Source organism: Oxalobacteraceae bacterium OTU3CINTB1 (assembly GCA_024123955.1).
GTDB lineage: Bacteria > Pseudomonadota > Gammaproteobacteria > Burkholderiales > Burkholderiaceae_D > Rugamonas.
The window spans coordinates 3,799,634-3,857,304 of the sequence record CP099652.1; the positions used below are offsets into that span (position 1 = coordinate 3,799,634).

Consider the following 57,671-nt stretch of genomic DNA (forward strand, 5'->3'; position numbering starts at 1 on the left):
ATACCCCTTCCGCTATTCCAGACCCGATATTTCGATCGAAGCATCCATCGCCCAGGCGCGCTTGACGTGGCGAATGTGCGCGTCGAGTTTTTTGGGCTTGCCCACCATGTCCGGGTGCATCGGATCGATGTTTTCCTGCAGCATGCTGTTTTCGCGGCTGTCGCCGATGAACATATTGCGCAGATAGCCGAAGAAGGTCGCGTAGCGCTTGGTTGCCGCCTCCTGCAGCGCGGCCACCGTCAAGCCGGCAACCTCCACGCGGGCGTCGGCGATCGAAGCCCGCTGCTCCAGCAGCATTTTTCCCTGTGAAACCTTTTTCTTCTCGCCATTCAACTGCTGCACATAGTGCCGCGACATGTCATACGAGGAGATCACGTGCCGGCGCGCCAAGCTCTTGCTCGCCTTCATGTTGATCAGCCGGCCATAACTGTCCTTTTGCAGATCCTTGTTGTCGCCGTGGGCTTCGGCAATAGCGGTCTTTTGCTCGACGCTGAATTTGCCCCGCGGCAGCTTGATGGCATCCCCGACGAAGGGATCGCCTACCTTCCATTCGGACAGTGTCGAGCCGATGAACACGCTCATGCCGGTGAGCTTGGTATCGAGGTCGGTCATCAGCGCGTCGGCCTTGTCTGCGGATTTTCCCGCCGATTTCTTGGTGTTGTCCGTGTCGTCGAACTGGGCCAATTGGTCCTGCACGACCTTGATCGCCGCCTCGTCGGTCTTCACCGTTGCCACGGCATCGGTGCGCTTCTTGCCAGTGACACTGGCGCGCTTGGCCGCATCGTTAAGGAAGGCCGACGGCAGCATCGGCTCCGACCGCACCACCAGCTTGGCACCCCTGCCTTTGCCCTGGAACGTTAGCGTATGCGGCTTGTCGTCGCCAGCGATCGGTTTCTTCTTGGTCCACCAGTTCAGCAGCCGCTTGGCCTGCGCGCCCAGTTTGGCGAGCAGCGCGCCCAGCCAGGCGACGATCTTGTCCATGCCCTTGTCGATCGGCGCGCGGATCTTCTTGAGCAGCGCCACCAATTTGTCGGGGATGGCGCCGAGGCCGGCGAACTTGGCCAGGAACGGGATCACCACATTCAAGCCCTTGGCCAAGGTCGACTCCACCTTTTTGCCGGCGCCGGCGATCTGGCCGGAGGCGATGGCCGCGATCGAATCGATGAAGGCCGCCACCACCGCGCCGATCTCGCTGATTTTCTGAACAAACACCGTGATCGTGTTGTAGATCGCAATGATGGCCTGGATCACCGCGCCGGCCGGATTCATCATCATCACCAGCTTGGTCACGGCGGCCTGCACGATCTGCGTGGTCACCATCTCGATCACCTTGGCGATCATAGTTTCCTTCAACTCGTTAAGCTCGTTCTTGATCTCTTGCCAGGCGGCGGCCGGACCGTCGCGCACCAGGGTGACCAGCACCGAGGCGGTCTTCTCCAGCAATACCAGCACCGGTTCCGGAATGATCTTGAGCAGCTTGACGCGGATGTTCTGCCACGTTAGCCCCAGCACCGACTGGATCAGCTTGAGCACCTCGACCAAGGTGAACGCCTTGGGCATGTAGACGCCGGCTGCCGCCAGCGGCCCCACCAGCCATTTGATCAGCGCGTTTTTCAAGTGCTCGCCGAAATTGGCGGCGAACATCTGGAAGCCGAGCTTGCCCGCGCGCACCAGGTTGCCGACGAAGCCGATTGGATTCTGGATAATCGAGCGGAAAGCGCCTTGCGCCTTCTTGATGTACGGCACCGCGCCCGGCGCGACCACGGAGAAGATAATCTCCAGCAAGGTGATCACCTGGGCGCCGGCCCAGCTGAAGAACTGGCCCGCGACGTTGAGGAAAGCCCGGCCGACCTTGCGGAACAATCCCGTAATCGTCAGCACATCCTCCCACGTGATGCTGCTGAGGGTATCGAGGATTTGTCCGGGAATGGCGCTGACAAAGCCCATCCGGCCGGACAGCGCGCCCTCGAACCAGGCCCAGGCGCGCGCCACGGCGTTGCCCTTCTGGATGTTTTGCCACACCTCTTCCTGGCCGATCAGCTTCATGAAGCCGCCGATCAGCAGCGCCGGCGAGCGCTGCACCTTTTCGCCCGTCACCGGGTCCTGGCCCAGCACCGCCTTCAACAGATCGTAACCGGCGGTGCCCTCGGCCAGCGCCGCCAGCGGACGCAGCACCACCTCGCGCACGATGGCCAGCAATTCCACCACCACGCCGGCGCCGAAGGCGATCAGGCGCGAGACCGGGTTGGTGAAAATGGCCACCGCCCGGTCCCACACGCCGCCAAGGTCGAAGATGTCGCTCCAGCTCAGGCTGTCGATGAAGGCGGCCAGGCCGGCGACGATATCGGCGCCGATGTCGCCCAGCGCGGCCAGTTTCTGCTCGACCCAGGCGCCGGCGCGCGTGAAGACGCCATGGTTGTCGAGCGCCTGCGACACCAGCCCGCCGCCGGGCACGACCTCGACCAGCGCGCGCAGGATGTTGCTGGCGCTGCGGTCGACGCTTTTCATGCTGATCGGATTGAATCCCAGCACGATGGTCAGCAGCCTGAAACCGGGGATGTGGTTGGCATGATCGGCAAAATACTTGAGCGCGTCCGCCACGCCCAGGCGCTGGATGGCCGGGGTGGCGGTCGATGTCGATACCAGCGGGCTGCGCCGCACCGCGCCGCCCTGCTGCATCGTATGGGTCAGCTCGTGCGCGAGCAGGCGCTTGCCGTCGCCGCTGCCCGGCTGGTACTGGCCGTCGCCAAAGTAGACGTGGTTGCCGTAGGTGAAGGCGCGCGCGCTCAAGCGGTTGCTGAGGCTGGCCGCCTGCTTGTCGTCATGCACGCGCACTTTGCCGAAGTCGGCGCCGAAACGCGGCTCCATGAAGCCGCGCACGTCGCCGGACAATGGTTTGCCGCCGCTCATGCTGCCGCTCAGGGCGGACTGCGTCGCGTTGTCCACGCTGGGCGCGGCGCCGGTCTCCTTGCGCATCAGCGGCGCCTTGTCCCAGCGTCTTTCCTCCAAGGGAACGATGCCGCCGCCGCCCGGCCCGGCCCAGCTCGAGCTCTCCGCCCCGGCCCAGCCCGACACCACTGGTGCCTGCATGACATGATCGGCCATGCGGTCCGCTTCGCGCTCGAAGCTGTCGCCGGGCTGGTTGACGCTCAGCTTGGGCTGCACCTTGACCACCGCCGGCTTGGGCGCAAAGAAAGCGCCGCCGCCCCCGCCCGAACCCGTCCTGTGCGCGGTCGCGGGCGTGGTGGTGGTGGATTTTTCGGCGGTCGCGGCCATGCTAGTTCCACTCCACCCACAGGATGCCGGCCATCCAGGGCAGGCGGATCGCCGAATAGCCCCATGGCAGGTCTCCCAGCAGGATATCGGCGGTTTGCCGCTCCACCTGCAGCAACCACTCGCCGCCGCGCTCGCTAAGCTTGCCGGGACGCAGCAGGAAGGCGCCGCGCAGGCCGTCCGGCGAGGTGTCGCGCAACGCACTCCAGTGGCCGATCACCGCTTTCAGCAGCACATCGGCTTCCGCCCGTTCGGCCGCGTGCAGCACCACGCCGGGCTCGATATTGGCCGTCAGCGGAAGCTGGCAGAGCAACTTGGGTAACGCCAGCGCGTATTCCGGCGCCTGCGGCTGGCCGCTGGCCAGGAAATGCATCAACGCCAGCGCGCGCTCCGGCTGCACCAGCTGTCCGTCGCGCGCCAGGCCCAGCTCCTCGAACAGCGCGGGCAGGAAGGGATGCAGCAACACCAGCCCGGCGTTGTCGATATAGATGCCGTGCGCGCTGTCGGGATGTGCGGCGCCGTCGCGGATGGCGGGCGACGCTGGAACGCCGGCGTCGCGCAGGGCATCGGCCCCAGGCGCGCCATTCTTCAGCAGCACGGCGACAGGCCGTTTCTCGACGTGGGTTTGGCGGACCACGGACAAGGCGGCGCGGCCCGCGCGCTCCGGCAAACCGCGCCACAGCGCCTCCTGCACGGGCAAAGCGTCGACGGTGGTGCGGTCGTCCAGCGCCAGTTCGAGCGCCGCGCGGCACAGCAGGCGTTCGGCCACCGCGAGCATGGCGCCCTGCTCCTGCGTGCGCAGATACTGCAACGCCGACTGCAAGGTCGGCGCCAGCACCGGCGTCAGGCGCGCCACCAGCACTTGCTGGAAGGTCGGCGAAAACTGCCGTCCCAGGCGATCGAGCGCGCCGGCCGAACGCAGCGTCGCCATGAGCGATGGCGGAACCGACGGCAATCCCGCGGCCGTGCCGGCGACGCTGGCCGACAAGCGGGCCTCGCCGGACGAAGCGCTGGCGCCACGCCACCCTTCCAGCAGCATCTGCTCGAAATCCTGCGATGGCGGCAGATGTACGCTGGCGGGCAAGGTGGCGTAGCGCAGAAAATACGATAGCGCCTCGTCCATCGCCTGCGTCATACCGACGTGCCGCACCGGGTCTTCGCCGTCCGGCGCCGAAGCTATCCTGGCGCTGAGCGCCTCCTCCAGGCCTCGCCGCAACAGCGCCGGCAGCTCCCCGTCCAGCCGCTCGAGGGCGACCCGGCCGGCGTCCACTTCCAGCCTGTCGATGCGCAGAACGCCATGCTCCGGCGCGTAGCGGTCCAGCGCCTGCTCGATCACCGGCATCAGCGACGACGACAGCGCCGCCAGCTGCCGCTGCAACGCCATCCCATCGGCCTCGCTGCCGGACACCTCGACCTGGAAGGTCTGCGACTGGATGGTGTGGGGAAGGACCGGGCGCATGACGGCTTATCCCACGTTGATCTGGCTGGCCGCCAGCATCATGCAGCCATCCTTGGTGTAGGCGCACAGGCGGATGCCCTTGGTGAACGGCGAGCGCGCAAGCATCCGTACCGTCGCGGTTTTGCCAGGCACCAGCGGCGGATCGCAGTCCTGCACCTCCCAGGTGTAAAGCACCGGCTGGTCGGCGCCGGTCGCGGTGACATCGAGGATGATCCCCTCGCGCGCCAATTTGGCGCTGATCTTCAGCTGCAAATCCAGCTTCTTGCATACCTCGGTGCGCGGCCGCTTGGGATCGCACTTGTCGATATGGCTGACGTTAAACGCCGGCACCACCTGGTCGCTCTCGTTGATATGGATGGTGGTGGCCGAGGGATCGTAGGCGAAGCGCATACTGCCCTCCGGCGATCCGGGACGCTGGTAGAACGGGTCGATGCGGATGTCGAAATCGAGGCACTCGAACGCTTCGATCCACAACACCGGCATGCCGGCGCTCTTGGTGTCGTATTCGAGTATCAGCCAATCCTTGGTGCCGATGGCCGATGCCACCAGCTCATTGATCTTGGTGATCCACTTGCGCACGGTCTTGTCGTAGCCGGCGTTCAGGTCATCGGCCGAGGTGTTGGACAGGATCTCCTCGACACCCTCGCGCAGGTCGACCATCTCGCCCGGCTTGAACTCGAAGCGGAACGCCGCCACTTCCATGCCGAAGGTTTTGAACGGACGCGCCGCATCCTCGTCCGGCAACCAGAAACGGTAGCCGCCGCGCTGGGCGATGCCTTTGCAAGGCAGGTCGCACTGCGGCTTGACCTCGTGCTGGTATTCCTTGCTCGTTTCGCATCCGGCGCTGTCGCGCACCACCACCTTGACCTTCTCGCCGCCGGCCACCGGCTTGCTGAGATAGGTGTTGATATTGATGGCGCCCGTATCGCTGGCGTATGGCATCACGCCGCCGGAGATCGGCACGCTGACCTGGTAGGTCTTGGCCGACATGTCTTCGACGTAGCTCTCCTTGCCCAGCCTGAGCGTCGACGGCACCGTCACTTGCTGCTGCGCCGATTCGGCGCCGGCGCTGTCGCGGATGGAGATCGTGTGGTCGCCGACGCCGAGCGTGAGCGGTCCGACCAGTTTTTTGAACGGCTGGCCGTCAAGCTGGTAGCTGACCGGCTGCATGCCGCCCTCCGGCGTCAAGGTCGCCGCCGCGTTGCCCTGTTCATCGGTGCAGCCCAGCGCCACGCTCAGGCCGAGCGGCGGCAGCGGCAGCACGTACTGGATGCCGCCCTCGCCGCCGCAGCGGTACGGCAGGAAGAAGTCGGCGATCACCGTGCCGTTGGGTAGTTCGTTCGCCAGCTCGGTAATCGGATCGCTTTCCAATGCCGTCAGGTTCAGGGTGGGGAAGCCGGCGGCGGCACCGTCGCCGGCGAGAGTGCTGAGCAGGATCTGGAAATCGGTGTCTCCGGCATAACGGCTGTCGCTGCCGAGGCGCTCGACGGCGCGTTTGACGGCATCGGCGCGCGCTGGCAGCCTTCCGGTGCGGCGGCCCGGCGTCACCGGCGCGGCGACCAGAAAGTTCGATGCACTGCCGTTTTGATTCTGCTGCGGCCCGTCCTCGTGATACACCAAGATGAACGTTCCGCCCAACGGCACGCCCGCCTTGTGCTGGATGCCGGGGTGCTTTTGCAGGAAATAGGCCAGCACCTGCTGCTGTTTGAGTTCGCGCATCCGACGCAAAAACTCGTCGTTCAACGCTCGCATCGGCTCCAGATTGCAACCGTACAGCACTTGGTCGAAATGATCGATCAGCGCCTCCTGCGGGACGAACTGCTTGAGGTCATCGGTGACGCTGTCCGTCTCCTGGTCGCGGAAGTGATGCGTCAGCGCGAGCAAATCCTCGCACTTGTTCTCGAAGTCGGCGAAGGCCAGCGCGTCCAGGCTGGCCGGCAGCGTCTGCGCCAGTTTGGTCATGTAGTAGATCGACACCGCATGCGCAAAGAACTTGGGCGCCAGCCCGGTGGTACCGGTGAAGATCGCGCAAAACAGCATCAGGATCGCGTTCAGGTCGATCTGGTCCTGATCGACCTCGATATACGGTCGCGCCATGAATCCGGCCAGGTATTTTTCGTACCAGGCGCCGACGGTGTTGGCGTCGAAGGTGAATTGCGGCGCGCGCTGCTTGAGCAGAAAATGTTTGGGGGCGCCCGCCGGCAGCGCGGTGTCGGCGGCGACGTCGTACATCGCGCGTATGCCTTCTGTCAGCGTGGTCAGCACGTCCTCGCGTAGCACGTCGAACAAGGTTTCCAGGTCGGAGAAGCGGGCGCTGTCCTTGTCGGCCAACGGCACGCTCTCGTCGAAGGCCCCGGTCCGCAGTGCCACCACTTCGATCGGCAGGCGATAGCGGGTTCTCAACGTCAGCAGCGTGTTGACGACCGGCTGGTACTGTTTGCCCAGATGGCCCTCGATGCGCAGGAAGTTGTGCGGCTCCAGGTCGAAGCGCAGCGGGTCCGTGACGAACACCGGCGCGGCCGGCACGTATTCGCTACTGCGATAGCCAAGCGTTTGATTGGCGCGCAGGCGCCGGCTGCGCGCGGGACTCCACAACTGGTGCAGCGGCGGCGTGCCGTTCAACGCATAATAATATGGCAGCGCCTTGTCTTCGATCGCGCCGGCGCCGAGGAAACTTGGCGTGATGCGGATTTGCTTGTCCAGTGGCGTCGAGGTGTCCTGCTTGGGCAGCGCCGGCTGGTGCGTAAAGCTCGCCAGCATGCCCACCAGACGGTCGAACAATATCAGGAACTCGTCGCGCAGCAGATCGCCGGCGCAGGCGGGTTGAAAGCCATTGCGATACAGCCCGCCGTTGATGCCGTCGGCGCGCGCCACGCCCAGCATCAGGTGGCGCGGGAACAGCAGTTCGGAGGGCACGCAGGCGCACAACAGCTCCACGCCCTTCCAGCGCATCTCGTCGTAGGCGCGCAAAAGATCGTCGAACAGGTCGTAATAATATTGGAGGAAGGCGATCTGCGATGGATTTCCGTAGGCGTCATCGAGAAAACCCAGCTTGGCGTTGAAGCCGCCGAACGGATCGGCCGGATGCTGCTCCTGCAGCAGCGGCTTGAACGCCTCGTAGGCGGCGCTCAACGCTGCACCGATGCTCTTCGCCAGTTTCGCGTCGTGGAAAACTGCGCGGAAAGCGGACAGCACGTGTTCCGTCGTGGTGGGGGCGCTATTGGGCACGTCATAGCGCGGCAGCCGGATATCGGGCAGATTGAGGCGCGTCAGCATGCGCGCCTCCAGGTCGGCCGTGGTCAGGCCACTGCCCTCCGCCGCGCCCTCGGCGATGATTTTGTCCAGGTCCGTGGCGGTGATCAACAGGCGCCGCACCGTCACCACCAATTGCGATCCGCGGTCGTTGCAGTCGTTCGGGCTGCAATTGCGCAGTCCTTCCTTCTTCAATTCGACGAACAGCAGCACCGCTTTGTTGGTCAGGAAGTCCGCCGGAGAGTTCAGGGCCGTGACTTCGGGTTCGCCCGCCGGGAACAACTCCCACATCGGGTACGCGGGCTTTCCCGGCTGGCCCTTGTCACGGAACAGCGGGTAGTCGATGTCGAGCGGCAGCGTGTACTCGCGATAGGACGTCAGCGCCAACGGATCGGCTTCCACAACCAGATAGCCTTCGGTGGTGATGCCGCAGCCGGGAGCCAGATGCACGGTGGTGGTGGCGTCGTCCAGCTTGAGCGTCAGCCCGCAGGCGATGCCGATGCCGATCAGATTGGCGCGCGTCAGCCGTTCCTGCTCGCCAAGATAGTCGAACAACTGGTTCAGGTGCAGGTTCGACAACACCTGATTGGCCTCGAAAACGGGATAAGTATCTTGGACAGCTTTCATGTTCAGCACCGTCTTTCAAAAGTGACGTATGAGTTGACCTGCCTATTTTTTCGGTTTCGAGGCCTTGGCCCGCTTGCGCAGCGGGTTCTCGGCCGGTGCTGCCAGTTCGGTGGGCGCCGGCGCTGGAACTGGAACGGGAACGGGAGCGGGAGCGGGCTCGATCTCCACCTCGGGTTGCGCCGTCGCCGTGCGGCGCGGTTGCCGGCCCAGCGCCGTGCTCCCCAGCCGCACCGGATTCAGGTCGCTGCCATCGTCGCAGTCGTGCAGCGTGGCGCCAGGGTAGGTGTTGCGCAGCTTGGCCAGCAACGCCAGCACGATGCGCAGGCGGTACGACACCTCGGTGTAAGCCGCATAGCGGGCGCGCAGCAAATCCTCCACCCGCGACGCCGTATCTGCCTTGAAGGTCATGCCGGGACACGGTTGCACCGGCTGCGGCGTAAATGCCGTGAACTCGGCGGGCGCCCTGCCGGCAATCATATTCGCCTCGATCCAGGCGTCGAACGCCAGGCCCCATGGGAGCACGATGCCAGCGGCGCACCGGCAAAGCGCCGCCTCGCCGCCCTCCACCGGTCCCTCCAGTCCTTCGGCAAGGATCGCCTGCACCCTCGCCTGCACCCGCTCCGTGGTCCAGTCGAACGGCGCGTTTGCCTGCAGCCAGGCGCACCAGGCGTTCTCGAACCGTTCGAACTGCCAGCCGTTCAACACCACTTCCTTGAAATGCGCCAGCATCAGGTTCTTCACCTTCGCGAACAGCGCTTCCTCCAGCACCGTGGTGCAGGCGAAGTCGGAAGCTTCCGGCTTGCTCGCGAAGGCGTTGACCAAGGCGGATTCCAGGGCGTCCGGCTGCCAGTACCATAGCGTCTTGTCCGCATACCAGCTGTTGAAGATTGCGGAAAAACCCTCGTACAACGCCTCGGCGCACGCGCAGGCCGCGACTCCGCCGGAGCGTTTGCCATCGTTGGTCAGGCCTTCGGCTTGCAGTAATTCGGCCACGTCGCCCACCACCGGTTCGCAGGGATTGACGATAAAACCGTCGTTGACCACCCAGCAAACCTTGGCCAGCAAGTGCGACGGCAGCTCCTGCTGTATCGTGCGGTCGGCGAAGCCGCGCAGATCGAGGTTGTCGTTGAACGGCGCGGTCCATCCCGGCATGACGAAGCTTAGACGGAACGAATACGGATCGGCGTCGTCGCAAGCGGTGCAGCCGGCGTCGGAACACGGGGCGATCAGCGCGTCACCGGGGAATTTGGGCCGCAGCAGCAGGTGCTCGACGACGATGCCGCGATAGTTCGCGCTCCAGGACAGCAATTCCTCCATCAGCTCACGGACGGCGGCCAGCGTGTCGTATGCCTCGGCACCGGCTCCCATCGCCGCGCCATCCTTGTCCCTGACCTTCAGGCGGAACTTGCCGCCCTGGCCGACAAGGTGGTAGGCCTCCGGCTGGCTCAGACGCGCGATGACGGTGTCGTAGGCCAGTTGGCGGGCCGCGTCGTCATCGCTGGCGGTGATCGGCGCGGCAAAGGTCCCTTCCAGCCAGACCCGCTCGTGCCGGTCCCGCAGCGCGTAGCCGCCGACGCTGCCCAGCGCCGACATGGTCCATGCGAACGCCAGCTCCGGGTAACCCAGCAACAGGCTGACACGCAGCTTGATACCGGCCACGTTCTCCGGCGCGCACGGCTGCCGGGAGTAGTCGAAGGCGCGCCCGCGGTCGCGGCTGATGCGCGGGTAGCCGTCGAGGAAGCCGATCTTGTCGTCGATCAGCCGCTGCATGCCGGTTTGCACGCCGCGTGCGTTGGTCAGCAACAGCGCATACTCGGCGAAGTTCTCGCCGAAGCGTGCCAGCAGATGGTCCAGGAAGCGGTTGCGCCGCTGCTGGAACTCGGTCTGGGTCTCGGTCATCGCGTTCAGCTTCGCCGGCGTCAGGCCCTGCACCACGTCGCCGTAGGCCGCGATCACCGTTGCATCGAGCTCGCGGGCAAAGTAGCTGCGCGTCTGTTTCGGATCGAGCGAGAACAAGTCGGCGACATGGGACAACTGTTCGCCCGCGTTGGCCAGCAACTGCTCGAACACCATCAGGTACGCCTGCAACTGGCGCGCCTGCGCCTTGCGTAACGACGACGCATTGGCCGACAAACCGGCCGGCCCAATGCCGTAGGTGTCCGGAAAACCGTATTGCAGCGGATGGTAGCTGTTCGGCCGGCGGAATGTCCCCGATGGCACGGCCAGGTCCAGCGGCGCGTTTTTGATCTTGCCGCGCTCCGCCTCGCCCTGCAGCTGCGTCAACGTGTCGGCCGCTTCGTCCATGCGGGGACGGAACGGCAAGCCGTTTTTCATGAACAGAAAGCGCGAGCGGCGGAAGTACAACCGTGGCTGGTGCAGTGGACTCATATACAGCTGCCACGCCGCGCTGCCTTTGGCCGGATCGAACAGTAGCGCGCCGCCGGTGATGGTGGGATCGGCCGCGCCCTTGACCAACTCGCCCTCGGCGTCATACTTCGACATGAGCAGGCTGCCGATCGCCACCACGCCCTCGATGTCCATCAAGAGATTGATCAGGTCCGAGTTGCGCAGCACCGTCTTCAAGCCGGAGGCGGCCAGTTCGTCCTGTTTCAGGAAGCCGCCCTCCGGCATCGGGCCGTTGAAGATCTCCTCCACCGGCACGCCGCTGTCGAGCATTTCGCGAAGGCTGTAATGCCGCACCGGCGGGTTGAAATACTGCTCGATGCGGAACCAGGCCTGGGCTTGCACCAGCTCGATATCTGCGCCTGGCGCCACCTCGATGTCGGCGCAAACCGCGACGTCCTCGATCTTGACGGTGCCGATGCGGCACCAGTCTTCGTCCAGATTGCGGCTGGCGGCCAGCGTGTCGCGGCTGTGGTCCACCGCCTGCCATGTTTTGCGCGCTTTTTCACGGTAGCGCGGAATGGCGCCTCCGGAACCCGGCGCTTGCAGCAGGATGCGCAGCGCGGCGACGGTGGTGGCGGCGCGCGTCGGATTGTCTCCGAACAGGTGGAGCGCGACGCCGCGTATCGCCACCTTCAACGCGCCCGCCAGTTCCACCTCGAACGCCAGGTAGAAGACGCCGTTCCAGTGCTGGCGCAGATAACGGTCGCGGCCCGCGTCGTCCAGAACCGGATCGCTCATCACGTCGTACGTCCTGGTGGCCCCGATTGACAGCAGCTTCACGCCAACTGCGGCGCCGGGTTCCATGAACGCTTGCCAGTCGACCGGGTGCGCCAGCTCCCAATTCGGAAAGCGAAGCTCCAGCAGCAGCTCATGCGGTTTGCCATCGGCGCCATTGACGCTGGCTTCCAGTTCCACTTTTGCGTCATTCAGATCGCCCGACTCCGGGTCCGCCTCCAGTTCCAGCAGCACCTCGTAAAGCCCACGCACATCGATGCGTTGTTGAGCGGTGGCCGTCTTCGGCGGGCTGGCGTAGCTGTAAATCTGCTGATTCAGCTCACAATAGCTGTAATAGACCACGTCGCATGCGCACTGCTTGCAGAACACCCAGGCGTTGCGCACCGGGCCGAGGCCAATCAGCAGGCGGCGGTAATCGTCGGGCGTGACCGGATTGACGGTTAAAATCTCCCGCGCGGTGAAAAAGGATTGATAGGGATAGGGATGCGCGGGGTCGGCCGCGGGCGTGGCGGACATCAGCAGATCCTTGATGTCCCAGCCGTGCCGGTACGCCAGCTCCGTCAGCAGGTAGCATAGCTGCTCCAGGATCGTGATGCCGGGATCGTGGGCGTTGTAATCGGTCCACGCGGCGCTGGACATCTGTTCGATGAACTCTATCCCTTCGCGCCGCAGCGCGTAGAAATCGGCAGCGGGAGTGAGCACCGGCTGTGCCGGAATCGTGACCGGGACCTTGGAGGATTCGACGTTCATGACGCCTCGCAGGGGCAATGTTCGGCGGCTCCCGCCTGATCCTGTGGATGCAGCACGGTGACCGAGTGCTTCACCGCCGGCACCGAAACCAGTATCGACACAGCCAGCGAGCCGCTTACCTCCGCCAGATCGACCATGCCCTGATCGCCGTCGATGTCATGGAACAGCTGGAAGTCGGTGACATAGTCGACGTACGGCCGTTCCTCGACGAAGTTGATCAGCACGGATTTGTAGACCTTTCCGCCGAAGGTGGGGCTGGCGCCGTCCGCGTACGCCCACGGCGACAGAAAACGGGTGATCTCCTCGCGCAGCAGCTTGACGTGGTAGGACTCGTCGTAGCCGCCGTGGAGCCGCAGCTTGAATGCCAGCCGCACCTCCTCGAATTTCGGGTTGCGGACGTGCAGCCGCACAAAGCACCCGCTGCGCTGGCGCAGGAAGCCTTCTATCTTCTGCAGCAGATCGAGGCTGGTGTTGGGCCTCAGCGGGTCACGCAGATTCTGCGACAACTGGCTCGGTATCGTAACGACGGTGACGTGGCCTGGCGCGAGCTCGCGGTAGATGCCGACGCCGTCGTCCGGCTCGTACCGGGTGTGGTTCAGGCACTTTACCTTGTGGATCTGCGGGAAGGCTTCCAGCAACAGATGTTCGTAATCCCACAGCGCGATGGCGCGGTCCTTGTGCCGCAGCCGCTCGCTGACCCGCGTCTGGAAATCGCCAGGCGCTTCGGCGCCGCGCCCGCCGAAGCTGGCGAACGGCTGGGCAAGCTGCTTGACGGCGGGATCAGGCGCCGCCAGCTTGGTCGCCACGCCGGCCGGCAAGGTGGTCGCGGCGAAGGCCGGATCGTTATCGCGATCGGTGAAGCGTGCCTCCACCGCCTGCGCCGCCACCAGCAACAGGCGGCAGGCCGCATCGACCTTGCGCTGCACCGCCAGCCGTATCCAGTGCAGGCCCGGAGCCAGCAAGGTGTTGGTGGCGGTGGCGTCGGCCGGCATTGCCAGCGTGACGATGCCGGAGTTGAGCAGTCCAGCCGTGCCGTCGCCCACATCGTTGTCGGCAAAGGCCACCCATTCGTTATCACGCAAATAGCTCCAGGCGATGTGCTGGTTTGGCTTGGACGACAGCGGATCGGCGGTGCCCGGCGCCACTTCCATCAACAAGGACAGGTTTTGCGGCGGCTTGAGCGCGGCGACGCCGATGTAGAACTCCGCCGCGCTTTCCGTGCCGGAATCGGCCTTCTGGAACGCGAACCGGGGCAGCATCGCCACCTTGTGCGCGCTGTTGCGCAGCGGATGCTGCTCCGCCTGTCCAAACGGTCCGACGTGGAAAAAGCGCGCCTGGCGTTTGGCGTAGGCTGCGGCATCCGTGCTATCGAGCGCGATGATCTGGCTGGCGCTGTAGTCGATCGAGATGGCTTTCATCAAAGGCCCGACCGGCGGCGCGCCGGGGTTGGTGCCCTCGCCGGGCTTCTGGTGCAAAAAGGTGACCAAAGCCGCCTGATAGGCGTCTTGTCCGAATCCCGTGTCCAGCGACAGCCGCAGGTATCCCTGACGCGAAGTGTTGTCGTAAAACTGTGGCTCGGGCGGGTCAGGTGCGTCGATCACCGGCAAGGTAAGGCCGGAGGTCAGCGCGATTTGCGTGGCGCCCACCGCCACGGGCGCGATCCCGCTGTTCAACCACTGTCCGCCATTGAGGAAAGCGATGCTCATGGTCGGCATGGGCGTCAGCGGATAGGGCCGCAGCGGCTCGTCCTGCCACAGCGCCTGGATCACTGCACTAGTCAGCTTCTTCTGGAAGATCTCGCGCGCGCCGATGATCAACGCGCTGCCTTGCACCGGCTGCGCGCCGAAGGGCTGGAACGGCTTGGAGGTATCGACGGGACCGAAGTCGTTGGAGACGCTGAGCGCTTTGATTCCCTTCACCTGCACGCCGACCTGGCAGCTGCGCACCATCAAATCCTGCAAGCGTCCATAGGCATAGCCGGCATTTGGACGCTGCCGCAGCAGCACCTGCATCACCGGCAGGCCGACGCCGAAACGGCCACCGTGCACCTTTTCCGACCAGGCGACGATGGCCGGGTCGGCGCCGTCGGCCCGCAACGTCAGGCGCAGCACGCCGCCGGCGAATTGCAAGTGCGCCGGCGACTTCTCAAGCCAGCCTTGTTCGGTCGTCAGCAGGCAGACCACGTCGGCGGCCATGTCGCCGGCCGGTGCGGCGCCTTCGAGCTGCAAGGCGATCTCGATGTCGCGCGTGCCCTCGGACAGCAGCAGGTAGTGCGATGCCACGGCGAACCCGATGGTCGCCGGCGGCATGTCGATCCGCGCCAACGTGCCGTTGGCGTAGCGTTTGTTATGGAACGGATGCCAGGACGGCTCGTCGGCGGGCAGCGCCGCGCCCAGGCCATCGCTGGAATTCGCCACCGGCGAGGCGTAGAGCCGGCCGGCGTCATGAACGGCGCCGCCGGCCACCTTCTCGGCATCGTGCCGGTACAGCGTTTGCAGCGACGCGATGGCGGCCTGGTTGAGGACCGTCGACCGCGTCAGTTCGAACAGCGCCTCCTTGCCCCGTGCGTCCTTGCCCGCTTTGACCAGCGTACCTTCCGCCAGGAGATGCGCCGGCACCTGCTTCGCCAATTCCCCCAGCAAATGAACATGGCCCGGTTGCGCGCCCTTCTCTTTCAGGCGAAGGACCTCGCGGTAGTAGAAGTCCATATGCCGGGCTGTCAAGGTATTCGACTCGGCGCGCACTCTTTCGTACAGGCGGAGGAAAGCCAGGAACAAGCCGTAATGCGGCTCATGGGTGTCGCGCACGGTGAAGCTCTCTTCAAGCGCGACACCAGCCGCAGCGACCGCGCGCGCATAAACCTTCAACAGCCGGTCGAAAATGGACGTAAACAGATTATGCGTGGCGATGTGATTGACCCGGGCGAATAGCGTCGCCCCGCTGCCGTAAATGCCGGTTTCCGGATACAGCGCCGGATTGCCGAGGTTGAGCAGATACTGGGGCCAGTCGGTCGCGGCGTCGTCGACGATCCAGTCGGCGGACAGCGGATGCGCGCTATCCAGCAGCGCCTGCGGCAGCGTGAGCGCCGCGCCGAGGATGTCCAGCGATGGCGGCGCGTCGGCCAGGTAAGGACCGGCTGGTGGACCGGCGGCCACCATGCCGTCGCGGTGGTACAGCAGCAGCGTCTTCAACGCAGGCGCCAACTGTCTGGCGATCAGGTTCTGTAACAATGATTTAAGCGGCAGTTCGGCCGGCAGGCCTTGCGATAGCTGGTCCAACCGGGCGGCCAAGGTGGCGGCGCTGCCGAACAACTGCCCGAGACGCAGCCGCAGGCCGGCTTCATCGGCATCGTTGTCGAGGGTATCGAGGAAATCGAAAGCGGCCTTGATCGCCGACTTGTAGCCGTCCACGTCTTGCACCGCCGCCACGGCCAGCTGCACCGAGACATCGTTGCTGAAGAAGTCCCGCCAATCGCCATCCGGCTGGTTCTTGTCGTTGAAGAAGCGCAGGTACGCGGCATAGGCGCGGGCGAATATCATCCGGTGCGCGGGCTCGCGCTGATCGACAGGCGCGTAGTCCGGCGACAGCGCCGCCACCCGGCGCTGCGTCTGGCTACACCCTTCCCGTACCAGCTTGAACGGATCGGTGTTATGCGTGCAATCGTTGAGCGGCATCGGATACCCGCGCTATGGCAAAAGGTTCACCGAGGTGGTGAGGTTGATGTCGGTGCCTTCCAGTTTGTAGAACGGGAAGACGAAATTAAAGCGCGAGTTGGTGGCCTTGACGCGGTACACCACTTCGATCAGGATCACGCCTTCCAGCTGGCGGCTGTCGTCCAACACGACCTGTTCGACCTCGATGCGCGATTCAAAGTAAAGGATCGCCGTCTCCACCTTGTCGGCCATCAGCGTTTTCATCCGCGTATCGAGACTCTCGAACACCAGTTCATCCAGATTGCATCCGTATTGCGGCAGCATGGTGCGCTCGCCCAGCGCGGTGGTCAGCAGCACCTCCAGGCTGGAGGCGATGTCGGCTTCGTCCTCCAGCATCTCCACCCCGCCACGCGCGCGGCTGAAGGTGGGCGGAAATGACCAGCCACGGCCCAGATATTCGCGTCGCATGCTCAACCTCCGATCAACACGGTGGCCGCCCCGGGACCGATGACGGTGCCGCCGCCCGCCGTCAGGTCGGCCAGCCGCGCCGCCGGCACGCCGCCTATCATCACCGTCGCCGAGCCCTTGATGATGACGTCCGCACCGCAGCTGTCGCCCATGCGCGCGGCCGGCATCCCCATGATCAGCACCGTCGGCGCGCCCGGCGGAATGATCGGCGCGGGCGCACCGCTGGTGGCGGGACTGACTATCATGTCGCTGATCCTTGCCGCTGGCAGCATGCCGTTCTCCCTTTATGGCTGGTCCGACTAGTTAATCTGCACCATGCCGCCCTGTATCACGGCGGTGGCACTGCCCTTCAAGGTGGTGCTGGCACCCGATACTTCGGCGGTGGCCGTGCCGGCGGCCTTGAATCCGGCGCTGGCTTTCAGTTCTATGTTGACGCCCTCGAACTTGATGTCCTTCGCCGCCTTGAACACCATGTCCTTGCTGCTCTCGACCTTCACGCCGCTGTCGTCGAGCGTGATCTTGTTGCCATTCTGGTCCTCGATAACGATGCCCTTGGCGTCGTCCGACAAGGTGACCCGGTTGCCGGCGGGGGTCTCCAGCAGCGCGCGCTTCTTGTCGTCGTCGAACAGCATGCGCAGCTTGGCGCGGCTGACGTAGCCCTTCAAATCGTTCTTGTCCGCCAGCGCTTCCGGCGCCGGCTTGGCGCTGCTGTGGCACATGCCCAGCACCACCGGGTGGCGCGGATCGGCGTCCAGGAAACCGACGATCACCTCGTCGCCGACCTCCGGCCGGAAGAAGCTGCCGCGCTCCTTGCCGGCGTCCAGGCAGGCGATCCTGCTCCATACGCCTTCGGTCACGTTGTCCGCGAACGGCAGCCGCACCGCGATGCGCTCCTCGTGCGCCGGATCGCCTTCCAGCGCGGTGACCACGCCGATCTGCAAGCCGCTGACGGCCGGCAGCAGGCCGGCCGCCGGCAAGGGCCGCAAGTCGGCCAGGGCCGCGAACTGCTTCGATTCAAGGCCGAACTGCACGTCGGTCTCCCAGTTGCCGCCGCTGACGCTGTGGCGCACGCCGGACACATACAGTTTGCCGGCAAAGCGCTGGCCGACGCCGTTCAACGCCATCACATCGCCCGGTTTGATGGCCGCCAGTCCCTGGCAGCGCGCCCGCCCGCGCACCTTGGCCAGGCGCTCGCGCTGCAGCTGTGCGTCGGCCCAGGCCTGCAACTCGCCTTGAGCCAGTCCGCCGCCATGGCGCAGCAGCAGCGCTTTACCCGCCGCCACCTTGGCCAGGTCGGCCGGTTCCAGGTTGCCGCTGGAACCGGCCTTGCCTTCGCTGGCCTCGGCCACCAACAGCTTCTGGTCGGCCGCGCTCCAGCTGCTGGCGTTGACGGCCCGGCTCTGCGAGCGGGCGTCGATCTCCGCGTCCAGCTCTATCAGGCTCGCGCCGAAACGCACGCTCAGCGCCTCGGCCGCGGTGGTGGACGGACGCATCACCTTGATCTTGCCGTCGTCGGCCAGCACCACCATGCCGTTGGCTTCCGCGCGGCACAGCATGTAGTCCCAATCGCTGGCCTGGAACTGCACCGATTCCTCCAGCGCCGCGCCGGTCGACTCGACTTCGTGTTGCAGACCGTGGGCGCCGACCAGCTGTTCGATGATTTCGCTGTCGCTCCGTGCCGCGAAGTGGCGCGTAGCCGGCTCCGTGCTCATTTTTACCGCCTCGTCGCGGCAATCGATAATCAGCTGGCTGGAATTCTTGCGCACGCGGATGCTATGCCTCACGATCACACCTTTGAACACCGTCTCGTTCTTGGCCTGATAACCGAGCTTGATCTCGATTTTTTTACCGGGGATGAAATGCTCGGCCTCACTGGCGGGAAAAGTCGCCTGCGCGGCATCGCCATCTTTCAACTCGATCATCGCGGTCGGTATGCGGTTCAACTCGCGGGTGACCTCCACGTTCAGCACATGGAACTGGCCCGCCACGTCGGTTCCCTCCACGATCACGGCGAAGGTGCAGACGTCGGCCTTTTCGGTGCCGGGGATGACGCCGCCGTCGTTCATCGCACCGCTCCGTTCTTGCTCAAAGGCGGAAACACCAACTCCTGGCCCGGCACCAGCGCGCGAAAGTCCGACAGCCCGTTGACGCGCGCGACGTCCAGATAGTGGCGCGGGTCGCCATAGACCCTGAAGCACATCAGCGGCAGCCGGTCGCCGGCGCGCACGGTGCGGATATGTGTCAGGTCGGGCGAACGGCGGTCCTCCTTGGCGATGCGCTTCTGTTCCTCGATGCTGCCTTTGAACTTGGTCTTGGCCAGCGCGCGGATCGGCTGCCCGTCCGGATTAAACAGCTTGTAGGTGATGGCCAGCTCGATCGCCCGTCCCTTGAAGATCAGGTTCCCCCACACCAGCTTGAGGTGGAACGGTTCATGCGAATCGGGGCGGTACTCGGTCAGCAGCTTGCGGAAGGCGTCCACCTGGTCGAATACACCGTCCTTGTTTGGCTTGCCGTCGATGATGCCGGTGCTGTCGAACAAAAACTCGAACTCCAGCTCCTCCGGCATCGTGTAAGCGAACTTCTGCTGCGCGCCGCTGCTGCCCTGGCCCTGCCCTTCGGCGGTCTTGACCTTGTATTGCAGCGTGTACGTTTCCGGATTGATCAACGCCTCGAAGCTGCCCTTGGCATCGAGCTTGCCGCCGGTTTCGGCGGCCGCCGATGTCTCGAAGGCCAGTATCAGCATCTTCTCAAGTTTGCCCTGGGCTGCCATCAGCGCTCCATTTTGTTTTGCAGTATGCGCAGCACTTGCTCGACGCATTGGGCGACGATGGCTTGCTGCGCCTGGTCTCCGGACGTGTCGGCGGCGCCGCCGGCCGGCGCGGCGCCCCCTCCCGCGCCCGCGCCGGCGGTGACGGCCACCTTGATGTGCAGCTCCCTGATCTCTATCGGCATGACGGTCCCAATCTACGCCTGTACATGGCTACTGGATATTGAAGTAACGGTAGGACAGCTCCATCGTCTCGATGACCACCGTGTTCTCGCCCGAGTTGAAATCGCTGACGGACCACTTCTTCGGTATCGCCTGCACGATCTTCCACGTGCGCAGCGGATCGCCCGCCTCGTTCATCAGGATGACGTTGACATCGGTCGGCTCGAACACCCGGTCGCGGAAGGCGTCCATGAACCAGGCGATCAGCGCGGAATCGGTCAGCATGCCGCGCTTGAGCACCAGGTCGGCGTACTTGGTGCGGCCCGGCAGCTTGTGGCTGAACCGGTTCTCGCCGCCCTCCTTGTACTCCTCCATGTCGTATTCGACGCTCAATCCCGACACCGTCTGGAAACGGACGTCGTTCTTGCTCTTGCTGGCACCGAATTCGACCCGGTAGTAAAAGCTCCACGGCGGATAGTAGTCGCTCATGTCCGCCGCCGGCTCAGATCTTCATCAGCTTCAATCCCTCGTGGGCGATTTCCAGCGTCTCGATCGCGGTCTCGTTGGCGTCCGACTTCAGGTCCGGGGCACTGATCTTGACCGGGAAGCAGCGCGTGGCCGACCATGCCGCCACCGGCAGGTGCTTCTCGTTGAGCAACCGGATGATGACGTCGCGCCGCCCCTCCGAGCGCTCGTTGGACACCTCGTCCATCCACTTGTTGTAGTCGAAATCGGCCTCGAACTTGCCGCGCTTGAGGGTGATGTTGCCGTTCTTGGCCATCCCCGGCATGGCGATCTTGTTGAAGTCCTTGCTGTCGCTGTGACGGTACTCGATCTTCTCGCGCTCCATCACCAGCCCGGTCACCTCGGTGAAACTGATCTTGGCGCCACCCCAGTCGACCTGGAAGTGGAAACGGGGGATGGGATATTCTTGTGCCATGACCTACTCCTTCACTTGTACGGTGGATGAAAACCCCGGATCAGGATTGCGCCAGCTTGTGCGAGAAGCGCAGGATGATGAATTCGGCCGGCCGCACCGCCGCCAGGCCCACTTCGACGATCATGCGGCCCTCCAGCAGGTCCTGCGCCGTCATGGTTTTGTTCAGGCCCACCGCCACGTAGAAGGCGTGATCGGGCTTGGCGCCCTGCAGCGCGCCCTGGCGCCACACCACCGTGAGGAAGTTCTCGATCATCGCCTGCACCCGCACCCATGTATTGGCGTCGTTCGGCTCGAAGACGAAGTTGGCGCAGGCCTTGTTGCACGACTCCTCGATGAAGATGAACAGCCGCCGCACATTGATGTATCGCCATTCGGCGTCGTTGCCGGCCAGCGTGCGCGCGCCCCACACCAAGGTGCCCTTGCCGGTGAACGGGCGGATGGCGTTGACCGATTTGCCGGCCACCGGATCGTCGTTGAGCAGCTCCTGGGTGGCGTTGGTGAATTCGATACTGGGCTTGAAGACCGCCGTCACGCTGACGTTGGCCGGCGCCTTCCATACGCCGCGCGAGGCGTCGACGGCGGCGTAAATGCCGGCCATCGTGGAACTGGGCGGCAGCACGCAGGGCATATCGCGGATCGCCGCCTTGGCGCTTTCGTAGATCTGGCTGTTCTTTTCGGGGAGCTTGTCCAGCGCCTTTTGCGTGGTGGCCGCCGCGTCCAGCGTGTCGTAGTAGTCCACCAGGGTGGTCGCCTCGTCGTATGCCATGTCGAGCACCGTGTCCAGATTGGGCGCGTAGGCGGCGCCATACTTCAAGTTGTTGACGCCTAGCTTGTCCCTGAACTTGCCGACGATCGTGTCGATCTTGGCGTGCGGGTCGCCCGGCCCGGGCTGGGCATCCTCACCGTGGACATCCATGATGACGAAACGGTCCTTCAACTTGGCGCACTGCGCCAGCGCCGCCTCGTTGATGGTGCAGAAATCGGCGAGGCCCATCGCCTGCGCCTCCGGGAAGACGATCAAGGTCGGCTCGTCGACGATCTCCAGCGCGAGCAGCCCGGCCGCCAGATCGGTCTCCTTGATGTCGGAGGTCTCCGCGTGGATGCCGACCGAGACGATATAGCACGCGCCGCCGCCGTTGGCGAAGAACATCTGCATCGCGTAGTACAGCAAGTACTTGGAACGCTTGGTCGGATCGAGCGTGGCGGTGAACTTCTGCCCGGTCACGTTGCCGGCGGGATCCTTGGTCTTGGTCGCCTTGACGGCGATCTCCTTCTCCTTCTGCGGCAGGCCGAAATGCTGCTCGAACTCGACCATCGAGGTGATGCGCAGCGGCGTGTTGAGCGCGGCGCCGTCGAGCTTTTGGGTATAGCCGATAAAGGCGGGAATGGCCGTGTCGACCGCCGAGATAATCGGCGGGAACTTCGGTATTTCCTCGATATAGACGCCGGGAGTCTTGTACACCTGTGCCATCTCTACACCTCTTTCAGAAAGGATTAGGGCTTATCGGGAGAATATTCGACTGGGTTTCCACAATAAGTTCGGTCTGGGTCGGCGATCCCTGGAATCGCAGGTCCAGCATACGCATCACATACATCACAAACGGATACTGCTTGCCGCCCAAGGTGCCCCAGAGATGATTGACTTCTTCCATGGCGGGGGAATACAGATCGAAGATCAGCCGGAATTGCGACAGCCGGTCCATGACGTTGACCGGCGCGTTGAGCGCCAGCGATTGCGGCGCCACGCTGGTTTCGGTGAAAGTGTTCTCGAGCTGGAAAAAACGGATCGCGCGCGACAGCATCAGCAAGGCGCCGGTATAGCTGGTGTGGGTGGCGGCGATGAGGATTTGAAAATTCAAAAACACCGGCGGGTTTTCATACACGGCTTTGTTGCTGATCAGATCGCGCATGACGTGCGGCGTGTTCTTGAGCGATTTCTCTTCCTTGATATTGACGATCTGCAGATTGAGCACGTCGCGGGAAACGCCGCCGCCGCCGGCGGTCGCCTTGAAGCCTTCGGCGATATTGCCAAGTTCGACGATTGGTGTCGCCGTTGGGCCGTATTCCTTCAGATGAAGGTTCAGCTCGTTGACGATGATGGTCAGCGCGTGCGGAATCACGTGACGTATCTCCAGGTAGACCTGTGGGTGGGCCCGGCGTCCCTATCCGCCTGGCCTGCGACGCTAACGATCGCTAACTCAGCCAGAAGACTAGCAGCCCGGGCATAAATATCAAGCTTTATCGTTTGGCATGCCAATAAAGCCACAACTTGCAAAGTGGCAGCGAAAAAACGGTTGCAATTAACTACAGCAACTCGTGTTATCGTATTGGTAAATTTTTAGAAGAGACTTTATGAACCACCGACTTCGCGCCGCCATCTTCGCCGCGCTCGGCATCATCCCGATGCCCCACGCCGCCGCCCAACAAGGCGAGGCGCCGCAAGCTACGCAAAGTGTCACCATCGCCAACTACAAAAAGGTGTCGCCGTGGTTCCGCGCCGAGAGCCAGCACTTCGTTGTCTACGCCGATACCGGGCGCGAAGCGGCGAGCGAACTGCTCAACAATCTCGAACGCCTCGATTTTCTGCTGCGCAGTTATACCAAGCCTTACCGCAAGGCCAACGGCTCGGAGCAGAAGCTCACGTTTTACTATCAAGACCGGGTTGAGGGCCTGAGCGGCATAGACGCCTTGGCTCCGGCCGACGCCATCGGCCTGTACAGCAGCTGCGCCGCCGGCGTGCAGGGCTTCGGCTTCCATCTGGGCCAAACGTCCGAGAACGAGGGCCTTTCCTACATCTTCGAAGCCTATACCCGCCACTTCATTTACCGCCACACCGACATCCGCGCGCCGGCCGCGTTCATCGACGGCTTCGCGCAGTACTTCGCCAGCGTGCGTTTCACCGACGCCCAGATGATCGTCGGTAAAACGCCGCCGAACATCGCGCAATACCTCGACTTCCTCGACGAAGGCCACCGTTACAGCCTCGACTACACGGACGTGCTCGGGTACAAAATCGCCAACGCCAAAAACTACGCGGGTGACGCCGGCGTGCGCCTGGAATTCGCCGCCAAGTCCTGGCTATTGATGCACTACATGCTGGCTTCCGACGACAATCGCGGGCGCCTGAGCAAATACCTGAACTCGGTCTACCAGGGCAAGGACCCGGTGCCCGCGTTCGAGAGCGCCTTCGATCTGAACGCCTCGCAGTTGGGAACCGAGATGTGGCGCTACCGCCGCACCTCCGTCAAAGTGTTGACGGTCGACGTGCCCTACCTGCCCGCCGCCACGGTCAACTTCACGGCGTTGCCGGAAGCGGCCAGCGATTTCGTCATGCTCGATGCGGCCGTCAAAGCCTGTCCCGGCAAGCCGGCGGGCGAAGCTTTGCTCCGCAAGATCGCCAGCGAGGCCGGCAAGTTTCCGAAAAATGAGTTCGCGCAGACGACGTTGAGCCGGGCACGCATCGCTTTCGGCGACCCGAGGGAGGCGCTGCCCTGGCTGAAGCAGGCCATCGCTAAAAGCCCCGGCAACTTCGACGCGGTATATCTGTCGGGTCTGGCGAATTTGCGGTTGGCCGAGCAAAACCCGGGGACCGCGACGCCGGCTTACCTCCAGGCCGCGCAGCAACAGTTGCTTAACGCCCGCGAACTGAATCCCGAGTCGGCGGATGCCGCCTACGCCTACTTCCGCGCCGAATTGCTGGGAAGATCCGAACTGAGCGACACCGCGCTGGAGGGCGCGCTGACCGCCTGGCACAGCGCGCGCGAAGTCGGCGTCTTCGCCAGATCGGCGGCGTTGACGCACGCCTATCTCGGCAATTCGTCGCAGGCGAAGATCTTGCTGAAGACGCTGGCGCTCAACACCCTTGATCCGAAAACGGCGGCGTGGGCGGCCACCTGGCAGCAAAAGCTGGCGGCAGGCGCGAGCCGCGACGATATTCTGGCTGAAATGCGCAGCGAGCAAACCGCCCCGGCATTCAAGGAATGGACCATCGACACCGAGAGCGTCATGGCCACGGTGCGCTACAACGCGGGCCTGGACGCCGCCCAGAATTACCTGTTCAACCAAAGCGTTAATACGGGCAGCCCGGAGAAAGTCCTGACATCGCCGCCAACCAAACGATAACCCACGGCGCATATGGCGGTTTTCATAACGGTTATGCGCGTGAACGCACGGTAATTTAGCTTCCCGCGCAGTATGGTGCTCCAATAATAAAGGAGCGCGATATGATCTTTACTCTCTTCCTCGTGATACTGATCGGCGTCCCCGCCATCATCCTCGCCACGCCGGCGCTGCGCCGCAGCCTGGTCACCCCGCATATTTTCGCGCTATTCAAGCGCATCTTGCCGGCCATGTCCGACACCGAGCGCGATGCCCTCGAAGCCGGCACCACCTGGTGGGACGCCGACCTGTTCTCCGGCCGTCCCGACTGGAACAAGTTCATGAAGCTGCCGCGTCCGACCCTGACGGCCGAGGAGCAATCCTTCCTCGACCACGAGGTGCGCCATCTGTGCGAGCTGGTCGACGACTGGGAAGCGACGCAAGTCTGGCAGGGCTTGCCGGCGCCGGCCTGGCAATACGCCCGCGACAAGGGTTTCCTCGGCATGATCATTCCGAAGGAATACGGCGGCAAGGCTTTCTCCGCCTACATGCATTCGCAGGTGGTGATGCAGCTGTCGACGCGCTGCTCGGCGCTGGCGGTGCAAGTCATGGTGCCGAACTCGCTCGGCCCGGCCGAACTGCTGCTGCACTACGGCACCGACGAACAAAAGAACTACTACCTCCCTCGCCTCGCCGCCGGCACCGAGATTCCCTGCTTCGCGCTGACCAGTCCCTACGCCGGCTCCGACGCGGCCGCGATTCCCGACACCGGCGTGGTGTGCATGGGCCAGTTCGAAGGCCGCGAGACGCTGGGCCTGCGCATCACCTGGAACAAGCGCTATATCACCCTGGGGCCGATCGCCACCCTGCTCGGCCTGGCCTTTCGCGTGGTCGATCCGGACGGCCTGCTGCCCGCCGGATCGAGCACCGGCATCACCTGCGCGCTGATCCCGACCACCCATCCGGGCGTGGTGATCGGCCGCCGCCACTGGCCGCTGAACGCCGTGTTCCAGAACGGCCCGACCAGCGGCGACAACGTCTTCATCCCGATGGAATGGATCATCGGCGGTCCGCGCCAGATCGGCAAGGGCTGGCGCATGCTGATGGAATGCCTGGCCGCCGGGCGCGCGATTTCGCTGCCTTCGGCCAGCGTCGGCACGGCCAAGCTGGCGGTGCGCGGCACCAGCGCCTATTGCGCGATCCGCCGCCAGTTCAAAACTTCGATCGGCAAGTTCGAAGGCGTGCAGGAGGCGCTGGCCCGCATGGGCGGTAATCTGTACATGATGGACGCGACGCGCAAGCTGTCGGCGCTGGCCGTCGACCTGGGTGAGAAGCCGGCCGTGATCTCGGCCATCGCCAAATACCACGTCACCGAGCGCGGACGCGCCGTCGTCAACGACGGCATGGACATCCTGGGCGGCAAAGGCATCTGCATGGGACCGAGCAATTTCCTCGCGCGCGCCTATCAGCAGATCCCGATCGCCATCACGGTCGAAGGCGCCAACATCCTCACGCGCTGCCTGATCATCTTCGGCCAGGGCGCGATCCGTTCGCACCCCTACGTGCTGAAGGAGATGCAAGCCACCGCCGACAGCGACCATCGCAAGGCGCTGCACGATTTCGACGCCGCCTTCTTCGGCCATATGCGCTTCGTCTGCGCCAACGCCGCGCGCGGCCTGTGGTATGGATTGACTGGCGGCGGCACCGCGCCGGTGCCGGAGCAGGCGGCCGCGCAGATGGCTGGCTACTACCGCGCCATCGGCCGCATGTCCACCGCGTTCGCGTTGATGACCGATGTGTCGATGTTCGTGCTGGGAGGGGAATTGAAGCGCCGCGAGCGCATCTCCGGCCGGCTTGGCGACGCGCTGTCGCAGATGTATTTGGCCAGCGCCACGCTGAAGCGCTACGAGGACGACGGCCGGCAGGTGGCCGACGCGCCGTACGTCCATTGGTCGGTGCAGGACGCGCTGCACAAGGCGCAGTTGGCCTTGGACGGTGTGCTGGAGAATTTCCCCAACCGTCCCGCCGCCATGCTGGCGCGCCTGCTGACGTTCCCATTCGGCCTCCCGTACTCGCCGCCGTCCGATGAACTGGGCAGCGCTGTGGCGAACGCCATGCAAACCGCCGGCGCAAGCCGCGAGCGGCTGCTGGCCGACGGCTTCCTGGCCGACGATCTGCGCGATCCGGTGGCGTGCGGCGAACTGGCGTTCGGCCTGCTGCCGCAGGTGGAGGCGGTCGAACACCGCCTCAAGCCGGCGGTGCGTGCCGGTCAACTCGAAGGCATGCCGCAAAGCCTGCCGGAGATGGAGCAGTGGGTCACGCAGGCCGCCGCCAAGGGCCTGGTCACGCCCGAGGAGCGCCGCGCTCTGTCGGACTTCGCCCGCTTCACCGACCTGTCGGTGCATGTGGACGACTTCCCGCAAGACCTCAACGCCGCCGCCGATGCCGACAAGCGCTGGCGCATGTCGGCGAAGGAAAGCGCGGTGGAGGCTTGATTACTTCGCGGCGTTGACGATGCCGGTTCGCTAGCGGATTCCCCCAGACGGTCTCGCCGCCGATCGCCTCCAGCGAGTTATCTTTCGAGCTTACATGTTTAGGACTGACGACGCTTTGCTGCAAAACCCGTCATCAGCAATCCCGCCGCCAGCAGGACCACACCGCGCGGTTCCGGCACGGGGCTCGGTACCGGGCCGATGGCGGACATCGACAGGTCGTCCATCACAAACCAGCCCTTGTCGCGCGTGATGGTCAACCGGGAGACGTTGGCGAAGCCGGCTGGCACCCAGCTGTAGCTGCCGTTGATGGCGATGTCGCCGGTGCTGCCTATCAGCTGGTTCGCCGCATCGTAGGCCGTGATGTTGATCCACGTGGCCTTCGATCCGTTGGTGGCGGGCGTGGCGAACCACGCGCCGTCCAGATTGAAGGCGGTGGCGCTGCTGATGCCCAGATTATTGACGCCGAAGCCGTTGGACACGAACTGCGTGCCGGAATGCGCGCCGTTGCTGTAGCCGTTGACGGCGGTATCACCCAGGAACCAGCTGTTGGTCCAGGTCAGGCCCGCGTATGGATTGTATTTGGAGAGCGTCGACAGCTTGCCGCCCGCGCTCACATCGTCGAAGTCCACCACGGCGGCATTGGCCGGCGATGCCAGCGTCAGGATCGCGCCGGCCAAAAAGCTAATCAGTATATTTTTCATCGTCTTCATCTCTCATTATTTGCAAGCGTCGCCGGTAACGACGGGAATCGCCTCGCCGCTGACCGTCATCCCGAATTCGGCGGTGTCGCCGGGCTGGATGTTGGTGTTCCAGCTTTGGTTGGGCGTGGCTGTGTAAGTCGGTGGCGTGCCGGCGACGTCGGCGTTCCAGAATCCCTGGACGCTTGAGTTGTCGGTGTAAGTCCAGCTCACCGCCCAACCGTTGACGGCGGTCGAGCGGTTGTTCTTGATGCGCACGACGGCGTTGTAGCCACCCGACCAGGACGCGGTGACCACGTAACTGCATTCGTTGACCGGCTGCGGCGTGACCACGGGCGGGCCGGCCGTCACCGGCGTCACCAGCACTTCGCCGCCCGTCGCCGGCGTGCCGTAGGCGATGCCGCGGCCCGCAGTGCTCATGTAGATACGGCCGAAGACGTTCATATCGCCGGTCACCATGCCGCCGTTGGCCAGTCCGCCGTACTGGTGGGCGGCGTCGTTGACGCGCACCCACGTGGCGCCGGCGTCGGTCGAGCGCATCATCCCGTGCACGCTGCCCACCGTGCCGTGAAGGTAGATGGTCGGATAGCTGGCCTGCGGCGCGGTCTTGCCGAAACCGACCGCGTCGCACTGGTTCACCGTGGCGACCTTGGTGAACGTGGCGCCGGAGTCGGTGGAGCGCGACAGCCCGCTGCCATTCAGGCAAACCCACAAGTCGCCCTCGCGCCCCGGCGCCGGGCGAATCAGCTTGGAGCCGCCGGAAGCCAGAGTGCTTTTGAGCGCGAACGAGGCGCCGCCATCGACGCTGACCAGCAGCTTGCCATTGTCGTAGGCGTAGAACTTGGATGGGTTGACCGGATCGGCCACCGGGCGCGCATTGCTGGCCGTGAGTCCGGAGACGGCGGCCCAGCTGGCGCCAAAGTTGGTCGAACGGTAGCTGACGGCCGAATCGGCGGGACTATGCAGCAAGGCGAAACCGTCGGCCGACAGCGCGATATAGCCCTTGGCGCCGTTCAGCACCGCCGACTTGGTCCAGCTGGAGCCGCTGTTGGTGGTGTAGTACATATCGTTGCCGACGCGCGTCATGATGCGCGGGTCCTGCGCGGCGATGGCCAGGCCTGTGGTAGTGCCCATCTGCGGCGAGTGGCGCACGCCGTATTGCGCCGGATCGGCGTTCGTAAAGCCATCGAAATCCCCGATCACCGATACCAGCGGACCATTCGGAATGCTCTGGAAATCGAACGGCACGGTCTCCTCCAGCCCCGCCACGTTGAAGTCCCAGGTGGTCGTGGTGGCGTTGATGTCGTTCGTCTTGAACAAGCCGTTGCCGGAGACCACCCACACCTTCTTGCCGTCGAACGGGTCGATTTCGACCGAGCCGGCCCAGTGGATCGAGGTGTCGGCGATCCAGTTGGCGCCCTTGGGGTCGAGCGCGAAGCCGCGCGCCACCACATCGGTCCAGGTGCGGCCGGCGTCGCTGGAGGTGAAAATGCGGTCGCCGTACTGGTTGGCGCCCTGCTGCATCCAGGTGTTGATGGTGGAGACCACGAGGTGCTTCGGATCGTTGCGGTCGATGCTGATGCCGCCGAATGGACGCGCAAAGCCGGTCGGCGTGATGTTGGTCCAGTTGCCGCCGACGGCGTCGTATTCCCATACCTGGCCGTTGTCCATCGGTTCGTCGGTGCCGGGGTGCGGACCGGCGCCGTTGGCGTAGGTAATGTACAACAGCCCTTCGGGCGACAGCACCGCGCGCTGCGGCATCAGGCCCGTCGGCCCGCCCTCTACCGGCACGAAGGTCTCGCCGGCGTCATAGCTGAAGTACAGGTTCGCGCCCGCCGAATCGAAGCGCGACACGCCCACGAACATGCGCTGCGCAAGGCCGCCGTCCACGCTGGTGGGATCGAGCAGCACGAAACTGACGCCATTGTCGTTCGGCGTGCTGGTGACGTCGAAGCCGGGCATGCGGCTCCAGGTGGCGCCGGCGTCCGCGCTTTTAAACAAGCCGTCGCGGCGCGTGCCCGCGTACAGCACATTGCCGGAGCCGGGATCGACCTGCAGCTTCTCGCCGTTCTGCCGTCCCATGCCGTTGCCGTGGGATTTGAACTGGGCGCTGACGTCGGTGACGGCGAAGGTCTTGCCGTAGTCGCTCGAGCGCAGCACGGCGGTCTTGCCGCCGCTGAAATAGCTGGTGCCGGCCAGCATGTAGACATTGGCCGCGTTGCCCGGATCGACCGCCAGCGACTCGATGCCCAGCAAGCCGACATCGCTCTGGCCTATCCAGTCGGTCATCGACGCCCAGCGCGATTTAGCGGCATCCCAGCGATAGGCGCCGCCGACGTCGGTGCGGACGTAGACGACATCGCGTTCAAGCTTGCTCGGGACAACCCCGGTGACGAAACCTCCGCCGCCGATGGCGACCGAATCCCAGTGGTAGTTTTCCGCCGTGGAGACGAGCGGGATCGACAACGCTGCCGCAAGCAGCGCCACAACGGGCTTGGTTTTCATTTTTTGTCTCTCTTGGATTTATAGTTATCGCGCCTCTGGTGCGCGTCTGGCCATTCTGCGATGTCCTCAAGGCGTCCGCAATTACGAAAATCACCAGAGCGCTCAACGAAATTTGGCTTAGGAACTCTTACTAGCTTCAGTCATAAATTTGATTAGATCGCGTGGGCCGTTGACACCTGCAGGCGCAGTATCGATACTCATCCCAACTGAAAAATCAAAATATGCTGGAGACGACGGCGGTTGGCGGGACGTTTTCATTCGTGCTTTGCCGAATTTGCAAGATGCGGTAAAGTCTCGGAACCCGCTTTCATAACGTCGTCACTAACACTGGTAAATACATGAAACTTCGTCACATCCTGTTCGTACCTGCCGCACTGGCCGCCGCCGGCGCGGGTTTCGCAGCCGACCGTTTGACCGTCACCGTCACGCACAACCTGGATGCGGCGCGTCCGTCGGAGACGATCACCATCCCGTGGACCGAAGTCAATCGCGTGCTGCCAGGCGCGCTATTGCAGCATATCGAAGTGAAGGACGCCTCCGGCCGCGTGCTGCCCTACCAGGTCACCAACGTCGCCCCCCAGGCCAAGGACCCGAAGAACGTCGGCATCGCTTATGGCGACCTGATTTTCCAGCATAACTTCGCCGCCGGCGAGAAGAAGGCCACCTTCACCGTGGAGAAGATCGAGGCGATGGCGCCGCCCTTCCCCAGCAAGGTCTCGGCCCGCTACATCCAGGAACGACTGGACGATTTCGCCTGGGAGAACGACAAGGTTGCGCACCGCACCTACGGCCCCGCGCTGGCGGCGCCCGCGCCCGAAGACAGCGGCAAGGAAGTGCTGGTCACCAGCGGCATGGATATCTGGCACAAGCGCGTCGCCTATCCGATCGTCGACCGCTGGTACAACAAGGGCCACGACCATTATCACCATGATGAAGGCGAAGGCATGGACATGTACAACGTCGGCAAATCGCGCGGCGCGGGCGGCACCGGCATTTGGGACGGCAGCAACCTGTTCACCAGCGTGAACTACGCCAGGTGGAAAGTCATCGCCAACGGCCCGGTACGCGCCATCTTCGAATTGCACTACGACGCATGGGACGCCGCCGGCACCAAGGTTTCCGAGGTCAAGCGCTTCACGGTCGACGCGGGCCACTACTTCGACCAGATCGAAAGTACCTTCACCTTCGCAGGTCCGCAGCAACTGACCGCCGCCATTGGCCTGAACAAGACGCCGGCCGACAAGGGCCAGGAAGCCCTTGTCAAGCCGTCGACCGTGCCGGCCGACCGCGCGATGCTGCAGTGGGTCGAGCAGAAATCGAACGGCGCCTTCGGCACCGCCATCATCGTGCCGACCGCCGATGAAAAGGGCTATGCCGAAGACAAGCTCAATACGCTGATGCTGGCCAAGGTCGTCTCCGGTCAGCCGCTGCGCTACTACGTGGGCTCGGGCTGGACCCGTGGCGGCGATTTCGCGACCAGCGAGGACTGGCAAAAGTACGTTTCCGCGCATGCCGCACGTGTGCGCGCGCCGGTCAGCGTCTCGCTAGGCGCAAGCAAATAACCAGATAAGCAATGCAGTTCAAACCGGGCACTCCTTCCCTGCCAGTGACAAGCCGTCTCTCCTCGGCGTGGTTGCTGGCAGGGTTTTCTATTCTGGCGTTGGCCGCCTCCGGCCATGCCCAATCAGTTGCGGTGAGAGACACCTGGCGGCTCGCTTTCGGCGGTGGCAAACCGCCTGCCGGCTATATCGCGGTACAACCGGGCATGGACTACGACGAAAAGCGGGGCTTCGGTTTCGAGCCGGGCGCCGTGATCCGCAATGTCACGGCCGGCGCGGGGCATCTTGTCGCCGACAAGCCTTTCTTCTTTTCCGTCGATCTGCCCGAAGGGAATTACAACGTCACCGTCACCTTCGGCGGCGGCGACTCCGCTTCGAATACCACGGTCAAATCGGAACTGCGCCGGCTGATGCTCGAAAACGTGTCGACGGTATCGGGAGCCGCGCTCAAACGCACTTTCACGGTCAACGTCCGCACGCCCCGCATACCCGGCGGCGATGGCGTCGCCGCCGGCAGCGTCAAGCTGAAGGCCCCACGCGAGACGGTGCAGGAGGCCTGGAACTGGGACAAACGCCTGACGTTGGAAATCAACGGCCCGAAGCCTGCCATCGGCGCCATCGAGATCGTCCCCGTCAAAACACCGACGCTGTTCCTGCTGGGCGACTCCACCGTTTGCGACCAGCCGGGCGAGCCGTATAGCAGTTGGGGACAAATGCTGCCGCGTTTCCTCAAGCCTGGCATCGCGGTCGCCAACCATGCCGAATCCGGCGAGACCTACCGCGATTCGCTGGCGCGCCGCCGGCTGGACAAGGTCGTCAGCGCCATGCGGCCGGGCGACACGGTCCTGATGCAGTTCGGTCACAACGACCAGAAGCAAATCAAGGAAAACAAGGGCGGGCCTTTCACCACCTACAAGGACGAAATACGCGCCCACGTCGACGCCATTCGCGCCCACGGCGGCGTTCCGGTCATCGTGTCGTCGATGGAGCGCCGTAACTTCGACGCCGCCGGCAAGGTTGTACCGTCATTGCGGGACTATGCCGACGCCGCGCGCGACGCCGCGAAGGAGCTGGGCGTCGCCTTCATCGATCTCAATGCGATGAGCAAACCGTTCTACGAGGCGCTCGGTCCGGAGCTGTCGAAGCAAGCCTTCGCCGAGCCGGAGCCGGGCCGCACCGACAACACGCACCACAATAACTACGGCGCTTACGAGCTGGCGCAGGCCGTGCTGACCGGCATGCGCCAGAGCGGCTTGACTGTCGCCGCTTTCATCGCCGACGGCTACGGCAATTTCGATCCCTCCCATCCCGATCCAGTGGCCTCGGTCGCGGTCCCGGCCAGTCCAACCTTTACCAACGAACGCCCGCTGGGCGACGAGGCAAACCAATAACATGAACATCACGCGGCGGCTGGCCGTTGGCTTTACGCTGGCGATGGCCAGCTTCGCGTCGCAGGCGGCCGACGCCTACGTCTTCGCCTACTTCACCGGCAACGGCGAGGACGGCCTGCATTTCGCCAGCAGCACCGACGGCTACAAATGGGATAAATTGGGCGGCGGCCGCAGCTTCCTGGCGCCGAAGGTCGGCAATTCCAAATTGATGCGCGATCCCTGCATCGTGCGCGGCCCGGACGGCACCTATCACATGGTCTGGACGTCGGGCTGGAATGAGAACAACATCGGCTATGCCTCGTCCAGGGACCTGGTCAACTGGTCGCCGCAACAGCAGGTGCCGGTGATGGCGCACGAACCGGGCTCGCTGAACGCCTGGGCGCCGGAGATCGTCTACAACCACAAGCGCGGCGAGTTCCTGATTTTCTGGGCGTCGACAATACCCGGGCGATTCCCCGCCACCGAGGGATCATCGGAAGAAAAATACAATCACCGGATGTACTACACGACCACGCGCGACTTTGTCACCTACGCCCCGACGAAGCTGTATTACGATCCGGGCTTCAGCGTGATCGACGCCAGCTTCGTGCGCGCCAACGGCAAGAACTACCTGATGGTCAAGGATGAAACGCGCAACCCGCCGAAGAAGTATCTGCAGATAGCGTCGGCGCCGGACTTGCATGGGCCGTTCGGCAAACTGAGTGCGCCGATCACGCCGCCGGGTCTGTGGGTGGAAGGTCCGACCGCGCTGCAGATCGGCCAGGACGTGATCCTCTACTACGACGCCTACACCACCAAGCACTATGGCGCCCTGCGCTCGCGCGACATGGTGAAGTGGGAGGACGTCACGGAGAAGATGCGATTCCCCGATGAGGGCACGCCGCTGCGGCTGCGCCATGGCACCGTGATCGCCGTCCCTGAGGAATTAGTCAGGAAGCTGAAGATCAGTTCTGAAACACGTAGGGCGGATTAGCGAAGCGTAATCCGCCGACCGGGAGCCGTCACAGGCCCCCGACCCTTGCCTTACTTCGCCAACAACTGCAACGAACTATCGTTGATCTCGAACTTGTGCGTCTTCAGCATCGTGATGACTTCGGCGCCTGCCAGCAGCACCGGGCCATATCCATGCGCCGCATAGACGTTCACCGGGCGATAAGCATAGAACGCCGGATCGAATCCCATCCCCGTCCCAACACAAACCCCTTCCACCTGTCCCTTCGCATTGACCTTGGTCGCCACCGCGTTCCAGGCCAGCATGACAGCCGGCGCATAGGCCATCTTGTCGATATAGCCCTTGTTAATCGCCCTCGCCATCGAATACGCATAGATCGCCGTCGCCGAGGTCTCAAGGTACGTGTCGTTCCGGTCCAGCAGCTGGTGCCATAAGCCCGTGCCATCCTGATACGACGCCAATCCCTTGACGTGCGCGCGCAGCTGCTTCAGCACCATCGGATATCCCGGATGGCTCTTCGGCAGCACATCGAGCAGCTCCACCAGCGTCATCACCGCCCAGCCATTCGCGCGGGCCCAATGGAACTCCGGATGCACCTCCATACCCTGCACCCAGCCATGCATGTAAATGCCCTTCTGCTCATTGAACATCCGCTTCGAGAACTGCTCCACCTGTTTGACCGCATCGTCGTAGTAACTCGCGTCGCCGGTCAGCTTGCCCAGCTGCGCGAGCGCCGGCACCGCCATGAACAGATCGTCCAGCCACAGCGTATCGACCTGCGGACGCACGCGGCCCAGAGTGCCGTCCTTCAGGCGATGCTCCTTGGTGCGGATAAAGGTGATGCAGCTATCGAGCAGCGGCTTGACGTCGGCCTGCAAACCCTCCTGCTTGGCCTTGACGATGGCCGCGCACACCGCGCCGATGTCGTCCAACGCGTGCGGCTCCAGCATGCCGCGCACCGGCGACTTGCTTTGCGGGTTGGACTTCATGCGAACCAGCGTGGCCGGCGCCATATTGGCGAGCAGCGTCAAACGCTTGTCCACATATTCCTTGTAACGCTTGTCGCCCGTCGCGCCGCCAGCCGCCAGCATACCGGCGTACGTCACGCCCCATTCGTAGCTGGTCAGGCGGAAATCGCCCGGCGCCAAAACGGTGTCGTCGTCCATCTGGCTGAGATTGGTGACTTCTTTTTTGGTCTTGGCGTTGATCGCCTGCGCAGGCGTGGCGGCATCCAGATACGTGAACACCCGGTTCAGCACCTTGTTGACATCCTCGATCGACGGATTGCCGTATGGGGTGGGATAGTCGGCCTTCATCAAATGCAGCGGCGCCGTCATATCGTTGGCCGGCTTGGTGTCGGCCCAGGCCTGACATGCCAGCGGGAGCAGCATGGCGGCGATGGCGGTCTTTTTCAGCAAAAGCTTAACTTTCATATGATGTGTCTCGTTGTTGTTAGTGTTTTAGATAAACCGCCAGCGGATTGCCTGGCAAGGTTTTGAAGGCATCGACGACGCGCGCGGCATTGAACTGCGCGCCGGCTTCGTTGGTGTGGGTGCGGGCGTCGGAAAAGTAACCGTTGACGGCACCGGCGCCGGCCTTCCGGTACGCTTCGCCGACCACCATTGTCAGGTCGGCAAACAGCGCGCCACTTTTGCGCGCCACTTCGTCGTCCCACTGCGCATAGTTTGCGAAGTCGCGGCCCTGCTCCCACACGTCGCGGTGCGGCACAGGCGACAGCAGGATCACGGTGGCGCCTTTGGCTTTGGCGTCGGCGACGTAGCGCGCCATGTACCAGCCGAAGGTGTGGACTTGTTCCTCGCTGCCATCCGGCCGCGTGTCCGCGACCGTCTCCGGCCCGGTGCCGGGTGCCGAACCGCGATTTTTACCGGCGGGATCGCCGATGCGGGCGCCGTCGTTGTGGCCGAACTGGATCGCGACGAAGTCCCCCGCCTTCAACTGCGCCAACACCTTGTCCCAGCGCCCCTCGGTGAAGAAGGTGCGGCTGCTGCGGCCGCCGATCGCGTGGTTGACGACATTGATCCTGGCTGTATCAAAGTGCGGCGCGAGACGCTCGCCCCAGCCGATCGCGCCATTCGCGCCACCACTTTTGACGGTCGAATCGCCGACCAGGAAGAGACTCGGCAGCGACGGATCGCGCGGCTTCTCCCCGGCGACCTTGCTGGCGTCGACCACCGGCCGGTCATCCTCGCTGGCGGGAACGGCTTGGCCGGCCGCGTTAAGGGCCGCCATGACGACCGGCGTGCGCAAGGCCTTGAGGCCGGCGACCACGGCGCGGGAGTTCAACTCGGCGCCCGCCAGGTTGGTGTGGGTCTGCTCGTCCGGCGTCACCACCGGGAACATCTTCATCACCTCGTCGCGGCCCATCGTGTCGTACTGGCGGGCGACGATGCCATTCAGGTCGATGAAGCCGACCTTCTGCTGGCGCGCCACCTGCTCGGCCCAGCCGGCGTATTCGTTCTGGCTGCGCCGTATCTTGCCATCCTCTCCCCAGCTTTTACGCGGTATAGGCGAGCAGATAACGGCAGTGGCGCCGCGTGCCTTGATGTCGGCGATGAAGGTGCGCAGATACCAGCCGTAGCTGTGCACCACTTCGCGCTCCCCGGTCATCAGATTATCGATTTCCTCCGCCTCGTCGCCGATACCCTTGATGGTGCCGCGCGCGCGAACGTTGTCGTTGACCGGGCCGGCGTCGTTGTGGCCGAACTGGATCAGCACCACGTCACCCGCCTTGACGAAGGCGAGGCTGCGCTGCCAGTGTTTGGTGGTCAGATAGGTGCGGCTGCTCAGGCCACCGATGGCGCGGTTGACCACATTGATTTTGGCGGGGTCGAACATCGTCGCGAGCGGATTACCCCATCCCCACTGGCCGGCCGCGCCTTTACCCTGACCGTCGTCCTTGCCGTTGCGGACCGTCGAATCGCCGATTAACACCAGCGAAGGCAGATTCGGATTCGCCGGCTCCGGCAGCACCACCTGCGCGTTGCGCGGATCGGTGTTGACGGCCGGCGGCGGGGTCTGCGCCGACGCCACCGAGGAGGCCGCGACTGCTGCGGCGCAGCACAATTTAAGGATCAAAGCAAGGTATCTGTTCATGGCGCCAATTCTATGCGAGGATTTTTCGAGGCTTGTGCTTTGAGCTTAAAGAATCAGAAAAATGAGCAATGTCCGTGTGGGTATGAGCAGACAATCGTAACCTTCCAACCTGTTTTGAGCTATCGATGATTATCAAGATCCTGATTTGCGCAGCCCTGATCCTCTCCAGTAGCGCGCACGCGCAGATCGGCAAGCGTTTTCCTTCCGAGCGCAAGGTGGTCAAGGACCCGGTCACCGGCATCATGCTGACCTTCCTGACCAGTACACCGAACGGCGACTCGAAGATCTATCCCACGCATCCGCAATGGACTTCGGACGGCAAGTGGCTGGTGTTCCGCTCCGCCCGAGTCAAGGGCGAGGCCATGGCCGTCAACGAAGAAACCGGCGACCTGGTACAGGTGACGGAGGGCGGCTATGTCGGCATGCTTAACCTGGCGCGCAAGTCGATGAAGCTGTACTTCATGCGCAAGGACGCCGATGCCAAACGCCTGCAGTTCGTCGAAGTGGATCTGGCGGCGCTGCTGGCAGACAGCAAGGCCGGCAAGCTCAAATCCGCCGACGCCTACCAGCGCATCTGCGGCACCACCGCGCCGGAACTGGAGGCGGGCGGCGACATGGCGCTGGACGCGGACGAGGAATGGGCCTACTTCCGCACTGGCCCCAACGAGGCGGCAAAGCACCTGGCGCCGGGGGTGAAGATCGAGAAGGCCTTCGGCCCGCGCAACATGGGCGCCGGCCCGAACGGAATCTCGCGCATGAATGTGCGCACCGGCGAAGTCAAACATGTGATCTCCGTGCCGTTCCAGATTGGCCACATCCAGGCGAACCTGTGGAATCCGGGCGAGATTGTCTTTTGCTGGGAGACCGGCGGCAAGTCGCCGCAACGCACCTGGACGGTGAAGGCCGACGGCACCGGCCTTCGCCCGCTCTATCCAGAAGCGCCGTATGAGTGGGTGACGCACGAAGCGGTGATCTCGAAGGATGAAGTGGCGATGGCGATCATGGGGCACCGGCCCATCGCCGAGGGTGGCGGCGGCGTTGGCGCGCCGGCGACCGGGGTTCAGGGCGCGAATCCCGGCCAGGACGAGGGCTGGGGCATCACCGGCACCCGGGAGAAGCCGAGCGGGCTGGCAATCGTCAACCTGCGCACCCGCGAGATGACGATCGCGGGCCAAACGCCGTCCGGCAGCGGCTTGTGGCACGTGCATGGGTCGTCGGATGGACGCTGGGCTGTCGGTGATGATTTCAGCCGCAGCGTCTACCTGATCGACCGCAAGACGCGCGAGATGGTGATGCTGACGACCGGGCACAAAACCACGGCGGCCGACCATCCCCATCCGACCTTCAACGCCGACGGTACGCGAATCCAGATTCAATCGGCAATGCTATCCGAGGATGGCCGCAGCATGAACATATGCATCGTGCCGGTACCAGAGGCGTGGTTAAAACGCTAATACAACTCCACCAGCTCCACACGGCGCAACTCATACGGCGCGCCCTCCAGCTGAAAACCGATACGCCCCGACGCCGGCTCGCTCCGGGTAACGCTGTTCTGAACAACGCCATTGATTGTGACATCAACCCTGCCATCGCGGCTGACGATATCGCAGACATTCCACTCCCCGGCCGCCAGCTCGCTGTCGGGCGCCGTGTGCGCCTTGATACGCGGTTCGGCGCCTTTGGGGGATGTCAGCGGCTCGGCAAAGCTGGCGCCGGCCATCGGCAGCAAATCGCCGGCGTTCCCGCGTTTGGTCTGCACCTGAAGACTGAGCGGCCACACACGATCCATCGGACCGTCGCTGATATGCAGCAGGATGCCGCCATTGCCCGGCTTCCCGCTCCAGCGCCACTCCACATGCAGCTTGTAGTTACGGTAGCTATCCAACGTGGCCAGAAAACCCGAAGGCTGACCAAGCGAAGCGACCACACCGCCCGGCAGCATGCGAAACACGCTGTCGATGCCGGCGGCAGGCGACGTCTTCAACTCCCAACCAGTGAAATCCCGGCCGTTGAACAAATCCACCGCGCCCGCCGCGTGGGCCCAAAAAAACAGCAAAGCGGTGCATGCCATCCGATTCATCATCTGATACTCTCTCCACTATGAAAAAAACGCTCATTACCCTGATCCTCGGCGTCAGCGCCAGCCTGGCCGGCGCCGCGCCCACCGTCATTCAGCTCTGGCCCGAGGGTGTGCCCGGCATCAAAACCGACATCGGTCCCGAAAAGATCGGCGGTGGCTACAACTCAAACGTCAGCGAGCCGACACTGACCATGGTCGGTCCCGCAGTCGATCGTCCAAACGGCACCGCCGTCATCATCTGCCCCGGTGGCGGCTATGTGCGCATGTCCACCGCGCGCGAAGGCGATCAATACGCCAACTGGCTGGGCACCCTGGGCGTAACCAGCTTTGTGCTCAAGTATCGCATGCAGGAGTACGGCCACCCCGCCCCGCTGCAGGACGTGCTGCGCGCCGTCCGCATGCTGCGCTCGCGCGCCGCGGAATTCAACATCAATCCGGCGCGCATAGGCGTCATGGGCAGTTCGGCCGGCGGCCACCTGGCCGCAAGCGCCGGCACCTTGTTCGACAATCCCGCCGGCCGCACCGGCGCCGCCATGGACGCGGTCAGCGCCCGTCCGGACTTCCTGATGCTGATGTATCCCGTCATCTCGATGCGGGAGCCGGCCGTCCACGCAGGCTCGCGTAAAGCGCTGCTCGGCGCCGCGCCATCGGCCGAAACGCTGCAGTTGATGTCGTTGGAAAAACAGGTCACCGCCGCCACGCCGCCAACGCTGTTGATCCATACGCAGGAAGATCAAGCCGTCCCGGTGGAAAACAGCATCCTGTTCTACCAGGCGCTGACCAAGGCCAAGGTGCCGGCCGAAATGTACCTCTTCGAGCACGGCGGCCACGGCATGGGCATGCGCGATGGCCTGGGCACGTCGTCGCTGTGGCCGCGCCGCGCGGAGGAATGGCTGCGCGATCGCGGCCTGCTCACTCAGGCGAAGTAGAACATCGGCTGCAGCGGCCATTCGCGGGGCCGGTTGCCCGGCTCCACCTCCATCAGGTCCGCCATGTAGTCCCACCAGCGCTTCATCACCGGCTGGCCCGGCAAGGCCTCGATGTTGTTGTCCGGCGCCAGCTTCAAGACCGCGAACAGGTGCAGCGTTTCCTCGTCGAGGAAAATGGAGTAGTCGTAGATGCCGGCCTCCTTCAGCGCCGCCGCCAAGTCCGGCCACAGCACGTCGTGGCGGCGCTTGTATTCATCCACCGTGCCCGGTTTGAGCTTCATGCGGAACGCGCGTGTGATCATGGTTTCCCTCCGTCGACCATCTTTTTCAGTTCGGTGGCGGCCAGCAGGTAGCCGCCGACGCCGTAGTTGTAGCTGGACGCGGGCCGGTAGAATGCAGGTTCCGCGCCGGTTTGCTGGATGCCGCCCAGACGGCCATCGGCATAAATGTGTTTGAGGATGCCGGCCCAAGCCCGTTCGATCACGGGGCGGTAGACTTTGGCGTCCAAATACCCCTTGTTGACGCCATAGGCCATGCCGTACACGAACAGCGCGGAGCCCGAGATCTCCGGCAGCGGATAGCTTGCCGCGTCGAGCAGACCAGCGTGCCACAGGCCGTCTTCGCCCTGCAGGCTGGCGATACGGGCCGACATGTCGCGCAACTGCTGCACGTAAAACTGCCTTTGTGGATCGTTGTCAGGGATGTAATCGAGCGTGCGCGCCAGCCCACCGAGCACCCAGCCTTCGCCACGCGACCAGAAGATTTTTTTGCCATTCGGCTCGCGCTTGGTGATATAGCTGGCGTCGCGCGCGTATAAATGCTCTTCCTTGTCGTACAGCAGATCGTAGGTCTTGCGCCACTGTTCGTGCACGTAGTCGAGGTATTTTCGCTCGCCGGTCGCCTTGTACATCTTAACCCACACCGGTGGCGCCATGAACAGCGCATCGCACCACCACCATGGCAGACGGTCGTCGCCGGGCTTCAGCGTTTTCAGGCCGATCAGGATATCGAGCTCGGTTTTGGTCGGGCCAAGACGCGCCGACGCTGGATCGCGCTCGTGCAGTTCAAGATAGGTTTGGGCGACGCTGATATCGTCGGCGTTGGGATACGGCGTGCGCAACTTCCACTCGAACTGATTGGCCATGGCCAGCATGGCATCCCGGTACTTCGGGTCGCCCGTCGCATCCGAAGCAGCCATGAAACCGCTGTATAGCACACTAGAGGTCCAGATCCGGTCCAGATGCGGCAAAGTGCGCGCCAGCTGCCAATCCGCCACCTTGCGCAGCGCCTTGTCGATGGCCGCCGCTTGCACTACCGGCGACAGGTCGGTCGCCATTGGTCCGCCATCGGCTGGCGCGTCGCCGAAGTGACGGCTGATGTCCTTGTCGATGATGGCCTGCATGGCCGGCGTCGGCAGCGGATACTGTTGCGTGTTCGTGCCTGCGCAGCCGCCGACCAGGCCAAGCGCCGCCAGAAGCAAATAAGAGGTCTTCATCAAGTCTTGTCCTGTTCTTCAAAACTCTTCTTGGATGGATCCTGCTTGGGCGGCGCCGGCTTGACGACCACGCTGCCGGCCGGCAGGCCACGCACCGCCGCCGCATCCTCGATGGCGACCGGCTCTTTCAGGCGCAGTTTCGTGCCGGTGAACTGCCAGTCCTTCGCGTCGTAGATATGCCCGCCCTTCTCCGCATCGATGTCCAGATTGGCGAGACTGAAGCGGTCCAGCGGCACTTCCTTGTAGCCGTCGACCTCGAAGGCGGTGGTGGCGCCGGTGGCCTTGATGTTCCAGATGCGGACGTCGTGGAAGCGCGCGATGCCCTTCTCCCTCGGCACCGGGGTGGCCAGCACCTTCCAGTACGCCGGATAGTCCTTGATCTCTTTCGGGATCTCGGCGTAGCTGTAGCTCGGGTTCCAGTTCATCGTGATGCGGATGACGACGGGCGTGCCCTTCATCGTGAAGTCGTGCAGGCGCAGGTTTTCGCCGAAGCCGCCACGCGTATGCGCCGATTTGAACAGAATGCCGACCGGGACTTTGTCCAGTACCGTGATGTTGTAGGCCTCGATGTTGCGGAAGCCGCCTGCCGTCTCGCTGCCGAACGTCACCCCGGCGGCGCCGTCGCGCACGATGGAGTCGCGGATGATCACGTATTCCGTCGGCCGGGCGACGCGCTGGCCGTCCGAATCGCGGCCCGCCTTCAGGCACAAGGCGTCATCGTTGACGGCGATGTCGGCGTTCTGCACCAGGACCTTTTTGGAGGAATCGATATCGATACCGTCGGTCGACGGTCCGCGTCCACCCTCGTTGTTGCGGATCACGACACCATCGACAGTGACATCGGTCGAATAGCAGATGTGCAGCGTCCAGAAGCCCGAGCGGCGCAACAGCAGGCCGCCGCCGACCTTGACCTGCGACGAATTGAATACCTGGATCAGGCGCGGACGCCGTGCATCGTAGTCGGACGCCCAGCGCAGGCCCCGAGGTTCGTAGGTCTTACGCAGCGTCCAGTAGCTATCCCAAAAGATCTTCCCGTCGCCGTCGATGGTTCCCTGGCCGGTGATCGCCGCGCTCTTTTGCTCGTAGACGTTGACCAGCGCCGCCGGCCAGCTCATTTCGATACCTGCGATCCGGGTGGGCATGACCGGATAGTCCTCGATCCGCTGCGAGCCGAGGATGGTCACACCTTTGTCGACTTGCAGCGTGACGCCGGTTTTGACAAAGATCGATCCGCTCAGGTAGGTGCCGGGACTAAGCACGACCGTCCCGCCCTCCTTGGCGGCGGCGTCGATGGCAGCCTGAATCGCCTTCGTGTCAAGGGTAACGCCGTCGCCCTTGGCACCGTAGCTGCCGGCGTTGTAGGTTTTGGCGCCGGCCGTGGCCATGCCGAGGGCAAGGATGGCCGTCACGGCGAGGTGGATCCACTTCGTTATCTTCATGGTGGTTCTCATTCTTTAGGTTGCGTCAGCAGCCGAACGGGCCCCAGCATGCCCGACGGCGTAGGGACGATCAAATGCGTATCCTGCGGCACGAAGCGCTGACCATAGCGCGCCGAGAGCAGCCTGTAATCCGGACGATCCTGTCCCGCCAGGGCGTTGAGCGACAGATTGGCGACCTTGACCTCGATCTTGTTCACGCCAGCCTGCAGCTGGCTGGTGACATCCAGCTCATAGGGTGGGTGCCATACCGAGCCTGCACGCTTGCCGTTGACGAAGACCTCCGCCGCCTCGCGGATCGGGCTCTCCATCATTGCGCGCATTCCGGCCGGGACCTTGGGCGTGCTGTCCAGCGGCGTGCCTTTGCCGAAATCCAGTCGAATGGAGGCGCCCTTCAGTTGCGACGCAGTGAGTTCCACTTCCTTGCTGTAGACGGCGATACCGGAGAAAAAGCGCCTGGCCGGATCGTCGGTCCACGAGCGCAGTTGTGGCATCGATTGCGGTTGCTCGCCCGGGAATCGCACTTGCCAGTCGCGGCCAAGGTCCGCAAGAACAGCCGCTGGTTTGGAAACGGCGGGCGGGCCGGCGGCATCACCGTCGCCCAGAACCAGAACCCGCGATTCATAGGGTGACAGAACCAGCTCCAGCGCCGGCGTTACCTTGGCCGGACTGGCCGTGCCGTCGTGCGGATTCCACCATACTGCGGACTTGCGCGTGGCGCGAAGCCTGGCGGTGGTTCGAACTTCGCGATTGCTGGTATTGGCGATGAAGTAGATATCGCCGTCGGCCAGCTTGCGGCGGATAAAACCGACATCGGCCGACTGCGACGCCAGTTTCAGGTCCGGCGTCAGCGCCTTCGCGAGCGCCGCGCCGACCGCCGCGTCGTCTGCCACCAGCGTCACGCCGCTTTTGTCTTTCAAGGCGTTCGATGCCGCCACAACCCGTGACGTGACCCGCTGCGCATCGGCAAAGCCGGGCGCCATCGATGGCAAGCCGCCAACGGCGACGATCTTGCCACCCCCGCGCACGTAATCCGCCAGCTTGGCCATTACTTCCGGCGACAGGCGCGTTACATGCGGCATCACCAGCACCGGATGGCTGACGCCCAGCGCCACGATCGATTCCGCATCGACGTAGTCCAGATTGTGGCCGGCATCGAGGATCTGCTCCGTCAGTTCCGGCGTCACGTGCTTGTGCATCTCCGCCGACAGCGAGACTTTACCCGGCGTCATCGACGCGTAGACGTCGTCGTTCGGCAGCAGCACCGCGACATCGTTGGCCGGACGTCCCTGGCGCATCAGATAGCTGGTACGGCTCAGATACGCGGTCACGTCCGGCATGACGTTCCACCAGGGCTGGTGGTCGTTGAAGACGGCGGCCGCATAAAACGCGTAGCCCGGCTCCGGCGACCCGGGTGGTGTGTAAGGCCAGCCGTGACCGACGAACAGATTCACGCCTTGAAGCAGCATGCGGTCGGCCTCCGCCTTCATATCCAGCGGCGTTGCGCTGAAGGCCGGCGAGTGCAGCCAGGTCCAGGTCTCGGCCGAGATCACCGGCTTGTCGTACAGGTGCCCCGCCGATGTCGCCAGACGGGTGAAAGAGAAGGTGCGGAACTGCGGTCCCTCGCCTTCCGGCAGCGCCACCAGGCGGTTGCTCGACATGGATACCGCAGGCTCGCCATAGGTCTGGGAGCGGAACTGCGTTTTGTGCGCCTTCGCCCAGTCGTTGACCGGCGTCAGATAGCGCTCGTTGACCAATTCCGTTTGCGTCTGCACCCAGTCGTGGCGCAGCGCGCCCGCATCCGGCCCGGCGCCGCTGTGGATCGCCGGCAGATGCGGCTTGAGATCATAGCCGCGCCGACGCTCGAACTCTTCGAGAAAATCGTCGGTCCAGTCGGTGCCGTAGACTTCAAGACTATCCGAGAACACCGCATACGGCGGCTGGTCGCCGAACGCCTTGAGCAGCGGTTCGGCGACGACATTCAAATGATGATCGATGGCCTTGCGGCTCAGATGGTCCAGTACGAAGCCTTCCGCGCCGAGCGCGGCGCGCTTGACCTGCTGGCCCGTGCGGCTGGCGATGTAGAACACCATCACGCGCGCATCGGCAGCGGGGGCCACGGCGGCGCGTCCGGTGCCGGCGGCCGCAGGCAGCTCCGCCAGTTTCAACGCGGCGGCGTCATACTGCCTGGCGCTGCCCGCGCCGACGAAGGCGGCCAGCAGCTTCTCGCCGCTCATGATGGACGGCAGCGCGACACTGGCCGCGCCGGGCGCCACTTCCGCCACGGCGACGCGCAGGCGCCCCGCCGATTCGGTGACCGGAACATTCGGACCGCCATATGGCCAGCCGCTGGCCAATGTGATATCGACGCGCATGCCTTCGGCGCGCGCCTTGCGGTTGACGAAGCTGACCGAATCGAGGAAATCGGCCGACAAATAGGGAACATTGCGAATGCCGCGCGCGGGGTCGTCCAGCTCCATCGGATATACCGGCTGGATCTCCACGCCGCCGAAGCCGCCGGCCTTCATCGCCAGCAGTTCGCGCTCAAGCTCCGATTGGACCACGGCCGGGCCAAACCACCACCACCGCACCAAAGGACGGGCGTCCGATGGCGGATTGGCCACATGGGCGGCGACATCGGCGAGGCGGTCCGACAGCACCGGAACCTGTGCGGCGGCCAAGCCGCCACACAGCCACGCCAACGCGACAAAAGCCGCCCTTGCTGCAGGCGTCGCCGGGCGGCGCTGATCGCGCGGCCCCTTGGTTGTCGGGGCCACCGCTTAGACGATACCGCTGCTGCTGGCGCCCGCCTTGGCCGGCCGGCGTTCCGCCGCCTGGCTGCGATAACCGCTTGACCGATAGAACGCCACCGGATCGATCGCGCCGCCGGACCGCAGCCGCGCCATCGCCAGAATCGCGCTGACGTCGGTGCGGTACGCGTGCTTGAGCGTTTGTGCCGACTGCAGCGCGTCATTGGCTTCCTGATACTGTCGCAGAACCACGCGATCGACCAGATTCGCCTGGACGAATGCGCGCTGCACTTCGACCGCGCTGTTCATCAGGCTTTCGATCGGATCGGTCACATTGTGCGACTGGTCCAGCATGTAGGCCGGCGCGAACGACGCGCCTTCGCGTTCGGCGGCGTCGGCCAGCTCGTTGAAGACCAGGAACAGCTGGAACGGATTGATGCTGCCCGAATCCAGGTCGTCGTCGCCGTATTTGCTGTCATTGAAGTGGAAGCCACCCAGCTTGCCGAACTGCGCCAGCCGCGCGACGATCATCTCGATGTTGGTGTTCGGCGCATGGTGGCCCAGGTCCACCAGGCATTTCGCCTTCTCGCCCAAGGTTTGCGCGCAGGCGAAACTGGTGCCCCAGTCGGCGATGGTGGTGGCGTAGAACGCCGGCTCGAACAGCTTATGTTCGATAAACATATTCCAGTCGGCCGGCAGCGCGGCGTAAATGCCGCGCGCGCTGTCCAGATAACGCTCCAGCGCGCCGCGCAGATTGTGCTGGCCCGGGAAGTTGGCGCCATCGCCCACCCATACGGTCAACGCCTTCGATCCCAGCGCCCGGCCCAACTCGATACATTCGATATTGTGCTCGACCGCCTGGGCGCGCGTGGCAGCGCTGTGCGCCGTCATGCTGCCGTATTTGTAGGTGTGCTCCTGGCCCACCTGGTCCTGGAAGGTGTTCGAATTGACGGCGTCGAAATACAGGCCGTGGCTCTCGGCCTGCTGGCGCAGCGCCGACGGGTCCGAGGTTTTATCCCAGGGGAAGTGCAGCGACACCCCGGGCGTCGCGCAGGTCAGCTGGTGGATGACGGCGCAGTCCTCCAGCTTTTCGACCACGTTGCGCGGCTCGCCCTTTCCCGGAAAACGGGCGAAGCGCGTGCCGCCGGTGCCGGCGCCCCAACTTGGCAAGGCCACCGCGAACTTCTCCGCTTGCGCGGTCAGCTTTTCGATATCCTGTCCACGGCGGGCCAGCATGCCGCCCAGCGCCGCGTAGTCCTCGTCCAGATTGGCGCGCAGCTTGGCGTTGTGTTCGGCCACGCGGCCGCTGTCGATGATGCTCATAAGGTCTCCTTCGTTATTTTTATAGTGTGTGGCTTAGCGCGTGAACGCAGCGGCGTTGCCGGCATCGACGTTGAGAATGTTACCAGTGCTCTTGCCGGCTTTGTCGCTCGCCAGGAAGTACACGGCTTCGGCGATATCCTCCGGCAGAACGCTCAGTTTCAGCATGCTGCGGTCACGGTAGAATTTCTCGACGTCGTCGGCCTCGATTTTATTCGACTGGGCGCGTTCCTGCTTCCACTTGCCGTCCCAGATGCGCGAGCCCTTGATGACCGCGTCCGGATTGACGACGTTGACGCGGATGCCGTGCGGCGCGCCTTCCAGCGCGATGCAGCGCGCCAGGTGGATTTCCGCAGCCTTGGCGGTGCAATAGGCGGAAGCGCCGGCCGATGCCACCAGGCCGTTTTTGCTGGCGACGAAGACCATGCTGCCGCCGAGTCCCTGCTGCTTCATGATGCGGAAGGCGGCGCGGCTGGCCAGGAAGTAGCCGGTCACCAGGATGTCCTGGTTGCGCTGCCAGATTTCCAGGGTGGTGTCTTCCAGCGGCGCCGACGAGGCGATGCCGGCGTTGGAGATCAGCAGATCGACGCCGCCGAAACGCAGCGCGGCCGCCTGCAGCACGCTTTCCACCGCCTCTTCGCTGGTGATGTTGGCGACGATGCTGCCAACACTGTCCTTGCCGGCCGACTTTACCAGATCGGCGTGCGCCTGCGACAGCGCCTCCGGATCGATATCGGTCAACATCACGCAAGCGCCTTCCTGCAGCAGCTGCTTGGCGACCGCCTGGCCGATGCCGCCGGCGCCGCCGGTGACCAGCGCGATGCGCCCGGCCAGGCTTTTAGGCTTCGGCATGCGCTGCAGCTTCGCTTCTTCCAGCAGCCAGTATTCGATGTCGAAGGCTTCCTGTTCCGGCAGGCCGACATAGGTGTCCACACCGTTCGCGCCGCGCATCACGTTGATCGCGTTGACATAGAACTCGCCGGCGATGCGTGCGGTGGCTTTGTCCTTGGCGAACGACAGCATGCCGACGCCCGGAATCAGGTAGATGATCGGATTGGCGTCGCGAACGGCCGGGCTGTTATCGTGCTTGCAGCGCTCGTAGTAGGCCACATAGCCGGCCCGGTAGTCCTCCAGCGCCTGATCCAGGCCGGCGACCAGCTTGTCGAAGTCCGGCTTGAGCGGGTCGAAGTCGATCACGAACGGACGGATTTTTGTGCGCAGGAAGTGGTCGGGGCACGAGGTTCCCAAGGCCGCCAGCGGTTGCAGGTCGCGGCTGCAGACGAATTCCAGCACGGCGGCGCTATCGTCGAAGTGACCGAGCTTGTATTCGTCGCGGCTGATTTTACCGCGCAACAGCGGCATCAATTTGGCCGCCAGGGCGCTGCGCTGTTCGGACGGCAGCGGCTCGATGGCCTGGCCGCCGAACGAAGGCTGCTTCGAATTGGCGGCCAGCCACTCCTCCGCGCGTTTGATGATCGCCAGCGTGGTCTCGTAACAGGACTTGGCGGTGTCGCCCCAGGTGAACAAGCCGTGGCCTTCGAGGATGATGCCCTTCAGGTTGGGCTGTGCCTTCGACACCTGTTCCAGTTTCAGGCCAAGGTCGTAGCCTGGACGCTGCCATGGCAGCCATCCCAACTCGCCCTCGAAGATTTTTTGCGTCAGCGCCTGGCTGCCGGCGCAGGCCGCGATGGCGATCACCGCGTCCGGGTGCATGTGGTCGACGTGCTTGCGGGCGATATAGGCGTGCAGCGGCGTGTCGATGCTGGCGGCGCGCGGATTCAGATTGAACGTGCAATGCGGCAGATAGGCCACCATCTCGTCTTCCAGCGCCAGGCCGCGATAGCGCCCCTTCAAGGCGTTGAGCTTATCCATGTACAGCGTCGAAAAACCGTCAAGCTTGATGCTGCCAAGGTCGCCGCCGGAGCCCTTCACCCACAGCACCTCCACTTGCTCGCCGCTGAGCGGGTCGGCCATCATCACCTTGGCCGAGGTGTTACCGCCGCCGAAATTGGTGATGCGCAGGTCCGAGCCAAGCAGGTTCGAACGGTATAGCAACAGCTCCGGCTCGCTCATGGCTGCCGCAGCTTTGTCGTCCCACAGAGAAGTGATCGGGGCCTGCTGCTGAGTCAAATTCATTTACTGATCTCCGTTGTTTGATTGTGCGTTTAGTTTTCGTTCATGCCGCTTTTGGCAACTGTAACCAGTAGAAATCAGCGGCGCATGGGTGTCAATGCGCCAGCGCTCAAGTTGATGACCAAGTAGGAAATAATCATATCGATGATCAGAACTTGATCAGTTCACGAAAACGATATCGAAACAATCAAATATTTGATCGACTAATGATTGACGTAAGATTTTGAAATGTTTAGTCTTAGTAATTAATAAAGGCGCACACCGGATCGGTCCCCCAGAAAACTGTGGCAGCGACGGTAGTAAGCGCCAAATAAAAGGAGACAGGAATGGTAAATCACAAACGCCGTAAACGTTTGCTGAAGTTGCTCGCCGAACATAATACGGCCAGCGTGCCGCAGTTGGTCGACTGGCTCAGCGCCTCCCCCGCCACCGTGCGCCGCGACATCAGCTGGCTCGCCGCCCGCAGTCTGCTCACCCGCACCCGTGGCGGCGCCGCGAACCTGGAGCAGAAAAAGCGCAGCTTCACCCTCACCAGCGAGACCTTCCAGCACAATATCCAGTGCTACGCCGAGCGCAAACGCGCCATCGCGCGCCACGCCGCCGGCATGTGCAGCGAAGGTGAAACGATCATCATCAACGGCGGCACCACCACCTTCATGATGGCCGAATTCCTGGTCGACCAGCACCTCAAGATCCTCACCAACTCCTTCCTGATGGCCGAACGCCTGCTCGTATCGAGCGAGAACGAGATCATTGTCCCCGGCGGCAAGGTCTATCGCGAGCAGAACGTCATCCTCAGCCCCTTCGACAACGACATCACCCAGCACCACTACGCGGCCAAGATGTTCATGAGCGTCTACGGCCTGTCGCTGCTTGGCCTGATGGAGGCCGACCCGCTGCTGATCCAGGCCGAGAAGCGCCTGATCTCGCAGGCGGAAGAACTGATCGTTTTGGTCGACAGCTCCAAGTTCGCCAAGAAGGCGGGCCTGATCCTGTGCGGCTTGAACCGCGTATCGACCGTCATCACCGACACCTACGCCTCCGATTCGGCGGTGCAGCTGCTCGAGCAATCGGGGGTGCGAGTGGTCACCGTGGAGCCGGAAGCGATCCCCGCCCAGCACAACGCCAGCCAGTTCAATCCACCGTTCGACTACCAGTCGGCGGCGATGTACCAATCGGAGGTATCGCATTGAAGCGCAGGAAGATCGTATTGGCGGCCGTTGCCGCCGGCCTGCTCACGGCCATCGCCGGCTGCGGCGAGAAGAAAAGTGACAACATGCGCATCGCGATGGTCGTCAAGAGCCTGGGCAACGGCTTCTTCGACGCCGCCCACACCGGCGCCAAGGACGCGGCAAAGGAGCTGAAAAATGTGGAGATCATCTACACCGGGCCGACCACGCCGAGCGCCGAGGGCCAGATCGAAATCATCAACTCGCTGATCAGCCAGAAGGTCGACGCCATCGTCATCTCGGCCAACGATCCCAACGCGCTGGTGCCGATCACCAAAAAGGCCATGGCGCGCGGGATTAAGGTGATCTCCTTTGACAGCGGGCTGGCGCCGGACGGCCGCTTGATGCAGCTGAATCCCTCCAACCCGGAGATGATCGGATTGAAGCAGATCCAGATGGCGTCCGACGCCATCGGCGGCAAAGGTGAGATCGCGATCCTGTCGGCGTCGGCGCAGGCGACCAACCAGAATATCTGGATCGGCGTGATGAAAAAGACGCTGGAGAAGCCAGAGTACAGCAACATGAAGCTGGTGGCCACCGTCTACGGCGACGACCAGTCCGACAAGAGCTACCGCGAGGCGATCGGCCTGTTGCGCAGCAATCCGAAGCTGAAGGCGATCATCGCCCCGACCACGGTGGGCATCAACGCCGCCAGCAAGGCGGTGGTCGACGAAAACCTGGTCGGCAAGGTGTTCGTCACCGGTTTGGGACTGCCGTCCGAGATGGCTGGCCACGTCAAGAGCGGCGCGGTGCGCGAATTCGCGATCTGGAATCCGATCGACCTCGGTTACGCCGCCACTTACGCCGCCTACGACTTCGTCAAGGGCCAGCCCACCGCCAAGCCGGGTGGCAGCGTCTCGGCCGGCCGCATGGGCAGCATCGCATTGGACGCCAACGGTGAAGGCGCGATGGCGCCGCCATTCACCTACGACAAAGGGAACGTCGACAAGTTCTCCAAGATCTTCTGAGCTGGAGTCCCATGAATAATAATACAACCCCGGTCCTGCAATTGACCGGGATCTGCAAGCGCTTTGCCGGCATCGTCGCGTTGAACAACGTGGCGCTGTCGGTGCGCGCGGGTGAGGTCATGGCGCTGATCGGAGAGAACGGCGCCGGCAAGTCGACATTGGTCAAAACCCTGACCGGCATCTACCGGCCGGACGAAGGTTCGATCGAACTGGCCGGCCGACCGGTCAAATTCGCCAACGCGCAGGACGCGATGCGCGCCGGCGTCACCGCGGTGCACCAGGAAACCGTGATGTTCGACGAGCTGACCGTGGCGGAGAATATCTACGTCGGCCGCCAGCCGTGCAAGGGTGCATCGGGCCGCATCGACTGGAGCAAGATCGAGGCGGAGGCCGAGAAGCTGTTCGCGCGCCTGGAGGTGAACCTGCCGGTGCGCGCCCGCGTCAAGGATTTGAGCGTGGCCCAGCGCCACTTCGTCGAAATCGCCCGCGCGCTGTCGCGGGATGCGCGCGTGGTGATCCTGGACGAGCCGACGGCATCGCTGTCGCAGCGCGAGATCCACGAACTGTATCGCATTATCGGCCAGCTGCGCGCCGCAGGCACGGCGATCATTTTCATCACCCACAAATTCGACGAGATCTTCGCCGTCGCGGACCGCTACACGGTGCTGCGCGACGGCCAGTTCATCGCAGAAGGTGCGATCGCCGACGTCACCGAGCAGGAGCTGGTGGCGCTGATGGTGGGCCGCACCGTCAAGCAAGCCTACCCGAAGGCGAATGTCACGCCGGGCGAGGTGCTGCTCGAAGTGAAAAACCTCTGCCATCCGACCGAATTCGACGACGTCAGTTTCTCCTTGCGGCGTGGGGAAATCCTCGGCTTCTATGGACTGGTCGGCGCCGGCCGCTCGGAGGTCATGCACGCGGTCTTTGGATTGAGCACCGCCGCGCGCGGAACGGTCAGGCTCGATGGCAAGGAGATTTGCGTCACCTGCGCGTCCGACGCCATCAGGCACGGCATCGCCTATGTGCCGGAAGACCGCCAGCACCAGGGCGCCCATTTGTCGCTGCCCATCCTGCAGAACATCACGCTGCCGATCCTGTCGAAGGTCGGCTTCTTCCTGCGCGGACGCCGGGCGCAGGAAACCGCGATCGCGCGCCACTACGCCGAGCAGCTGGAGCTGAAGGCGGCGCACTTGACGCAGAACGTCTCCGAACTCTCAGGCGGCAATCAACAGAAGGTCGTGCTGGGCAAATGGCTGGCGACCAATCCAAAAGTGATCATCCTGGACGAACCGACCAAGGGCATCGACATCGGCTCCAAGGCCGCCGTGCACCGCTTTATCGGTGAGCTGGTGAGCAAGGGGCTGTCGGTGATCCTGGTCTCGTCCGAACTGCCCGAGGTCATGGGCCTGGCCGACCGCATCGTCGTCATGCACCAGGGCCGCATCGAACATATATATAACCGCGCCGACGCCACGCCGGAAAATATCGTGGCCGCCGCCTCGGGCTGCGCGCTGCCAGTGGAGGAATGCGTATGAAGGCGTTGCTGAAAATGCGCGAAGTTCAGCTTGCGCTGTGCACCGTCGCACTGATCATATTGGTGGGCACGCGGGCGCCTGTGTTTGTCACAGGCTCGAGCCTGGCCAACCTGCTCACCGACAGCACCTTGCTGATCATGCTGGCGCTGACGCAGATGCTGGTCATTGTCACACGCGGCGTCGATCTGTCGGTCGCTTCCAGCCTGGCGCTGGCGGGCATGATGTCGGCGCTGCTGGCGTCGCGCTTCCCGGAACTGCCGCTGCCGCTGGTGATGCTGGCGGCGGTGGCGATCGGGCTGCTGCTTGGTTTGATCAACGGTTACCTGATCGGCTATCTCGATCTGGCGCCGATTGTCGTCACCCTGGGTACGATGAGCGTCTATCGCGGCCTGGTGTTCGTGCTGTCCGGCGGCGCCTGGGTCTCCTCGCACCAGATGCCGGCCGATTTCATCGCCTTCCCGCTGGCGCGCCTGTTCGGCGTCACGCATCTGGTGTGGATCGCGGCGCTGACCGTGCTGGCGGCTTGGTACGTCGCAAAGCACAGCCGCTTCGGCCGCGACCTGTACGCCATCGGCAACGAGCCGTTTTCGGCCCGCTACGTCGGCATTCCCATCGCAAGCCGCTTGATGTGGACTTACGGGCTGTCCGGCGCCATGGCCGGCTTGTGCGGCTACCTGTGGGTGGCGCGCTATGCGGTCGCCTACACCGAGATCGCCTACGGCTTTGAATTCACCGTCATCGCGGCGTGCGTCATCGGCGGCATCAGCATCGCCGGCGGCAGCGGCAGTGTGGCCGGCGCAATGCTGGGCGGCCTGTTCCTCGCCGTGATCGGCAACGCGCTGCCGGTGGTGAAGGTGTCGCCCTTCTGGCAAAGCGCGCTGACCGGCGTCGTGATCCTGACGGCGGTGCTGATCAACGCCCGTGGCGGCAGACCTATCGGCCGGCAAATCCTGCCGCTGCACCTGAACAAATCCAACGCAACCGGGAGCGCTGCGTGACTACGAGTACCGTGATGTCCAATTCCACCGACGCGCCTGAAAAATCCGGCGCCTCCCGCTACATCATCGCGGACCGTCCGGGCTTCCGCCTGGGCGCCCTGCTCGCAAGTTGGGAAGCCCTGCTTGCGCTGCTGCTGGTGGCCGCCTTCGCCGCCAACGCCATCATGCTGCCGCACTTCCTCGACTTGTACAACCTGGCCGACGGCACCTTCAACTTCAGCGAAAAGGCGCTGATCGCGCTGCCGATGGCGTTGCTGATCATCTGCCGCGAGATCGACATTTCCGTGTCCGGCATCCTGGCGCTGTCGTCGGTGTCAATCGGCCTGGCGCACGCCAACGGCATTGCGCCGGAGCTCCTGCTGCCGATCGCGCTGGCCACCGGCACGGCCTGCGGCTGGCTCAATGGCATCATGGTCACGCGCTACCGCCTGCCGTCGATCGTCGTCACGATCGGCACCGTTTCGCTGTTCCGTGGCCTGGCCAGCGTGGTGCTGGGCGATAAGGCCTTCACCGGCTACCCGCAGGTGATGGCCGATTGGGGCCAGGGCTACTTCTTCGGCTTCATCCCGCGCGAATTCATCATCCTGTTGCTGTTCGCAGGCCTGTTCGCGTTCGTGCTGCACGCGACGACCTGGGGCCGCCGCATCTACGCCATCGGCAACAACCCGGTCGCGGCGCGCTTCTCCGGCATCGCCGTCGACCGCTATCGCCTGGTGCTGTTCATGCTGACCGGCGCCATGGCCGGCTTGGCAGCCTACCTGCTGACGGGACGCATCGGCAGCACGCGGCCGAATATCGCCATGGGCTGGGAGCTAGAAGTGATCACGATGGTCATCCTGGGCGGGGTCGGCATCGCGGGCGGCGCCGGCACCATCGGCGGCGTGATGCTGGCCGTCCTGACCCTGGGCACTGTCACTTACGGCCTGTCGTTGGCGAATATCCCGGGCATCTACATGACCATCGTCGTCGGTATCCTGCTACTGGCGACCATCGCCCTGCCACGTCTGCTGCGCGGCCGGAAGACCGCCAAATGAGTTCTTCGATCGAAGCCACCATCGTCCTCGATATCGGAAAAACCAACGTCAAGCTGGTGCTCATCGATGTCGACGGCGCGGTGCTGGCGGAACGCCGCAGTCCGAATACGATACGCAATTGCACGCCGTATCCGCACCACGACACGGACCGCATCTGGAGCTGGATGCTGGACGGGATGCAGCAGTTTTCGGCGCTGGCACATGTCGGCGCCATCGTCAGCGTTACGCACGGCGCCACGGCGGCGCTGGTCGATGACGAGGGACTGGTGCTGCCGGTGCTCGACTACGAGTTCGAGATGCCCGGCGAGCAGGGAGCGCACTACGCCGGCCAGCGGCCGCCCTATTCCGCGACCTACTCGCCGCGGCTGCCGGCCGGCCTGAATCTCGGAAGGCAGCTCGCCTGGCAGGCGCAGGCCTTTCCCGAGGAGTTCCGCCGCGCGCGCCATATCCTGATGTATCCGCAGTATTGGGCGTGGCGTTTGAGCGGCGTGGCGGCCAGCGAGGTCACGTCGCTGGGTTGTCACACCGACCTGTGGCAGCCGGCGCGCCAGCAGTATTCGTCGCTGGTCGAGCGCCTGGGATGGAACGATTTGTTCCCGCCGCTGCAGCCGGCGTGGGCGCCGCTCGGTAACCTGAAGGCGGAGCTGGCACGGCAAACGGGCTTGCCGTCCGGGTGCAGGGTCTTGTGCGGCATCCATGACAGCAATGCGTCGCTGCTGCGGCATTTCGTGCGGGCGGATGGTGGCGAGGGCGACCCGCCGGCGGTGCTGTCCACCGGAACCTGGGTGATCGCCGCCGCGCCGGGCAAGCCGCTGGAAGGTTTGCGCGAGGCGGCCGACATGCTCGCCAATAGCAACGCGATGGGCCAGGCCGTGGCATGCATGCGTTTTATGGGTGGGCGCGAGTTCGGGGCGTTGGCGGGCGCGGAGCTGGAGGTCTGCGGGATGGAGGATTTGCGTTTGCTGATCGCACGGCAGACGATGGCACTGCCCTGCTACTCGCAGGCTGGCGGTCCTTTCGCGGGCCGGGCTGGCGAGATTCTCGGGACGGCGCCGCAAGACAACCGGCAGCGTTACGCGCTCGCCACGCTATATTGCGTTTTGATGAGCGACTACTGCCTGGAGCAGTTGGGCGCGGACGGCGCGGTGGTGGTCGAAGGCAGCTACACGGGAAACCCATGGTTCGCGCCGTTGCTGGCGGCGCTGCGCCCGCGGCAGCAGATCAGCAGCACGGATGACACCAGCGGGACCACCTGCGGCGGCTGGATGCTGCATCACTGGGGCAGCACGGCGGCCGTGCGGAGTACGACGGCGGAGCCATTGAAGATCGATGGCTGGGACGAATATAAGGAGCGCTGGCTATCCCTCGTGGAAACACGTAGGGCGGATTAGCGCAGCGTAATCCGCCGTGCATGCTCCGTTGTCAATCACGTTTGTCGGCTACCGGTTGACCGAAATTCGGCGTGCCGTCCGCGTTCCAGTGCAGCACCTGCGCGCGCGTGTGGCGGTTCTGGTCATTCAGCGGATCTCCGACGATGTCACGGTAGTTGCGCGCGTGGTAGACCAGGATATCCGTTTTGCCGTCCGGCGTGGTCGTGAACGAGTTGTGCCCCGGCCCATACTGGCCATTCGCCTCGCTGCTGACAAACACCGGCTTCGGCGATTTGCTCCAGGTGCCGGGCTTCAGTAGATCTCCTCCCGCCGGTGCCGTCAACAAGCCAAGCGCATAGTTCGCATCCGTCGCGCTGGCCGAATAGCTGACAAACACCTTGCCATTCTTGACCAGCACCGCCGGCGCTTCATTGACCGCGTGCTTGACCTTTTCCCAGTCATACTCGGGCTTTGTCAGCATCACAGCAGGGCCTTTGATCGACGACGGCGTATCCATCGCGGCGATGTAGATGTTGGTGGCGTGCGTGGTCGATTCCGGGGCCACCTGCGTCCACAGCAAATAGCGCTTGCTGTCCATGGCAAACGTGGTGGCGTCCAGAGAGAACGACTCCCAGCCCGTCTTGAGCTGCCCTAGCTCTTTCCATTCACCCTCCAGGGGATTGGGCGAACTGTTTTCCAGCACGTACAGGCGGATCTCCCAAATCTTCTCGGCGCTGCCTGCGGTGAAGTAGATGTACCATTTGCCGTCGATGTGGTGCATTTCCGGCGCCCAGATGTGCGCACCCATGATGCCGCTGGCGTGCTTGCGCCACACCACCTTGGCCTCGGCCGCTCCCAGATCGTTGAGCGAGCGGGCGCGCCGCAGCTCGATGCGGTCGTACTCCGGCGCCGTGGCCGTAAAGTAGTAATAGCCGTCGCTGTGCAGCGAGACCTGCGGGTCGGCCCGCTGTTTGACCAGCGGGTTGTTGAATACCGGTTCCGCCGCCGATGCGACGAGCGCAAACGAAAAAACAGCGGCCATACAGGCCGCCGTTTTCAGTCCGCGCGCAATAAACGCTTGCGCCATGGA

The 57,671-nt window shown here is 63.9% G+C and carries 39 protein-coding genes; 13 read left to right on the plus strand and 26 right to left on the minus strand.

Going from position 1 to position 57,671, the window contains the following annotated elements; translation table 11 throughout:
* Nucleotides 1–12: 12 nt before the first annotated feature.
* From NHH73_16540 to NHH73_16605, 14 genes are read right to left on the minus strand one after another with little or no spacing between them, the layout of a single operon-like run.
* Nucleotides 13–3,276 (minus strand): DUF4157 domain-containing protein, encoded by a 3,264-nt coding sequence (locus NHH73_16540; GenBank protein ID USX24235.1) that lies wholly within the window; start codon nt 3,274–3,276, stop codon nt 13–15.
* A 1-nt stretch (nt 3,277) separates the two neighbouring features.
* Nucleotides 3,278–4,732, minus strand: coding sequence for a contractile injection system tape measure protein (locus NHH73_16545; protein ID USX24236.1), 1,455 nt, complete (start codon nt 4,730–4,732; stop codon nt 3,278–3,280).
* 6 nt (nt 4,733–4,738) lie between these two features.
* The gene (locus tag NHH73_16550) at nt 4,739–8,611 is read right to left on the minus strand and encodes a hypothetical protein (GenBank protein ID USX24237.1); all 3,873 of its coding nucleotides are present in this window, start codon (nt 8,609–8,611) and stop codon (nt 4,739–4,741) included.
* Nucleotides 8,612–8,653: 42 nt separating this feature from the next.
* Nucleotides 8,654–12,502, minus strand: a complete 3,849-nt coding sequence (locus tag NHH73_16555; protein USX24238.1) for a hypothetical protein — start codon at nt 12,500–12,502, stop codon at nt 8,654–8,656.
* Nucleotides 12,499–16,176: a hypothetical protein gene (locus tag NHH73_16560; protein ID USX24239.1), complete on the minus strand. Its 3,678-nt coding sequence runs from the start codon at nt 16,174–16,176 to the stop codon at nt 12,499–12,501. Before NHH73_16560 ends, NHH73_16555 begins: the two co-directional genes overlap by 4 nt.
* 12 nt (nt 16,177–16,188) lie before the next feature.
* On the minus strand, nt 16,189–16,623 hold the full coding sequence (locus tag NHH73_16565; protein ID USX24240.1) for a GPW/gp25 family protein: 435 nt from the start codon (nt 16,621–16,623) through the stop codon (nt 16,189–16,191).
* A 2-nt stretch (nt 16,624–16,625) separates the two neighbouring features.
* On the minus strand, nt 16,626–16,868 hold the full coding sequence (locus tag NHH73_16570) for a PAAR domain-containing protein (GenBank protein ID USX24241.1): 243 nt from the start codon (nt 16,866–16,868) through the stop codon (nt 16,626–16,628).
* 54 nt (nt 16,869–16,922) lie between these two features.
* Nucleotides 16,923–18,689, minus strand: a complete 1,767-nt coding sequence (vgrG, locus tag NHH73_16575; protein ID USX24242.1) for a type VI secretion system tip protein VgrG — start codon at nt 18,687–18,689, stop codon at nt 16,923–16,925.
* A complete protein-coding gene (locus NHH73_16580) occupies nt 18,686–19,393 on the minus strand; it encodes a hypothetical protein (GenBank protein USX24243.1) in 708 nt (235 codons plus the stop codon). The genes vgrG and NHH73_16580 overlap by 4 nt, the downstream gene beginning before the upstream one ends.
* Nucleotides 19,393–19,575 carry a DUF5908 family protein gene (locus NHH73_16585; GenBank protein USX24244.1) on the minus strand — a complete coding sequence of 61 codons (183 nt, stop codon included), beginning with the start codon at nt 19,573–19,575 and terminating at the stop codon, nt 19,393–19,395. Before NHH73_16585 ends, NHH73_16580 begins: the two co-directional genes overlap by 1 nt.
* Before the next feature lie 28 nt (nt 19,576–19,603).
* Nucleotides 19,604–20,041 (minus strand): phage tail protein, encoded by a 438-nt coding sequence (locus tag NHH73_16590; protein ID USX24245.1) that lies wholly within the window; start codon nt 20,039–20,041, stop codon nt 19,604–19,606.
* A 13-nt stretch (nt 20,042–20,054) separates the two neighbouring features.
* Nucleotides 20,055–20,492 (minus strand): phage tail protein, encoded by a 438-nt coding sequence (locus NHH73_16595; GenBank protein USX24246.1) that lies wholly within the window; start codon nt 20,490–20,492, stop codon nt 20,055–20,057.
* Nucleotides 20,493–20,532: 40 nt separating this feature from the next.
* Nucleotides 20,533–21,963 (minus strand): phage tail sheath subtilisin-like domain-containing protein, encoded by a 1,431-nt coding sequence (locus NHH73_16600; GenBank protein ID USX24247.1) that lies wholly within the window; start codon nt 21,961–21,963, stop codon nt 20,533–20,535.
* A 13-nt stretch (nt 21,964–21,976) separates the two neighbouring features.
* Complete coding sequence (locus NHH73_16605) at nt 21,977–22,612, minus strand: DUF4255 domain-containing protein (protein USX24248.1); 636 nt, start codon at nt 22,610–22,612, stop codon at nt 21,977–21,979.
* Nucleotides 22,613–22,844: 232 nt separating this feature from the next.
* Here NHH73_16605 and NHH73_16610 point away from each other — a divergent pair, with 232 nt between their 5' ends.
* Both NHH73_16610 and NHH73_16615 read left to right on the plus strand, forming a co-directional pair.
* Nucleotides 22,845–24,614, plus strand: coding sequence for a hypothetical protein (locus tag NHH73_16610; protein ID USX24249.1), 1,770 nt, complete (start codon nt 22,845–22,847; stop codon nt 24,612–24,614).
* A 101-nt stretch (nt 24,615–24,715) separates the two neighbouring features.
* On the plus strand, nt 24,716–27,085 hold the full coding sequence (locus NHH73_16615) for an acyl-CoA dehydrogenase (GenBank protein USX24250.1): 2,370 nt from the start codon (nt 24,716–24,718) through the stop codon (nt 27,083–27,085).
* A gap of 98 nt (nt 27,086–27,183) precedes the next feature.
* Here the strand turns inward: NHH73_16615 and NHH73_16620 are convergent, their stop codons facing one another.
* Together NHH73_16620 and NHH73_16625 are read right to left on the minus strand one after the other, a co-directional pair.
* Nucleotides 27,184–27,786, minus strand: a complete 603-nt coding sequence (locus NHH73_16620; GenBank protein USX24251.1) for a PEP-CTERM sorting domain-containing protein — start codon at nt 27,784–27,786, stop codon at nt 27,184–27,186.
* A gap of 15 nt (nt 27,787–27,801) precedes the next feature.
* Complete coding sequence (locus tag NHH73_16625; GenBank protein ID USX24252.1) at nt 27,802–30,288, minus strand: cellulose binding domain-containing protein; 2,487 nt, start codon at nt 30,286–30,288, stop codon at nt 27,802–27,804.
* A gap of 338 nt (nt 30,289–30,626) precedes the next feature.
* Here NHH73_16625 and NHH73_16630 point away from each other — a divergent pair, with 338 nt between their 5' ends.
* The 3 genes from NHH73_16630 to NHH73_16640 all read left to right on the plus strand — a co-directional run bounded on the left by NHH73_16630 (nt 30,627) and on the right by NHH73_16640 (nt 34,211).
* Nucleotides 30,627–31,850: a DUF4861 domain-containing protein gene (locus NHH73_16630; protein ID USX24253.1), complete on the plus strand. Its 1,224-nt coding sequence runs from the start codon at nt 30,627–30,629 to the stop codon at nt 31,848–31,850.
* Nucleotides 31,851–31,981: 131 nt separating this feature from the next.
* Nucleotides 31,982–33,238: a rhamnogalacturonan acetylesterase gene (locus NHH73_16635; protein USX24254.1), complete on the plus strand. Its 1,257-nt coding sequence runs from the start codon at nt 31,982–31,984 to the stop codon at nt 33,236–33,238.
* A 1-nt stretch (nt 33,239) separates the two neighbouring features.
* On the plus strand, nt 33,240–34,211 hold the full coding sequence (locus NHH73_16640) for a glycoside hydrolase family 43 protein (GenBank protein ID USX24255.1): 972 nt from the start codon (nt 33,240–33,242) through the stop codon (nt 34,209–34,211).
* Nucleotides 34,212–34,261: 50 nt separating this feature from the next.
* Here the strand turns inward: NHH73_16640 and NHH73_16645 are convergent, their stop codons facing one another.
* Together NHH73_16645 and NHH73_16650 are read right to left on the minus strand one after the other, a co-directional pair.
* Nucleotides 34,262–35,623 (minus strand): glycoside hydrolase family 88 protein, encoded by a 1,362-nt coding sequence (locus tag NHH73_16645; GenBank protein ID USX24256.1) that lies wholly within the window; start codon nt 35,621–35,623, stop codon nt 34,262–34,264.
* 19 nt (nt 35,624–35,642) lie between these two features.
* A complete protein-coding gene (locus NHH73_16650; protein USX24257.1) occupies nt 35,643–37,304 on the minus strand; it encodes a rhamnogalacturonan acetylesterase in 1,662 nt (553 codons plus the stop codon).
* A gap of 125 nt (nt 37,305–37,429) precedes the next feature.
* Between NHH73_16650 and NHH73_16655 the strand changes: the two genes are divergently transcribed.
* Nucleotides 37,430–38,758, plus strand: coding sequence for a hypothetical protein (locus tag NHH73_16655; protein ID USX24258.1), 1,329 nt, complete (start codon nt 37,430–37,432; stop codon nt 38,756–38,758).
* On the opposite strand, the gene NHH73_16660 is transcribed toward NHH73_16655, so the two are convergent.
* A complete protein-coding gene (locus NHH73_16660; protein USX24259.1) occupies nt 38,755–39,327 on the minus strand; it encodes a DUF1080 domain-containing protein in 573 nt (190 codons plus the stop codon). The genes NHH73_16655 and NHH73_16660 overlap by 4 nt on opposite strands.
* Before the next feature lie 77 nt (nt 39,328–39,404).
* Here NHH73_16660 and NHH73_16665 point away from each other — a divergent pair, with 77 nt between their 5' ends.
* Entirely contained in the window at nt 39,405–40,313 is a 909-nt protein-coding gene (locus NHH73_16665; protein ID USX24260.1) for an alpha/beta hydrolase, read from the plus strand.
* Here NHH73_16665 and NHH73_16670 read toward each other — a convergent pair.
* The 6 genes from NHH73_16670 to NHH73_16695 all read right to left on the minus strand — a co-directional run bounded on the left by NHH73_16670 (nt 40,301) and on the right by NHH73_16695 (nt 49,450).
* Nucleotides 40,301–40,615 (minus strand): L-rhamnose mutarotase, encoded by a 315-nt coding sequence (locus tag NHH73_16670; GenBank protein USX24261.1) that lies wholly within the window; start codon nt 40,613–40,615, stop codon nt 40,301–40,303. The two genes, NHH73_16665 and NHH73_16670, sit on opposite strands and share 13 nt — an antisense overlap.
* The gene (locus tag NHH73_16675; protein USX24262.1) at nt 40,612–41,808 is read right to left on the minus strand and encodes a glycoside hydrolase family 88 protein; all 1,197 of its coding nucleotides are present in this window, start codon (nt 41,806–41,808) and stop codon (nt 40,612–40,614) included. The genes NHH73_16670 and NHH73_16675 overlap by 4 nt, the downstream gene beginning before the upstream one ends.
* Entirely contained in the window at nt 41,808–43,247 is a 1,440-nt protein-coding gene (locus tag NHH73_16680) for a glycosyl hydrolase family 28 protein (protein ID USX24263.1), read from the minus strand. Before NHH73_16680 ends, NHH73_16675 begins: the two co-directional genes overlap by 1 nt.
* An 8-nt stretch (nt 43,248–43,255) precedes the next feature.
* Nucleotides 43,256–45,925: a glycoside hydrolase gene (locus tag NHH73_16685; protein ID USX24264.1), complete on the minus strand. Its 2,670-nt coding sequence runs from the start codon at nt 45,923–45,925 to the stop codon at nt 43,256–43,258.
* Nucleotides 45,926–46,024: 99 nt separating this feature from the next.
* Nucleotides 46,025–47,317, minus strand: a complete 1,293-nt coding sequence (rhaI, locus tag NHH73_16690; protein USX24265.1) for an L-rhamnose catabolism isomerase — start codon at nt 47,315–47,317, stop codon at nt 46,025–46,027.
* Nucleotides 47,318–47,350: 33 nt separating this feature from the next.
* Nucleotides 47,351–49,450 carry a bifunctional rhamnulose-1-phosphate aldolase/short-chain dehydrogenase gene (locus NHH73_16695; protein ID USX24266.1) on the minus strand — a complete coding sequence of 700 codons (2,100 nt, stop codon included), beginning with the start codon at nt 49,448–49,450 and terminating at the stop codon, nt 47,351–47,353.
* A 323-nt stretch (nt 49,451–49,773) separates the two neighbouring features.
* Here NHH73_16695 and NHH73_16700 point away from each other — a divergent pair, with 323 nt between their 5' ends.
* Genes NHH73_16700 through NHH73_16725 form a run of 6 tightly spaced genes read left to right on the plus strand, consistent with a single transcriptional unit; the run spans nt 49,774 to nt 56,602 of the window.
* Nucleotides 49,774–50,640 (plus strand): DeoR/GlpR family DNA-binding transcription regulator, encoded by an 867-nt coding sequence (locus NHH73_16700; GenBank protein ID USX24267.1) that lies wholly within the window; start codon nt 49,774–49,776, stop codon nt 50,638–50,640.
* Nucleotides 50,637–51,644 (plus strand): rhamnose ABC transporter substrate-binding protein, encoded by a 1,008-nt coding sequence (gene rhaS, locus NHH73_16705; GenBank protein USX24268.1) that lies wholly within the window; start codon nt 50,637–50,639, stop codon nt 51,642–51,644. The genes NHH73_16700 and rhaS overlap by 4 nt, the downstream gene beginning before the upstream one ends.
* A gap of 11 nt (nt 51,645–51,655) precedes the next feature.
* Nucleotides 51,656–53,179 carry a sugar ABC transporter ATP-binding protein gene (locus NHH73_16710; GenBank protein ID USX24269.1) on the plus strand — a complete coding sequence of 508 codons (1,524 nt, stop codon included), beginning with the start codon at nt 51,656–51,658 and terminating at the stop codon, nt 53,177–53,179.
* On the plus strand, nt 53,176–54,177 hold the full coding sequence (locus NHH73_16715; GenBank protein USX24270.1) for an ABC transporter permease: 1,002 nt from the start codon (nt 53,176–53,178) through the stop codon (nt 54,175–54,177). The genes NHH73_16710 and NHH73_16715 overlap by 4 nt, the downstream gene beginning before the upstream one ends.
* A 14-nt stretch (nt 54,178–54,191) precedes the next feature.
* Entirely contained in the window at nt 54,192–55,211 is a 1,020-nt protein-coding gene (locus NHH73_16720; protein ID USX29640.1) for an ABC transporter permease, read from the plus strand.
* Nucleotides 55,208–56,602, plus strand: a complete 1,395-nt coding sequence (locus NHH73_16725) for an FGGY family carbohydrate kinase (GenBank protein USX24271.1) — start codon at nt 55,208–55,210, stop codon at nt 56,600–56,602. The genes NHH73_16720 and NHH73_16725 overlap by 4 nt, the downstream gene beginning before the upstream one ends.
* Nucleotides 56,603–56,633: 31 nt before the next feature.
* On the opposite strand, the gene NHH73_16730 is transcribed toward NHH73_16725, so the two are convergent.
* The gene (locus NHH73_16730; GenBank protein USX24272.1) at nt 56,634–57,623 is read right to left on the minus strand and encodes a glycoside hydrolase family 43 protein; all 990 of its coding nucleotides are present in this window, start codon (nt 57,621–57,623) and stop codon (nt 56,634–56,636) included.
* Between the last annotated feature and the right edge of the window lie 48 nt (nt 57,624–57,671).

Coding starts and splice junctions, on each gene's coding strand:
- NHH73_16720 (USX29640.1), top strand. CDS start 54,192: ATGTCCAATTCCACCGACGCGCCTGAAAAATCCGGCGCCTCCCGCTAC.
- NHH73_16715 (USX24270.1), top strand. CDS start 53,176: ATGAAGGCGTTGCTGAAAATGCGCGAAGTTCAGCTTGCGCTGTGCACC.
- NHH73_16695 (USX24266.1), bottom strand. CDS start 49,450: ATGAATTTGACTCAGCAGCAGGCCCCGATCACTTCTCTGTGGGACGAC.
- NHH73_16680 (USX24263.1), bottom strand. CDS start 43,247: ATGAAGATAACGAAGTGGATCCACCTCGCCGTGACGGCCATCCTTGCC.
- NHH73_16700 (USX24267.1), top strand. CDS start 49,774: ATGGTAAATCACAAACGCCGTAAACGTTTGCTGAAGTTGCTCGCCGAA.
- NHH73_16565 (USX24240.1), bottom strand. CDS start 16,623: ATGCGACGCGAATATCTGGGCCGTGGCTGGTCATTTCCGCCCACCTTC.
- NHH73_16655 (USX24258.1), top strand. CDS start 37,430: ATGATTATCAAGATCCTGATTTGCGCAGCCCTGATCCTCTCCAGTAGC.
- NHH73_16650 (USX24257.1), bottom strand. CDS start 37,304: ATGAACAGATACCTTGCTTTGATCCTTAAATTGTGCTGCGCCGCAGCA.
- NHH73_16600 (USX24247.1), bottom strand. CDS start 21,963: ATGGCACAGGTGTACAAGACTCCCGGCGTCTATATCGAGGAAATACCG.
- NHH73_16670 (USX24261.1), bottom strand. CDS start 40,615: ATGATCACACGCGCGTTCCGCATGAAGCTCAAACCGGGCACGGTGGAT.
- NHH73_16710 (USX24269.1), top strand. CDS start 51,656: ATGAATAATAATACAACCCCGGTCCTGCAATTGACCGGGATCTGCAAG.
- NHH73_16675 (USX24262.1), bottom strand. CDS start 41,808: ATGAAGACCTCTTATTTGCTTCTGGCGGCGCTTGGCCTGGTCGGCGGC.
- NHH73_16630 (USX24253.1), top strand. CDS start 30,627: ATGAAACTTCGTCACATCCTGTTCGTACCTGCCGCACTGGCCGCCGCC.
- NHH73_16725 (USX24271.1), top strand. CDS start 55,208: ATGAGTTCTTCGATCGAAGCCACCATCGTCCTCGATATCGGAAAAACC.
- NHH73_16570 (USX24241.1), bottom strand. CDS start 16,868: ATGATAGTCAGTCCCGCCACCAGCGGTGCGCCCGCGCCGATCATTCCG.
- NHH73_16540 (USX24235.1), bottom strand. CDS start 3,276: ATGGCCGCGACCGCCGAAAAATCCACCACCACCACGCCCGCGACCGCG.
- NHH73_16545 (USX24236.1), bottom strand. CDS start 4,732: ATGCGCCCGGTCCTTCCCCACACCATCCAGTCGCAGACCTTCCAGGTC.
- NHH73_16560 (USX24239.1), bottom strand. CDS start 16,176: ATGCCGCTCAACGATTGCACGCATAACACCGATCCGTTCAAGCTGGTA.
- NHH73_16595 (USX24246.1), bottom strand. CDS start 20,492: ATGGCACAAGAATATCCCATCCCCCGTTTCCACTTCCAGGTCGACTGG.
- NHH73_16555 (USX24238.1), bottom strand. CDS start 12,502: ATGAACGTCGAATCCTCCAAGGTCCCGGTCACGATTCCGGCACAGCCG.
- NHH73_16550 (USX24237.1), bottom strand. CDS start 8,611: ATGAAAGCTGTCCAAGATACTTATCCCGTTTTCGAGGCCAATCAGGTG.
- NHH73_16620 (USX24251.1), bottom strand. CDS start 27,786: ATGAAAAATATACTGATTAGCTTTTTGGCCGGCGCGATCCTGACGCTG.
- NHH73_16580 (USX24243.1), bottom strand. CDS start 19,393: ATGGCAGCCCAGGGCAAACTTGAGAAGATGCTGATACTGGCCTTCGAG.
- NHH73_16610 (USX24249.1), top strand. CDS start 22,845: ATGAACCACCGACTTCGCGCCGCCATCTTCGCCGCGCTCGGCATCATC.
- NHH73_16665 (USX24260.1), top strand. CDS start 39,405: ATGAAAAAAACGCTCATTACCCTGATCCTCGGCGTCAGCGCCAGCCTG.
- NHH73_16730 (USX24272.1), bottom strand. CDS start 57,623: ATGGCCGCTGTTTTTTCGTTTGCGCTCGTCGCATCGGCGGCGGAACCG.
- NHH73_16640 (USX24255.1), top strand. CDS start 33,240: ATGAACATCACGCGGCGGCTGGCCGTTGGCTTTACGCTGGCGATGGCC.
- NHH73_16590 (USX24245.1), bottom strand. CDS start 20,041: ATGAGCGACTACTATCCGCCGTGGAGCTTTTACTACCGGGTCGAATTC.
- NHH73_16645 (USX24256.1), bottom strand. CDS start 35,623: ATGAAAGTTAAGCTTTTGCTGAAAAAGACCGCCATCGCCGCCATGCTG.
- rhaI (USX24265.1), bottom strand. CDS start 47,317: ATGAGCATCATCGACAGCGGCCGCGTGGCCGAACACAACGCCAAGCTG.
- NHH73_16625 (USX24252.1), bottom strand. CDS start 30,288: ATGAAAACCAAGCCCGTTGTGGCGCTGCTTGCGGCAGCGTTGTCGATC.
- NHH73_16585 (USX24244.1), bottom strand. CDS start 19,575: ATGCCGATAGAGATCAGGGAGCTGCACATCAAGGTGGCCGTCACCGCC.
- NHH73_16615 (USX24250.1), top strand. CDS start 24,716: ATGATCTTTACTCTCTTCCTCGTGATACTGATCGGCGTCCCCGCCATC.
- vgrG (USX24242.1), bottom strand. CDS start 18,689: ATGAACGACGGCGGCGTCATCCCCGGCACCGAAAAGGCCGACGTCTGC.